The following is a 55297-nucleotide window of genomic DNA, read 5'->3' on the forward strand; positions in this document are numbered from 1 at the left end:
AGGACTATCCAGTGTTCGTGACGTTCCACCACGGTCGCACCGAGTGACTCGTGCCACGCGGCGGTGGCGTCGATGTCGGTGGCCGCCAGATCGACGTGCGCGCTGGTGGGGCGGTTCTCGCCGAGGCGCTGCAACAGCAGCTGCGCGGGCAGCTGCCGTTCCTCGGAGCGCAACCGGGCGAACTCCGGCCGTCTGCCCGGTTGATGGGTCCAGCCGGTCAGCAGCGTCCAGAAGCGGGTCTCGACCTCGTGATCGTCGGGGCCGATGTCGAGGCACACCTGGTCCAGGCGCGACAGCGCGCCGTCCGGAGCCCGGACGGCGGGCGCGGGCGTGCTGGTGGCGCGGCCGCTGGGAGTCAGGCAGAACGTCTGGCCGCCGGGGGATCGCAGGACGGCGTAGCCGGGATGGTTGGCGACCAGCTCGGCCCCGAGGCCGAGCGCGGTGCGCACGGCGGAGGGGATGTCGTCGACGTCCAGGTCGAGGTGGACGCCGCCGAGGCCGGTCACCGCTTGCATCTTGACGCTCGCCGCGGCGAACAGCGCCGGGTCCGGCAACAGGGTGAGGAACTCGTCGTTCGCGCCGCGCCGAGGGGAGAGCTCGGTGCCGGTGACCGTGGACCAGAACTTCGCGCAGTCGTCGAAACGCTGCGCCGGGCGGTCCAGGAAGACCCAGATCCACCGAATCATGTGCACTCCTGTCTTGTCGCCCGCAACAAACCGTGGCCGGTGATCGTGGTGCGCGAGGCCTCATGCGACCCTAGGGACGCGTGCCCGCCTTGTCGAGAAAATACCGGCGCCGCCACATTTGGCAGGAATTCAATGTTATGTGGCATTTCAGCCACTCGTTGCGTGAGCATGGTTCGGGCAGGCTCATCGGGTGACCGAACTGCAGACGCCGACTCCCGTTTCCCTGGCTACCGCGCCGCGCCGGCGCTTGCACCCGGCTTGGCCGGTCGCAGGCGTGGGCTTCATCGCCCTGCTGGGCGCGGCCGCGTTCCGTTCCGTGCCCAGCGTGCTGATGGACCCGTTGCACGAGGAGTTCGGCTGGTCGCACGGCACCATCGGGACGGCCGTTTCGCTGAATCTGCTGCTATACGGCCTGATCTCGCCGTTCGCCGCCGCGCTGATGGATCGCTTCGGCATCCGCAGGGTGGTCGCCTGCGCGCTGCTGCTGGTCGCCGCGGGCAGCGGGTTGACGGTCTTCATGTCCCGGCCGTGGCACCTCGTGCTGACCTGGGGCCTGCTGGTCGGTGTCGGCGTCGGGTCGATGTCCATGCCGTTCGTCGCCACGATCACCGGCCGGTGGTTCGTGCGGCAGCGCGGTCTGGTCACCGGCGTGCTCACCGCCGCGGGCGCGACCGGACAGTTGGTCTTCCTGCCGTTGGTGTCGGCGCTGGCGCACGCCCACGGCTGGCGGCTGCCGTCGCTGATCGTCGCGGGCGCGGCGCTGGCCGTGGCGCCGTTGGTGGTGCTGTTCATCCGGGACTATCCGAGCGATCTCGGCGTGCGAGCCTACGGCGCCGAGCCGGACAGCACGGCGGGCCTGCGCGTACCCGCCGCGGGCGGCGCGTCGCGCGCGCTCACGGTGCTCGGGACGATCGCGCGGCGTCCCGGGTTCTGGCTGCTCGCAGGCGGTTTCGCGGTGTGCGGCGCGTCCACCAACGGGCTGGTCGGCACCCATTTCGTCAGTGCCGCGCACGATCACGGCATGCCGCCGACCGCCGCGGCGAGCCTGCTGGCCGTCGTCGGCGTCTTCGACGTGGCGGGCACCATCGCCTCGGGCTGGCTGACCGACCGGATCGATCCGCGCTACCTGCTGATCGGCTACTACACGCTGCGCGGTCTGTCGTTGCTGATCCTGCCCGCGCTGCTGGGTCCGGACACGCAGCCGAGCCTGTGGGTGTTCATCGTCTTCTACGGCCTGGACTGGGTGGCCACGGTGCCGCCGACCGTCGTGCTGTGCCGCGAACTGTTCGGCGCCGACGGCCCCGTCGCGTTCGGCTGGGTGTTCGCCTCGCACCAGATCGGCTCGGCGGTGGCGGCCACCGGCGCGGGCGTGATCCGTGACCTGCAAGGCAGCTACGACCTCGCCTGGTACCTGGCGGGCGCTCTGTGCGGCGCCGCCGCCGTGATGTCGGCCGTCGTCCGCAGGCCTCCGGCAGCGGCGCGGTGAGCCGGTCTTCCCAGCGGACTCAGCCGTCGATGGCGTTGTGCGGACGCGACTCGATGGCCGTGCGCGGACGGTCCCACCTGCTGGGCTCGTCTTTGCGGCGTGGCGGGCGATCGTTGGCGATCAGCACCGCGATCCAGGGCAGCGGAATCGACGCGACGATGATCAGGATGGACAGCAGCGGGTTGCCGAACGCGCTGTAGGCGATCGCGGCGAGGACCAGGCACGGGATGCGGAACGCCATGATGATCGTGTACCTGCGCACCCGGGCCCGGTGCTGATCGTCCAGCGAGGGCGCCGCCTCGGTGATCAACGCGGGGTGCTTGTCGTCGGTGCCTGGGAAGTATCCGGAGGAACGGCGGGGCTGCGTCGGCATCGTCACGTCGGGGTGCTCTTCGCGGTCGCGGCCGTCGGCGGATGGGGAATCGCCGTTCTGCTGCATACCCCGAGTCTTCCACTCGTGGTCCTTCCGCGCACACACCGAGGTGGGGTCGGGCTTGCTCGGCGGTGGCCGATGATGCGATACCGAGGTGGGGTCGGGTTTGGTCGGCGGTGGCCGGTGATGCGATACCGAGGTGGGGTCGGGTCTGCTCGGCGGTGGCCGGTGCTGCGACACCGAGGTGAGACCGTGGTCAGCGGGGCTGTCGCGCGATGCGGCATCATGGAGTGCGTGAGCACCGACACCATGGTTCGCCCGGATACGACGACCGACGAGACGACGGGCGACGACACCCCGAAGTTCTTCCACTACGTGAAGAAGGACAAGATCGCCGAGAGCGCCGTGCTGGGCACCCACGTGGTCGCGCTGTGCGGAGAGGTCTTCCCGGTGACCCGCTCGCCCAAGCCGGGCTCTCCGGTGTGCCCGGAGTGCAAGAAGGTCTACGACGGCCTACGCAAGGGCGACTGAGGCGACGATCTACTCGCCGGACGAGGACCGCGCCGCGCGCAGATCGAGCACGGCGCGCAGGTCGTCGGAGCCCGCGTCGTCCGGACCCGCCGCGGCCTCGTCGGGATCCGTCGTGTCCGCGTCGGTTCCGCTCTCGCCGCGCACCTGATTGGCGATCCACTCCTTGACCTGCTCCATGCGCGTCGCGCGGGCGGGCCAGAACTCCTGCACCGCCGCGTTGAACTCCGCGCCCAGGATCACCGCGAAGCCCAGGAAGAACGTGAACAGCAGGAACGCGATCGGCGTCGCCAGCGCGCCGTAGGTGACGCCGGTGCGGCTGACCCACGACAGGTAGCGGCGCAGCACTTCGCTGGCCGCCATGAAGAACACGCCAGCCACCAGCGCCCCGCCGAAGAGCCGGTGCCAGGGCAACGAGGTGTGCAGTGCCAGCTTGTAGAGGGTGGTGAGCCCGACGATCAGCAGCAGGCCGACGCCCGGGTAATAGAAGAAGTCCAGCAGTTGCAGTCCGGTGGCCCGCCACGCGGTGGGCAGCACCCGCCCGATCAGCGTCGGCCCCAGCGCCACCAGCGGCAGGATGAACACCGACGCCGCCAGGAACAGCAGGTACAGCAACAGCGCGAAGATGCGCTGCCACACCGGGTGCCGCGCGTCCTGCTGGTCGTGGGCCTCCACGATCGAGTCGACGAAGGTCGCCATCGCCGACGATCCGGCCCACAGCGACAGCACGAAGCCCACCGACACCACCGCTCCGCGCCCGCGCCCGAGGACATCCTGCACCGTGGGCTCGATGAGATCGGACACCACGTTGGCGCTGAACAGCTCCCGGCTGAACGCGATGATCTTGGACTCGACGATCTGCACCGTGTCCGGGCCGAACCATCCGCCGACGTAACCGAGGCTGCCGAGCAGGCCGAGCAACAGCGGCGCCAGCGAGAGCGTCTGCCAGAACGCGGCCGCGGCCGATTTGGCGAAGATGGAATCCGTCCACGCCTTCGCCGCCACCCGCAGGATCAGCGCGGCGGCCCGTCTGCTCAACACCGCTGTGCGCGCGCTCGCGCGGTCGGCCCAAGTGGGAGGGCGCACAGCGGCGGCGCGGGTCGACGGTGTGTCGGTCCGCGGCGGATCCCCCGGAATGGCGTGCTGCTCGGTCATCGTGCTTACAGCATCGCGCACTTCGGCGATCCGCATCGGAGTGTGCGCGCGACGTGTCGGTGGGCATCGGGTGAACTCCCAGCGTCCTGGCTGGTGGCCGTGTGATGCCCGTCGCGCCCGCCGCGTCGGTTTGGCGACACGCCGTGCCGGGCCGCTAGGGTCGTCTGCGTGACTGGGTCGGGTGGCGCCGCTGTGGCGGGTGAGGCAGAGACGCCGGGCGATTCGAAAGTGATCGGCCCCGCCGTCAGCGGCGGTTCCCTCCGCGCCTGGCAGCGACGTGCGCTGACGAAGTACCTGGCCACCAAACCACGGGACTTCCTTGCCGTGGCCACCCCGGGCGCGGGCAAGACCACCTTCGCGCTGCGCGTGGCCGCCGAACTGCTGGCCGACCGCACTGTGGACCAGATCACCGTGGTGGCGCCCACCGAACATCTGAAGCACCAGTGGGCACAGTCGGCGGCGCGCTCCGGGATCGCGCTGGACTCGCGGTTCTCCAACTCCACCGGTGGCACCTCGGGTGACTATCACGGTGTCGTGGTCACGTACGCGCAGGTCGCCGCGCATCCCTCGCGCCACCGCGTGCGCACCGAGAATCGCAGGACGCTGGTCGTTCTCGACGAGATCCATCACGCGGGAGACGCCAAGAGCTGGGGTGACGCGACCGCTGAGGCGTTCGGCGACGCGACTCGCCGCCTCGCCCTGACCGGTACCCCGTTCCGCAGCGACGACAGCCAGATCCCTTTCGTCGTCTACGAACCCGACGAGTCCGGTTTCCCGAAGTCCCGCGCCGACCACACCTACGGCTACGCCGAGGCGCTCGCCGACGGCGTGGTGCGGCCGGTGGTCTTCCTGGCCTACTCCGGCGAAGCGCACTGGCGCGACAGCGCGGGCGAGGAGTATTCCGCCCGCCTCGGCGAGCCGCTGAACGCCGAGCAGACCGCCCGTGCCTGGCGGACCGCGCTCGACCCGGCCGGCGACTGGATCTCCGCCGTGCTGCGCGCCGCCGACATCCGGCTGCGCCAGAAGCGCGCCTCCGGCATGCCCGACGCGGGCGGTCTGGTGATCGCCACCGACCAGGACCGTGCCCGCGACTACGCTGAACTGCTGGAACACATCTCGGGTGAGAAGCCGGCGCTGGTGCTGTCCGACGACCCGGCCTCCTCCAACCGCATCGCCGAATTCAGCAACAGCACCCAGCCCTGGATGGTCGCGGTCCGCATGGTGTCCGAGGGCGTCGACGTGCCGCGCCTCGCCGTCGGGGTGTACGCGACCAGCGCCTCCACCCCGTTGTATTTCGCGCAGGCGATCGGGCGTTTCGTGCGTGCCCGTAAGTCCGGCGAGACCGCGACGGTGTTCCTGCCCTCGGTGCCGGTGCTGCTGGATCTGGCCGCGCAACTGGAGTTGCAGCGCGACCACGTCATCGGCAAGCCGCACCGGGAGAAGAACGGCTTGGACGACGACTTGCTGATCGAGGCGAACAAGCAGCAGGACGAACCGGGCGAGCAGGAGAAGTCCTTCGTCGCGCTGGCCGCCGACGCCGAGCTCGACCAGGTGATCTACGACGGATCCTCCTTCGGTACCGCGACTTTCGCCGGAAGCGACGAGGAAGCCGACTACCTCGGGATTCCGGGCCTGCTGGACGCCGAGCAGATGCGCGCGCTGTTGCGTGAGCGGCAGGCCAGGCAGGTCGCGGATCGGAGCCTGTCCGCGCCCGTCCCCGATCCCGGTCCACAGGTGGCGGGCGCCGCGGAGCGGGTCGCCACCGCCGATCGGCTCGGCGAGCTGCGGCGCGAACTCAACAGCCTGGTGGCGATGCATCACCATCGCACCGGGAAGCCGCACGGCGTGATCCACGGCGAGCTGCGCCGCGAGTGCGGCGGGCCGCCGACCGCGCTGGCCACCGCCGAACAACTCGGTGAGCGCATCGCGGCGCTGCGCCGGAAGTAGCCCGCGTCAGTCGGCCGGGGCGGGCCAGGCGGCCATGGCGCAGTCGATGGACGCGGTGAGTTCCGGCAGCGCCGCGCCGTCCCGTGCCTGGATGGACAACCCGTAGAGGACCGTCGTGTAGAAAGCGGCGAGCGCCGCGCTGTCGGTACCGGGCGGCAGATCGCCCTCGGCGACGCCGCGCTCGAGTCGTCGCCGGATGTCTTCGGTCGTCGCGCGGCGCTTGTCGATCAGGAAATCGCGGATGCCGGTGTTTCTCGTGGTGTAGGTGGAGCCCGCGAGCACGACCATGCACCCGTGCGGCTTGTTCTCCTCGGTGTAGGCCATCGCGTTGTCCCGCAGCATCGCCTCGATGGCCGCCCGCGCGGTGGGTTCCTCGCGCAGCGCACGGGCGGTGTAGCCGCCGTCGGTGTGCCCGTAGAGGTCGACGGCCGCGCGGAACAGCGCCTCCTTGCCGCCGAACGCGGCGTACAGGCTGGGTGAGTTGATCCCCATCGCGGCGGTGAGGTCGTTCATCGACGCGCCCTCGTAGCCGTGTTCCCAGAACACCTCCATGGCGCGGCGCAAGGCCTCGGCGCGATCGAAGGCGCGTGGTCGTCCCCGTTCAGCCATGCCGAACCTTTCTGTGTCGATCGTTAAATATACCCCTTGACACCGCGGCGGCGGATGCGCTTGGCTATTTATGTATTGATCGACACAAAAATAGAAGGAGTACCGATGCCGGAGCTGACGGGCAAGGTCGCACTGGTCACCGGGGGTAGCCGGGGGATAGGGGCGGCGATCGTGCGCCGCCTCGCCGCGGCGGGCGCGGACGTGGCGCTGACCTACCAGCACGCCGAGGGGCAGGCGAAGACGGTGGTCGGCGAAGTCGAGGCGCTCGGGCGGCGAGCCGTCGCCATCCAGGCCGACAGCGCCGACGCCACCGCCGTGCGCACGGCGGTGGACCGCGCGGCGTCCGAACTCGGCGGGCTGGACATCCTGGTCAACAACGCGGGGATCTTCCCGGCGAAGCCGTTCGAGGAGTTCACCGTCGCGGAGATCGACAACGCGCTCGGTGTGCACGCGCGCGCCGCGTTCGTCGGCGCGCAGGCCGCGGTCCCGCACATGACCGACGGCGGGCGGATCATCAGCATCGGGACCAACCTGACCGATCACGCGCCGTTCGACGGGGTGACGCTCTACAACCTCAGCAAGTCCGCCCTCAACGGCTTCACCAAGGCGCTGGCGCGCGAACTGGGCCCGCGCGCGATCACGGTGAACCTCGTCCAGCCCGGCTCCACCGACACCGACATGAATCCGGGCGACGGAGCGCATGCGGGCAGGCAGCGCGACCTGACCGCGCTCGGGCGCTTCGGCGCCGCCGACGATGTGGCGGCGACGGTGGCCTTCCTGGCCGGGCCGTCCGGTCGCAGCGTGACCGGTGCGTTCCTCACCGTGGACAGCGGTACCAACGCCTGATCAACCCGGCGAAATGCCGCCGCTGCGGGACCACGACCGCCCGCTGGAACGCCGCGACGTACGTGCTCGGCGTCGCAGGACCGATCGGCTCGCGACCCGCGCGAGCGGCATGCCCGTGGCAGAGCAGCGGCAATGATGCGGCCGGGATCCGCGTACGCCACCCGTCAACGAAGCGAACTATCGAGATCGCCTCCGGCGCAGTAATTCCCCGCTTCCGGGGCCAGACGGCGGGGGTGCGATCGGTGGCCGGGATACTCCGAGATGGTTCGGCAGTTCAGCGCGGCGTCGTGGTGAAGAATCGCCGAGAGTCCAGTGCACTGATCGGCGTCCACCGCGTCGCCGGTGCGGACTCGTCCGAGTCCTGCGGCGCGGCGGCGAAATAACCAAGGATCGCCAAGCCCAGTCGCGGATCCTCGTCGACTCGCCGCGCCATCTCGTAGAAGACGGCCAGAAGGTGCACGCATCGTGTCTTGCGCGCGGCGCACGAGCAGTCGGTACCCGCGAGGACGGGTGCGAGGGAAATCCCGGCCGCGCTGATGGCGCGGTGCACATCGTCGGTCGGTACGGGCGGGTCCGGCACGAATCCGGCGATCGCGGTAACGGCGGTCCGGGACATGGGGGCCACCTCCACCTGCGTCACCGACGCCTGACCGCCCCGGTGGATGGTGGCCCGCACGACCTGTCCTTCGACGGTGGCCCGCACGCCGTTGTTGCGCGCGATGCTGCGCGCGCGGGGCAGCAGTGGGTCCGGCCGGGTCTGGCGCAGCGGCTCGGCCAGCCGGACCCAGTCCATGCCCCATGCGGTGTAGCCGAACTCGTTGTCCGCCATCAGTTCTCCCTCTTGCGGCGCAGTATCTCGATCAGCTGGGCGTCGTCCAGTGCGGCCAGCGCCGCGATACCCGCAGTGTCGCCGAGGTCGCGCAGCGCCGCCTTGCGGTCGTGCATGCCCGCGATGTGCTCCTCCACGGTGGTGGTGGAGGTGAGCGTGGTGACGGTGACCGTACGGGTCTGGCCGATCCGGTGCACCCGGTCGGAGGCCTGCGCCTCCACCGCCGGGTTCCACCAGCGATCGAAGTGGACGACGTCGGCGGCGCGGGTCAGCGTGAGCCCGGTGCCCGCCGCGCGCAGGCTGAGCACCAGCACCGGTGGCCCGTCCTCGGCCTGGAACCGGGTGACGATCTCGGCGCGCTCGGCCTGTGAGAGGCCGCCGTGGAAGAACGGCGCATCCACGCCGAACTGCTCGGCGAGATGCCGTACCAGCAGGTCACCGGTCTGCCGGTACTGCGTGAAAATCAGCGTCGGACTGCCGGTTTCGAGATTGGCGGCGACGATGTCGGTGCACAGGTCGAGCTTCCCGGACCGGCCGGCGAGCTCGTCGAGTTCGCCGGTGATCAGGCCGGGATGGTTGCACACCTGCTTCAGGGCGGTCAGCGCCGCGAGCACGCGGCCGTGGCGCTCGATGCCCGCGCCGAATCCGTCGTCCACGGCCTCGTCGAGCAGTTGGTCGTACAGCTGTTCCTGTTCGGCGGTGAGGTCGCAGAGCAGGTCGCTGTGGATCTTCGCGGGCAGGGCGGCGGCGACCTGACGCTTCGTGCGGGCCAGCACCACCGGTTCGATGGTGTCGCGCAACCGTGCCGCGGCGGCGGCCGAACCCTCGTGGATGGGCCGCACGAAGCGCCGCCGGAACTGCGTCCGGTGCCCGAACAATCGGGGTGCCACCAGGTGCAGCAGTGCCCACAACTCATCGAGATGGTTCTCCACCGGCGTGCCGGTCAGTGCGACCGTGGCGGCCGCGTCGATCGCGCGCGCCGCCTTCGCGACCTGGGTGCGGGGATTCTTCAGCGCCTGCGCCTCGTCGAAGACGGCCGTCGCCCACCTCCGCTGCGCCAGCAGCTGCCCATGTAACCGCAGCGTCGGGTAACCGGCGACCACGATCGTCGTGGCGTCGGGATCGACGGCGCCGCCTCGCCACACGACCACGCGCAACCCGGGCGCGAACCGGCCGATCTCGTGCGCCCAGTTGCCGACCAGCGAGGTCGGGCACACCACCAACTGCGGACCGGCCTCGGCCCGGTCGAGCAGGAAGCCGATGGTCTGCACGGTCTTGCCCAGCCCCATCTCGTCGGCGAGCACCGCGCCGCCGTGCGCGGCCACCGTTTCGCGCAGCCAGCCGACCCCGCGGGCCTGGTAGGGGCGCAGCCGGGCTTTCAGGGTGGCCCGCAGATCCGCCGTGACCGCCTCGGTGTCGCGCAGGACGGCCAATGCTCGTCGCGCGGAGACGATTGCCGTGCGGGACGCGTCCGGCACGGCGTGCGCGGCGATGGGCAGGGCATCGGCGTCCGGGCCGGGCGGCTCACCGGCGGGGTCGGCGAGCGCGGAACGCACCACCTGTTGCCAGACCAGGACCGACTCACCCGGGTGCTCCAGGCTCGAGTCCGCGAACGTCTCGGGATCCACCAAGGCGGCATCGACGTCGATGACCTCGAGGGCTCCGTCCACGCCGATCGGGACGGCCAGCGCGAGGGTCTCGCGGTCACCTGGACCGGTCGGGGCCGGACCGGTGGCGTGTCCGAGCCAGGTCCAGAGCGCGAACATGTGCCGATCCGGTAGATAAGTGGCGTGTGTGCTGGGCAGAGCGCACCCCTTGAATCAACGTATGGTGTACGGAGTAACCTGACAACGGACACCGTACCGGATCGGTTCCGAGGAGCCAGTGAGCGAAGACGTCACATCCGACGAGGCCAGGCGGCTGATGAGCTTGCTGTGGCGGCACGAACTACCGTCGCGTCCGGCGGGGCGCGGTCCGAAGCAGGCGGTCAGCGTGGACGCGGTGGTCGCCGCGGCGGTCGCGCTCGCCGACCGGCAGGGCTATGACAAGGTCTCCATCCGCACGGTCGCCGCCGAACTGGGGCTGCGGCCGATGAGCCTCTACACGTACGTACCGAGCAAAGACGCACTGACGGTGCTCATGGTCGACGCGGTGGCCGAGGAAGACGCACCGGTTCCCGCCGATCTGCCGCCGCGTGAGCGCCTCGCCGCGGTGGCCCGCCAGGTGCGCGCGGAACTCCTCGCGCACCCCTGGCTGCTCGAGGTGTCGCCGTGGCGGCTCGTGCTCGGGCCGGGACGGATGCGTCGCTACGAGCGGCAGCTCGCCGCGATCGACGGGCTCGGCCTTCCGGACGTGGCGATGGACCGGGCCATCGCCGTGCTGTCGGAGTTCGCCACCGGAAACGCGCGCATGGCGGTGGCCGCAGCCCGCGAGACCGCGCGAATGAGCGACGCGCAGTGGTGGGAAGTGCACGGTCCGCTGCTGAGCGAGGTCATGCCGCCGAGCCGGTTCCCGCTCGCCGCACGTGTCGGGGCGGCGGTGGGTGAGCTGTACCAGGCGCCGGCCGACCCGGACGGCGCGTTCGAATACGGCCTGGCCAGGCTGCTGGACGGCATCCTCGGCGCGGACTGAGCGCCGCCGGACACACCGACAGCGGGCGACCGGTGGGTCGCCCGCTGCCGGTGGAAACGGTGTTCTGTTGTTCGATGCTGTTGTGTCAGGACGCGAGGAGCAGGTCAGAGCGCGGGAGCGGACTCCGTGTCGATCACGGCGTCCAGCTCACGCAGCCGATCCATGTGTTCGTTCGCGTGGTGCTGGCAGAAGAGCAACTCTCCACCTGCGGGCAGTACGGCGCGCACACGGGCCGCCGCCCCGCAGCGGTCGCAACGATCGACCGCGGTCAGTGGGGTGCTTGTCAGGGTTCCTGGCATGACTCCTCCGTCCTGGCTCCCGGTCCCGACGACCGTTCACCTGGTGTGGGGCCCGTGGTCACTCACCACGAGCTCGCTACCGCTACTTCCCAGCAGGGGTATGACTACTCTGTCAGACGTTCGGGACGGGGGACTTTGTTCCCGCGGATGAAGCAGTGTGTTTTCGATAACACGACCAGGGATTTCGCTACGGGCGAACGCCGCTGGTCCTGTCGTAGATGTGCACTGCGTCACACTCTCGATCGGCCGATCCAGTTGTCTACCGGGAGATTACCCGTGACCTATGACACTCACACGCTTGTTCACCTATGCACTTTGGATGAATGGTTATCCGCGCGGCAAACGGGGGAGTACCGAGCGCCCTCCCTCGCCGAGGCAGGGTTCATCCATCTCTCGTCGCCGCAACAGGTGCACCTGCCCGCGAATCGCTTGTTCGCGGGGCGGCGTGATCTGGTGTTGCTGCGGATCGACTCCCGCCGCGTCGGGTCGCCGATCAAGTGGGAGCCGGGCGTCCCGACCGATCCGGAGTCGATACTCTTCCCGCACCTGTACGGCCCCCTGCCGGTGGGCGCGGTCACGGGGGTCGTAGAGTACCTGCCCGCGGCGGACGGGACATTCGCCCCGCTCCCGGCGTGACTACCGGTCGCGGATCTCACGCGCCACGATGGCGGCCTGAACCCGCGACCGCACACCGAGTTTCGTCAGCACCCGGGACACATGTGTTTTGACGGTCGTCTCGCCGATGAACAGCCGACCCGCGATCTGCGCGTTGGACAGGCCGTCGCCGAGGCAATCGAGCACTTCGCGTTCCCGCTCGGTGAGCTCGCCGAATCCGGCGGGAGCCGGTTGCGCGGCAATCTGATTCGACGCGGCGAACGCAGAGATCACCGCTCGCGTCACCTCCGGAGCCAGCACGCCGTCCCCGGCCGCGACCGCGCGCACCGCCTCGACCAGCGCCCGGCCCGACGTGGATTTCAGCACGAACCCGGAGGCGCCCGCGCGCAGCGTGCGAAAGACGTACTCGTCCAGGTCGAACGTGGTGAGGATCAGCACCTTCGCCAAGCCGTCCGCGGTGATCCGCTCGGTCGCGGTGATCCCGTCCACCCCCGGCATGCGCACGTCCATCAGCACCACCTGCGGCCGCAGCGCTTTGGCCTGTGCCACCGCGACATCGCCGTCGGCGGCCTCGCCGACCACCTCGATATCGTCCTCGACGTCCAGGATCATCCGCAGGCCGGCGCGGATCGCGGCGTGGTCGTCGGCGATCACCACCCGAATCGTCATGCGGCGCCCACGCAGCCGAGCGGCAGGGTGGCCAGAACTTCCCAGTGGCCGGAATCCGTTCCGGCGCACAAGCTTCCGCCGAGTGCCGCGGCCCGTTCGCGCATGTTCACCAGACCGCGACGCCCCGCTCGGTCCACGGCCCGGTGGGGCCGCGCGGGCGTTGTCCTGTTGCGGACGGATATGGTCAGTCTCTCCCGCTCTGCGCGCACGTCGATGGAGACCTCCTGTCCCGGGGCGTGTTTCATGGCGTTGGTCAAAGCCTCCTGGATGATGCGATAAGCGGCCTGGTCGACAGCGCTGGGCAGCGCGGCGCCGTCCAGTGATTCGCGCACCCGTACCGAGATCCCCGCCGCGCGTGCGGCGTCCACCAGGATCGGCAACTGCGCGAGGGTGCGCGGCGCGGCTACTTCCGCCGCGCCGTCGTCGCTGTGCAGCAATCCGATCATGGTGCGCATCTCCTCCAGTGCGCTGACGCTGTTGGCGCGGATGGAGCGCATGATGCCGGCCACCGCCGGGTCGGCGTCGCGGCGGGCCAGCACGCCGAGCGCCGCCTCCGAGTGCAGTGCGATGGCCGACAGGTGCCCGGCGATCACGTCGTGCAGATCGCGCGCCATCGTGGTGCGCTCGTCGGCGATGGCTGCGCGCCGGTCGAGTTCGGCGACCAGGGTGAGCGCCTCGGCGCGGGTGCGCTCGGCGTGCGCGACCTCCTTGTGCGTGCGCACCGAGTTCGCCCACCAGATCGGCGTCGCGACGAAACTGAACACCGCCACCAGCGCCAGCGCGACCGCGCGCAGGTCGCCGGTCAAGGCGAGGGTCAGCACCACCACGACGACGGAGAGCGTCGACCAGGACAGCGCCGTGATCCGCGACGCCCGGCGCCCGGCGTACAGCACGGCCGCGTAGATCAAGTCGGCGTAGACGATCCACACCGGCACCGTGGCGCCCAGCCAGATGTCCACGGCCAGCGGCAAGAGCCCGGCAAGCATGGCCGCGACCGGCATCCGGCGCCGGCAGAAGGTCGCCAGAGACAGTAGGGCCAGCACACCGCACCGCACCCACAACGACGCCTGCTCGCCCCGCTCGGTCATGGTGGACAAGCCTGCGAGGTACAGCGCCGCGCCGCCGGCGAACGCGATCACGGCGCCCAGCGCATCCCGTGTCCGCTCCGGCACATCCGCCCACCGCCACACGCCTCCATCACAGCACAGCGACCGCGACGCGCCATCGGCCGAAGTGATGACCGATCCGTTCGCGGACGCGGTGATCCGGCTAATCTGGAGGGCGTGAACGTCGACGTCACCGCACTACCCGGGATCGGTGTCCGGAAGGACTTCGAAGTGCGATCCGGTCGCCGAATCGGCGTGGTCGCCCACCGCGATGGTGATATCGACCTGATCGTCTCCAAACTCGACGATCCCGACGCCTGTGCCGCGCAGATCCCGCTGACCACCGATGAGGCCGCGGTCCTGGCCAACTTGCTCGGTGCGCCGCAGCTGGTCGCCAAGCTCAACGACGACCACCGCGACCTGCCCGGGATCACCACGCGCCAGCTCCCGATCGGGGACGATTCCCCCTACGACGGCCGCACCCTCGGTGAGACCGAGATGCGTACCCGCACGAAGGCCTCCATCGTGGCGGTCATGCGGGCCGGGCAGTTGCATCCCTCGCCCGGACCCGATTTCACCTTCACCGCGAGCGACCTGCTCGTGGTCGTCGGCACTCCGGAGGGCTTGGATGCCGCCGCGAAGATATTGACGCACGGCTGAGCCGTGACGGACACCGCGCTCGCCCTGATCGAGCTCGGAGCGGTTCTCTTCGTTCTCGGCATGCTGGGGCGTGTCGCAGGCCGTGTCGGTATGTCGCCCATTCCGCTGTACCTGCTCGGCGGTGTCGCCTTCGGCCAAGGTGGTCTCATCGAACTCCGGGCCGCCCACGACTTCGGCCATATCGCGGGCGAGATCGGGGTGGTGCTGCTGCTATTGCTGCTCGGCTTGGAGTACACGGCGGCGGAGCTGGTGACCGGCCTGCGTCGTTCCTGGGCGGCCGGTGTGGTGGACATCGTGGTCAACGCGTCACCGGGGGCGGTGGTCGCGCTGATGCTGGGCTGGGGTGTCGACGGCGCGATCACGATGGCAGGCGTCACCTACATCTCCTCCTCGGGCATCGTGGCGAAGGTCCTCGACGACCTCGGACGCCTGGGCAACCGGGAGACGCCGGTGATCCTGTCCATCCTGGTATTCGAGGACCTGGCGATGGCGGTCTACCTGCCGATCCTCACCACGGTGCTGGCGGGGCTCAGCTGGCTCAGCGGGCTGCGCGCCCTGGCGGTAGCGCTGATCACCATCACGCTGGTGCTCGTGGTGGCGCTGCGTTACGGGCGGTATGTCTCGGCGGTCGTGGACAGCGCCGACCGTGAGGTCTTCCTGCTCACGCTGCTCGGCGCGGCGTTGCTGGTCGCGGGCGTCTCCTCGGCGCTGAGCGTGTCGGCGGCGGTCGGAGCGTTCCTGCTCGGCATCGCGATCTCCGGCTCGACCGCGCACGCGGCGGCGAAGATGCTCGAACCGCTGCGCGACCTGTTCGCGGCCATCTTCTTCGTGGCCTTCGGGTTGAACACCGACCTGCGGGCGATCCCGCCGGTGCTGGGCTGGGCGATCGCGCTGGCGGCGGTCACGGTCGTTACGAAGGTGGCGACCGGGTGGTGGGCCGCCGCACGCGAGGGCATCCGGCGGATGGGCCGGGCCAGAGCGGGCGCGGCGCTCGTCGCGCGGGGCGAGTTCTCCATCGTCATCGCGGGATTGGCCGTGAGCGCGGGCGCGATGGACGGTCAGCTCACGGCGCTCGCCTCGACCTACGTCCTGCTGATGGCGGTGCTGGGCCCGATCGCGGCGCGAGTGGTCGAGCCGATGGTCGGTTTGCTGCCCGACCGCGGCCGCCGCGAGCCCCAGGTCTACTGATCAGTCCTGGGCCGTGCGGGCTCTACGGCCCGCGGTCCGTTCCAGCCGATGCCAGAACAGGCTCGCGATCGCCCCGACCGCCAGCCCGATCACGGCGGCGCAGAGATGGCCGTAGTCGGTGAATGTCGGCTCGATCCACAGCGCCACGCCGAGCGTCAGGAGCAGCGCACCGGCCCACACCAGCCGCACCCTGCCGCGGAGCCGGAATGCCAGCGCCGCCAGCACGGCCGAAAAGCCGTAGCTGGTACCGACATCCGCGGCGACGGCCACCCGCAGCGGGATGAGGCCACGGTCGATGGCGTGTGAGATGCCGGTGACGGTCAGCAGCGTCGCCCCGATGTGCCCGGTCGCGAACAGCAGGATCCAGCGCGCGGTGCCAAGCCAGCGCTCGGCATATGCCATGACGATCAGGAAACCGGCGATGGTCGTCCAGGGAAAGCCGCCGTCGGTCCAGAACGCCGAGGCGACCAGCACCTGAACCGGGTTGTGCCGCATGTTGTAGAGGTTGGTCGACGCCGAGAAGATCAATCTGCGCTCCACCGAGTCACCGACCCCGCGCAGCGTCCACCAGGTGACGAACAGCGTGAACGCGTAGGCGGTGCTGGCGGGGGCGGCTCCCAGGTGCGCGCGGATCGCGGGCAGGAGCCGCCGCGGCAGCCCGGGACGGCGCAGCCAGGCTTGCACGTCGCGCCACTCGGCGCGCAGGTCGACGGTCTGCGTCCACGGTGACCGCAGCCAGCTCGAAGTCGAGGTCGAGGCAACCACCCCGCAAGTCTGCCGGGCGCGAGCTGCGCGCGGCGAAGTGCCCCCGTCGTGGCGCTGTTTCCTCCGGCGCGTCTGCGGCCTGGCGCGGAAAAGCGCGACACCCGCATTCACCGGCCGCTGGAGGAATCGAGCGGACGACGAATGCGGGCGTCGAGGCGATGCGACCTAGTCGAGGTAGTCGCGCAGGACCTGCGAGCGGCTGGGGTGGCGCAGCTTGCTCATGGTCTTGGACTCGATCTGGCGGATGCGTTCGCGGGTGACCCCGTAGACCTGGCCGATCTCGTCGAGGGTGCGCGGCTGGCCGTCGGTGAGGCCGAAGCGCAGCCGGACCACGCCCGCCTCCCGCTCCGACAGCGTCTCCAGCACCGACTGCAGCTGATCCTGCAGCAGCGTGAAGCTCACCGCGTCCACCGCGACCACGGCCTCGGAGTCCTCGATGAAATCGCCGAGCTGGCTGTCGCCCTCATCGCCGATGGTCTGGTCCAGCGAGATGGGCTCACGCGCGTACTGCTGGATCTCCAGCACCTTCTCCGGCGTGATGTCCATTTCCTTGGCCAGCTCCTCCGGCGTCGGCTCGCGGCCGAGATCCTGGAGCAGCTCGCGCTGGATGCGGCCGAGCTTGTTGATGACCTCCACCATGTGCACCGGGATGCGGATGGTGCGGGCCTGGTCGGCCATGGCGCGGGTGATGGCCTGCCGGATCCACCAGGTGGCGTACGTGGAGAACTTGTAGCCCTTGGTGTAGTCGAACTTCTCCACCGCGCGGATCAGACCGAGGTTGCCCTCCTGGATCAGGTCCAGGAACGCCATGCCGCGGCCGGTGTAGCGCTTGGCCAGCGAGACGACCAGGCGCAGGTTGGCCTCGAGCAGGTGGTTCTTGGCCCGATTGCCGTCGCGGACGATCCAGTTGAAGTCGCGGCGCATGGCGACCGGCAGCTTCTCGCCCTGCTCGGCGAATTCGCGCACCTTCTCCGCGGCGTAGAGGCCCGCCTCGATCCGCTTGGCGAGTTCGACCTCCTCCTCGGCGTTGAGCAGCGCGACCTTACCGATCTGCTTGAGGTAGGCGCGGACCGAGTCGGCCGAGGCGGTGAGCTCGGCGTCCTTGCGGGCCTGGCGCAGCGCCTCGGACTCCTCTTCGTCCCAGACGAAATCGCCGGAGGCCTTGTCGGCCGCCGTCGGCTCGTCGGCCTCGCTCTCGGCTTCCTCGGTTTCGGTGTCCTCGGCGACGTCGACCAGTTCGTCGCCGTCGGCGAGGTCCTCCTCGGAGACTTCCAGATCGCCGAGATCGTCGAGATCGAGCGACTCGTCCTCGATCGCCTCGTCGGCGCCGGGCTCGCCGTCGGGGCCCGCCTTCTTGGTGGTGGCCTTCTTCGCGGGAGCCTTGGCCGCCTTCTTGGCAGGCGCCTTCTTGGCGGCGGCCTTCTTCGCCGGAGCCTTCTTCGCGGCAGCCTTACGGACCGGCCGTGCTGCGGTTACATCTGCGGAGTCGGCATCGGCCGATTCGGCGGTCTGACGGGTATTCGTGGCTACCACGTACGCCCTTTCGTGACGGTCTCGTGCGGCGTCACGCCAGAGTGGGTTTCCGGCGGAGCGATCTGTCGGGTTGCACCGGCGGAGGGCCGGTCGGGGTTTCTCCGGCTCAGCCGGGCACGTTCCATTGTAACGATCTAACCAGGGTACCTACGGCACGATGCCGGGAACGGCATCCTCGCGGTTCCCGCGCGCCTCACGGTGCGACGCCCCCCGCGATCGCCATGGCGGCGCCGACGATGCCCGCGGTGTTGCGCAGGCGGGCCGGGATGACCGGAGTCCGGTTGGTGAGCAGGGGAATCCACTGCTCGGCCTCCCTGCTGATGCCCCCGCCCGCGACGAAGACGACCGGGAAGAACAGGTTCTCCAGCCCCGTCAGCACCAGGCTGACCTGCGCTGCCCACTGCTCGTAGCTCAGGCCGTCGCGTTCCTTGATCGAGGCCGCCGCGCGGTGCTCGCTCTCCATCCCCTGGATCTCCAGGTGACCCAGTTCGGTGTTGGGCACCAGTGTGCCGTGGTAGAGCAACGCCGAGCCGATGCCGGTGCCAAAGGTCAGCAGCATGACCAAGCCCGCGAAATTGCGCGCCGCGCCGAAGTGGTCCTCGGCCATGCCCGCGGCGTCCGCGTCGTTGAGCACGGTGACCGGACGGCCGCCGAGCGCGGCGGAGAACAGCGCCCGCGCGTCGGTGCCGATCCAGGACTTGTCGATGTTCGCCGCGGTGCGCGCCACGCCGCCGATCACCACCGAGGGCAGGGTCAGGCCGACCGGCCCGGTCCACTTGGCCTTGTCGACCAGTTCGGCGACCGCCTCCGCCACGGCGAACGGTGTCGCCGGGTGCGGCGTCGCGATCTTGATCCGCTCGTGGACCAACTCGCCGGTGGCCAGATCGACCGTGGCGCCTTTGACGCCGCTGCCGCCGATGTCGATGCCGAATGCGTGCCCCCGAGCGGACATGACTAACCCCTCGTTTCCCTGTGCTGGCCGGTGTGATGACAGCGCTGCACGGGGCCCGGGACGCCCATGGCGGGCGTGCGAATGGGATGCCCGACGACGGCGCTGTGTCGTGCACGACAAGAGTAATGGGACCACGAGGCTGGGCGTTCGGCGAGGATGTGTGATGCGATGGTGGGCGTGCCGGAAACCTCATCGTCAGTGTCCGACTACACCCCCGACTCGTTCGTCTCGATCGTCGCGCGTGGCGACGAAGCCGACCTGCGCCGTGTCGCGGTCGACCTCGCCGAGACGGCCGCCGCCCATGTCCGTGCCCGTCGTCCCGAGGTGTTCGGGCCCGCGGGCGTGCACGCCGAAGGCGCCGTGCGGTCCAAGAGCCACGAGACCGACCCGGTCACCATCGTGGACACCGAGACCGAAGAGCTGATCCGAAGACTGCTCGCCGAACAACGCCCCGGCGACCCGATCCTCGGCGAGGAGGGCGGCGGCAGCATCGATGACGCGAGCGCGGACACCGTCCACTGGGTGGTTGATCCGATCGACGGCACCGTCAACTTCCTCTACGGCATTCCCGGCTACGCCGTATCGGTGGCCGCGCTGCGCGGCGGCCGTCCGGTCGCGGGCGCCGTGGTGGACGTCGCGCGGGCAGCCACCTACAGCGCCGCGCTCGGACTCGGCGCGCTGCGTGTCGACGCCGACGGCGCGGTGGAGCACTTGAGTTGCACGCCCGTCGAGTCGGTGGCGATGTCGCTGGTCTCCACCGGATTCGCCTACGGCAGGCACCGCAGGAGCAGGCAGGCGGAATTGATCGCGCAGGTGCTGCCGCACGTGCGCGACATCCGCCGTTTCGGTGCGGCGGCACTGGATCTGTGTCATGTCGCAGCAGGCCGTGTGGACGCCTACTTCGAGCACGGCTTGAACGCCTGGGACTGGGGCGCGGGCGCGCTGATCGCCGCCGAGGCGGGTGCGCGCCTTACGCTGCCGCCCGCGACGGCGCCGGGCGCCGACGGCGACCTGGTGGTGGCCGCCGCGCCCGGCATCGCCGACGAGCTGGGGGAGCTGCTGGCCCGGGTCGGCGCTACCGAGCCGATTCCGGACCGCTGATCAGCAGCGGGCCTGCCGTGCGGCGTCGAGCAGCTTGATGTCGATGGAGGTGGAGTTGCCCGGCGCCGGGTTCTTGAGCGAACGCAGCACTTCCTCGGCGTCGTTGCTGGGGTGGATGTCCCGGAACAGCGAGCCGAGCACGAGATCGACGGTGTCGTCGCCGCGCTGATCCTCGATCAGCTCGGCGCACGGCGCGACCAGCTGTACGGCGGCCGCGGCCGGACGGCCGTTGACGCCGAAGCGGACCTGCCCGGTGCATTCCAGGTCGCCGTTGACGTATACCGAATCGTTGCCGTATTGCGTTCCGGGAGCGCTCGCGAATCCGAGGTCGCCGAGCTGGGCGGCGACGTGCGCGGCCTGGCCGCGCTGGTTGTTCGCGTTCAGCACGCGCACCTTGCTCGCCGCCAGCGGTGCGGGTTCCACGTCCTGCAGCCGGCCTGCGCCGACCCGCTGGCCGAGCGGAGTCGGTTGCGGCGCACCGGGATCCGAGGCCGGACTCGGTGAGTTGCACGCCATCGCGGTGTGGTCGGTGTCGTGCGTCGTGAGGGCTTTGACCCAGACGATCCCGCAGATCAGGGCGAGAACGCCGAGCATGATGAGCCAGGGCTGGGGGCGGCGGCGCACGTACGGTTGCCCTTGCGAATCCGTCGCGGTGCCTTCGGTGATCAGTGAAACCACCAGCACACTCTACGAAAATGTGGGGCGGTCGCGTCGCAAGGTCTCGGTGCGTTCCACGGACGGTGTCGATTGCCCCTCATTTTCGACTCGGCTGTGTTTTGATTGCGACTTTTGCTCCGGGGTCCGCTATTGTCTGGCGGCCCAGATCGAATCACCGGTGCGGAAATCAGTGGTCGGTCGCGGGAACAAGAAGGGCATGTCCTGCGTTTACCCAGCGCTATCAGGAGTGGATCGGCATGATCCGCCCTGATAGGCGACCGGTGTACGTGTGACGTGCACCACCGGCGGGGCGGTACCGGTCGCGGCGATTCCGGCAGGAATCGGGTGTGAGCGGACCGGTCCGGGATATACGGAGTTAGGACGAGGGGAAGACGACATGGCAACCGACTATGACGCACCGAGGCGCACCGAATCCGACGATGTGTCGGAGGATTCGCTGGAGGAGCTGAAGGCTCGTCGTAACGAGGCACAGTCCGCCGTCGTGGATATCGACGAATCCGATACCGCGGAGTCGTTCGAGCTTCCCGGCGCCGACCTGTCCGAGGAAGTGCTGACGGTTCGGGTGATCCCGAAGCAGGCCGACGAGTTCACCTGTTCCAGCTGTTTCCTGGTCCATCACCGGAGCAGGCTGGCCAGTGACAAGGGCGGTCAGATGATCTGCATGGATTGCGCCGCCTGATCTCGACGAGATCGAACAACAGTGTCAGCCCGCGCTCGGTAGGCCGAGCGCGGCGAGGACCCGTTCGGGCCGCCGCGTACTGACCAGCCAGTACGGCGTCGGATCGTCCGGGTCGTCGAGCACGAGCAAGACCATCGGCCCGATCCAGGGGCGATGCTGGACATAGGCGGCGGGGTCGAGCTGGCGACCCAGCGCCGCGCTTTTCGCGGTGGGGGCGACGGCGGCCGCGCGAGCAACGAAATTCACCGGCAGATGCGCGCGATCGGCGCGCAACTCCGGTGTGCCGTTCGCGTCCGGCGCCACTTCGACGCGGTGGCGGCTCAGCCACAGCAGCACCCAGACCGGCACGGGGAACAGCAGCACATAGGGCAGCCAGGCACGCAGTCCCGGCGCGCCCATATGGATCTCCGCCGCGAGCAGTCCGGTGACGGCGAACGCCACCGGCCACCACCACAGCGGCACCCACAGGCGCTCCCGGTATCGGTGCGCAGGCTGCGCTTTCTCGTCCGCGGTCATGGGGTTGGGCTGGTCCGACACGAGTCAACACTAAGTCACGAGGGCAAACAGCCTACGCGTAGGCTCGTCCAACGTGAGCGCACTTTCACCCATACCCTTGCTGCGGCTCGACCCCGGCATCCCTCTGCCCACGCGCGCCCATGCGGGTGACGCGGGCGTGGATCTGTGCACCACGCAAGACGTCATCCTGGAGCCGGGGGAGCGGGTGCTGGTCGGCACCGGCGTCGCCGTCGCGCTACCGGTCGGCACCGTCGGCCTGATCCATCCGCGCTCGGGTCTGGCGGCCAAGGCCGGGCTGTCGGTGGTGAACACCCCCGGCACGGTCGACGCGGGGTACCGGGGCGAGATCAAGGTGTGCCTGATCAACCACGATCCGCGCACGCCGATCGAGTTGCGGCGCGGTGATCGGATCGCGCAACTGCTGGTACAGCGGGTGGAGCTGGTGGATTTCGTGGAGGTCGACTCGCTCGACGAGACCACCAGGGGAGCGGGTGGCTATGGCTCCAGCGGCGGTCACGCGAGTTTGACCGCACAGACGAACGGGGTGGGCCGGGCTACCGGCGAGGAGGCATGACGGGAATGTTCGGAAAGAGAAAGAACTCGAGCCGGGCCGCGGACGACCGGTACGACGAGGCGGGCGACTACGCCGACTACGAGTCCGCCTACGAGGGCGAGTACGACGACGATTTCTACGACGACGCCCCCACCGACGAGCGCTCGTATGAGGGCGTGGATCTGGACGTCGACCGGCCCAACGGACGGCCCGGACCCTACGACTACGACGAGGTCGCCGAGCTGCTGGATTCGGTGTCCGAGCAGCGGCTGGATCTCGGGTCGGTGTTGTTGCCGGTCCCGCCGGGCGGTCAGCTGCAGGTCGAGATGACCCCGGAAGGCCAGCCGCAGGCGGTGCACCTGGCCACGGAGCACGGCCGGATCACCGTCGCGGCCTACGCCGCGCCCAAGACCTCCGGCCAGTGGCGGCTGGTCGCCGCGGATCTCGCCGACTCGCTGCGCAAGGACGGCGCCCGGGTGTCGGTCGAGAACGGGCCGTGGGGCCGAGAACTGCTGGCCCTGACCGAAGGCGCGGACCTGCGTTTCATCGGCGTGGACGGCTATCGCTGGATGGTGCGGCTGGTCGCGGCGGGCCCCTCGGGCGCGGCGAACGACGGCAGCCCCCTGGTCAAGGCGGCGCGGGCGATCCTGAGCGAGACCGTGGTGCGGCGCGGCGAGGACCCGCTGCCGGTGCGGGACCCGCTTCCGGTGGTGCTGCCGCAGGAGCTGGCCGAGCAACTCGCCGCGGCCCATCAGCAGCAGGTGGAGGCTCAGCAGCAGGCGATGGCCGCGCAGGTGGCGGCGCAGACCGGTGCGCAACCGGTGGTGCCGCGCATGCCGCAGGGCCCGCGCCGGGGCGCGGACGGGTCGGCCATGCAGCAACTCGGCCTGAACTGAGCGGAAGATCTCACGCGAAGGCGCCGATACCCGTGTGTCCCAGGATCGCGGGGTCGGCGCCGAGTTCGTCCAGCGTGATCCGGTACAGGTGCGCGCGCGGGGCCAGCGCCGCCCATTCCTCGGCGACCGCACGCGGGTGCACCGGGTCGTCGACCGCGGTGACCACCGCGAGCGGCAGCTCGAATGCCGACAGCAGCTCGGCATCGGGCCACTTGTAGTCCGCGGCCTCCTCGAGCGCCCGCGGCAGTTCCGGCCACTGTGCCCGCCAGGACTGGGTCAGCGTGTCAGCCAGCCACCGCGGGCTGCTCGCCCGCATCCGGTCGATCACCGTGTCCAGACCGTCCACGCGCAGCTGCGCCGCGGTGGCCGCCGCGCTCAGCGTGGCGGGGCAGGCCGCGGTGTCGGGCCCGGTCCAGGCGGGCAGTGCCGCCACGACCCCCACGACGCGTCGGGGGTGCTCGGCGGCCCACTCCAGTGCGATCGCCGCGCCCAGGGAAATGCCCGCCACCAGCACCGGGCCCGAATCCGCCGCCGCATCCAGCGCTGCGCGGCAGCTCGCCACCACCCGGCGCGGGTCGGGTTCCACCGCGACGAAATCCAGGCCGCGTGCGGCGCTCGCGGGACCGAAGGCGCGCCTGGCGAAATCGGCGTCGGACCCGGTGCCGGGCAGTGCCACGACACGAGCGGGGTGTGGGGAGTCGAACATCGGTCCGAGCGTAGCGGGGGTGGCCCGGCCCATCTACAGTGGCGTTGTACGGCCGCCGCAGGCCGTGCGGATCGGATCCCTCACGATGGTGTGCGACCCATGCCATCTGCTCTATGCAGGAGAGCGTGCACAATGTCATCCGCAGCCTCAGGGTATTTTCGACGTCTGGGCCGCAGGCTGACCGAAGACATCGATCAGCTGGATGCCGAAGAGCTGGCCGAGACGTCCGAAGCATCGGGCGCGTGCCGCGCGTCGGAGTGTCGGCGCGGTGACGAGGCGACCATGCTCGGTAGGCTCCGTAGCGTCGAAGCGTGTCCCAAGTCGGCGGGCGCCAGCGTCCAGGCCGAGTTCTTCGACGGCACCGACGCGATTACGCTGGTCTGGATCGGGCGCAGGCGCATTCCCGGCATCGAGCCGGGCAGGCGCATCCTCGTCCGTGGCCGGGTCGGCGACCGCGACGGCCGCAAAGTGATCTTCAACCCCTACTACGAATTGCGCGGGAACAGCTGACGTATGCCTTTGAGCGACGACAACGCAGGATCGGACGACCGCACCGGGCTCCCCTCGCCCGACCGTGACGAGGAACGTGCCGAGCAGACCCTCCTCGAACAACTGGGCGGCTTCAGCGGCCTGATCTACTCGACGCTTCCCGTTGTCGTGTTCGTTCCCGTGAACAGTGTCGCCGGGCTGGCCGCCGCGATCTGGTCGGCCCTGGGGGTGGCGGCCGCCATCCTCCTGTGGCGCCTGGTGCGGCGCGATCCCATCCAGCCCGCCATCTCGGGCTTCTTCGGCGTCGGCATCTGCGCTTTCATCGCCTACCGGATGGGCGAGGCCAAGGGGTTCTTCCTCTTCGGCATCTACACCAGCCTCGTCTACGCCGCGGTGTTCCTCGCGTCCATCCTGATCCGCAGGCCGCTGGTCGGCGTGATCTGGGGCGTTCTGAACGGCCACGGCTCCGACTGGCGGTCCGACCCGCGCTCGGTGCGCCTCTACGACCTGGCCACCACCACCTGGATCCTCGTGTTCGGGGCGCGCTACCTGGTGCAGTCGCAGCTCTACGACACCGACCGCACCGGCTGGCTCGCCTTCGCCCGCATCGCGATGGGCTGGCCGCTGACCGCGGTGGCGCTGGCCGTCACGATCTGGGCTGTGCGCCGGGCCGGTCACCTGCCCGCCAAGTCGGTGCGCGCGACCGAACCGGCCTGAGCCGTTAACCTTCCGCCGCTATCCGGCGAAAACCACAGGGGTGGGGAGATCGCCACCGCCGAGGTGGGTGCTTCCCCACCCTGGGGTGCCTGGTTGGTCCTCCGAGTTCATCAGACGATCTATGCGTACCGAAAAACACGCATTGATCGGCAAGAAAGGACTCGGACGTGGCTACCGAGCACAACACCGCGGCGCTGCCCGTCAACCACAACCCCGCGCTCTCGGAGAGCCGGCGGATCTCGGCCGAGCTGGACAAGCTGATCGGTCCGGCGGCCGGAGGCGATCGCCGGGCGGTCTCGGAGATCATCCGGATCGTTCATCCGCTGGTGCGGCGTTACTGCGGCGCGCGCCTGGGCAACACGGCCCATCTGCAGGTCACCGCCGACGACGTGGTCCAGGAGATCCTGCTGGCCACCGTCAACGCCATCCCGCGCTACCGCGACCAGGGCAAGTCGTTCCTGGCCTTCGTCTACGGCATCGCGGCCAACAAGGTCGCCGACGCGTTCCGCCGCTCGCAGCAGCACCCCGCCTACCCGGTGGCCGACGTCCCGGACTCCGCGTCCTCGGCCGCCGGTCCCGAGGAGTGGGCGCTGGCCTCCGAACGCCGCGCCGCCACAAGGGAACTCATGAAAGTGCTGGCCCCGGCGCACCGTGAGGTGCTGGTGATGCGCATCGTGCTCGGCTGGTCGGCCGCTGAGACCGCCGAGGCCATCGGCACCAGCCCGGGTGTGGTGCGGGCGATGCAGCACCGCGCGCTGAACAAGCTGCGCGCGGAGCTGAAGCTGGCCGCGTAGGGTTTCCGGCAGCGCTTCGCCGAGAACGCGCGTCCGGCCGTGTCACGGGGAGTTACGGTCTGATGCCGTGGTTGGCGAGTTCCAGCCGGAGGTCCTCCTCGGCCTCCACCGAAGTCACGAACAGTAGCTCGTCGTCGCCTTCCAGCGCGTCGTCCGGCTGCGGCACGATCACGCGCCCGCCGCGCAGGATGGTCACCAGTGCGGCGTCGCGCGGCAGGGTGAGCGTGCGCACCGGTTTACCGGCCAGCACGGTGTCCGCGGGCAGCGTCATCTCCACCAGATTCGCCTGGCCCTGGCGCAGCGTCATCAGTCGCACCAGATCTCCGACGGAGACCGCCTCCTCGACCAGGGAGGCCAGCAGCCGGGGTGTGGACACCGCGACGTCGACACCCCAGGAACCGTCGAAGAGCCATTCATTGCGCGGATCGTTGACCCGGGCCACCACCCGGCGCACCCCGAACTCGGTCTTGGCCAGCAGGCTGTGCACCAGGTTCGCCTTGTCGTCGCCGGTGGCCGCGATCACCACCTCGTAGGTCTCCAGACCGGCCTGCTCCAGCAGGGCCAGTTCGCACGCGTCGGCGTGCACCCAGACCGCGTCGGGGATCGCGGCCGCATCGATGTGCTCGAGCTCACGCTCGAGCAGCATGACCCGATGCCCGCCGCGCAGGAGTTCCCTGGCGATCGATCGGCCCACGGCGCCTGCTCCGGCGATGGCCACTTTCATGTTCAGTCCTCGCTCGCGGGGGGCTTCCCGGCCAGGGCGACGGTTTCGCCCACGGCGCCGGATGCTGCGGCCACATAGACGATGTCGTCGGCCTGGATGATGGTCTTGCTGTCGGGGAGCACTGCCTGGCCGAACCGGATGATGAACGCGACCCGTGCCGCGACGGTCTGCTCCAGATCGCGCACGGTGCGGCCGTACCACTCTTCGTGCAGCGTCAGCTGGGTCACAGCGACAGTTCCGGTGGGGTCGCGCCAGGTGGTGGTGCCGGTGTCGCCGACGAGCGCGCGCAGGAAGCGGTCGGTGGTCCACGGGACCGTGGCGATGGTCGGGATGCCGAGCCGCTCGTAGACCGCGGCGCGCTTGGCGTCGTAGATGCGGGCGACGACCCGCTCCACCCCGAACATCTCCCGCGCCACCCGGGCGGAGATGATGTTGGAGTTGTCGCCGGAGGAGACCGCCGCGAACGCGTCCGCCCGTTCGATCCCCGCCTTTATCAGCACATCTCGATCGAAACCGACACCGGTCACCTGCTCGCCGGGAAAGTCGGATCCCAGGCGTAGAAAGGCACTGGAGTCCCGGTCGATCACGGTGACTTCGTGACCTACGCGGACCAGGGCATGGGCCAGCGACGAGCCCACGCGCCCGCACCCCATGATCACTACGTACACCGTGCAACCTCGTTCCTGGAACCGTGGTGTTCGGTCTGCTTCGCTGTTCGGTCGAACGCTACCCGCCGAATGATTCCACCGGCCACGTTCCCCCTCCAGCCGGCGAGCAAACCTGCGAGCCACGCGCGCGATCCACTGTGCGGGGGCCTATGCTCGCTCCAGTGTCCAAGTTGACGACGGCAGCGAAGCGAGTGCTGCTGGGCAGGCCTTTCCGTAGTGACTCGCTCGGCCACACGCTGCTGCCGAAGCGAATCGCGCTCCCGGTGTTCGCTTCCGATGCCATGTCATCGGTCGCCTACGCCCCCGAGGAGATCTTCCTCGTTCTTTCGGCCGCCGGGGTCACGGCCTACCTGTACGCCCCATGGGTCGGATTGGCCGTCGCCTTCGTCATGGCTGTCGTGGTGGCCAGCTACCGGCAGAACGTGCACGCCTACCCGTCCGGCGGCGGCGACTACGAGGTGGCCACCACCAATCTGGGGCCGAACGCGGGCCTGACCGTCGGCAGCGCGCTGCTGGTCGACTACGTGCTCACCGTCGCGGTGTCGATCTCCTCGGCCGCGTCCAACATCGGCTCGGCCATCCCGTTCGTCGCGACACACAAGGTGCTGTTCGCCGTCGTCGCCATCGCTCTGTTGACCGCGATGAATCTGCGCGGTGTGCGGGAGTCCGGCACGGCGTTCGCGATTCCGACCTACGCGTTCATCATCGGCATGTTCCTCATGCTGAGCTGGGGCCTGTTCCGGATCTTCGTGCTCGGCGAGGAGTTGCGGGCCGAATCGGCCGGTTTCGGATTGATCGCCGAGCACGAGCACCTCTACGGGCTGGCGTTCGCCTTCCTCATCGCGCGCTCGTTCTCTTCCGGGTGTGCCGCGCTGACCGGTGTGGAGGCGATCAGCAACGGTGTGCCCGCGTTCCGCAAACCCAAGTCGCGCAATGCCGCCACCACTTTGCTGATGCTGGGCACGATCGCGATCGTGTTGCTGATGGGCATCATCATCCTCGCCCAGAAGATCGGGGTGGTGTACGCGCACAACGTCGAGGACCTGACCGGCGCACCGTCGGACTACCACCAGAAGACGCTGATCGCGCAGCTCGCCGAGACCGTGTTCGAGGGTTTCCCGCTCGGCTTCTTCTTCATCACGACGGTGACCGCGCTGATCCTGGTGCTGGCCGCCAACACCGCGTTCAACGGGTTCCCCGTGCTCGGCTCGATCCTGGCGCAGGACCGCTACCTGCCGCGCCAGCTGCACACCAGGGGCGATCGGCTGGCGTTCAGCAACGGCATCCTGTTCCTCTCCGGCGCGGCCATCGCGTTCGTGGTGCTGTTCGGCGCCGAGGTGACCAAGCTGATCCAGCTGTACATCGTCGGCGTGTTCGTCTCGTTCGTGCTCAGCCAGACCGGCATGCTGCGGCACTGGACCCGCTTGCTGCGCACCGAGACCGACCCGGCGCAGCGCGCGCGGATGAAGCGCTCGCGGGTGATCAACGCGGTCGGTCTCAGCGCGACCGGAGCGGTGCTGGTCATCGTGCTGATCACCAAGTTCTTCGCGGGCGCCTACATCGCCATCTTCACCATGGTGGCGATCTTCGTCGTGATGAAGATGATTCGCAGGCATTACGATTCGGTCGCGCGCGAGCTGGACGAGCACGAGTGGGACGGTGTGCTGCCCAGCCGCTCGCACTCCATCGTGCTGGTTTCCCGGCTGCATCTGCCGACCCGCCGCGCCCTCGCCTACGCCCGCGCCAGCCGCCCGGACACGCTGGAGGCGGTGACGGTGAACGTCGACGAGGCCGACACCAGGGCGCTGGTGCGGGAGTGGGAGAACAGCGACATCACGGTGCCGCTCAAGGTGATCGAATCGCCCTATCGCGAGATCACCAAGCCGGTGCTGGACTATGTGAAGCGCGTGCGCAAGGACGCTCCGCGTGACGTGGTGACCGTGTTCATCCCGGAGTACGTGGTGGGCCATTGGTGGGAACAGGTGCTGCACAACCAGAGCGCGCTGCGGTTGAAGGGCAGGCTGCTGTTCGTGCCGGGCGTGATGGTGACCAGCGTGCCGTGGCAGTTGAGTTCGTCCGCGCGGGCGCGGACCCCCGGGGTGGTGAACGCGCCGGGCGCGGTGCGGCGCGGGTACGAGGATCGGATGTGACGTCCATGGAGCGTTCGGGATGAGCGATCGGCCGACCGCCACGTTCGAAGTGCGGCTCGGGCCGCCGGGTCACGGCGGCTTCTGTGTCGCACGGCACGAGGGACGTGTGGTGTTCGTCCGGCACGGCCTGCCCGGCGAGCTGGTGCGGGTCCGGGTCACCGAGGATCGCGGCGGCTCGTTCTGCCGTGCCGACGCGGTCGAGGTGCTCGAGGCGTCCCCGGATCGGGTGCGGGCCACCTGTCCGGTGTCCGGCCCCGGTGGCGCGGGCTGCTGCGATTTCTCCTTCGCCACGCCGGTGGCCCAGCGCGCGCTGAAGGCCACGGTGGTGGCCGAACAGTTGCGGCGGCTGGCCGGGATCGAGCGGGAAGTGGTGGTGGAGCCGATCGGGCCCGGCGACGCGATGGGCGGGTGGCGCACCCGCGTGCGCCTCGCGGTCGACGCCCACGGACGTGCGGGCGTGCACCGCTATCGCAGCACCGACGTGATCACGGATCTGCGGTGCCCGCAACCGGTCGCGGGGGCTTTGGACGGGATCGCGGACCGGCGGTGGACGCCCGGCGCCGATCTGGTGATCGCGGTGGACGGTGATGGGATACGGCACGTCGTCGAGCTGGCGCCCGCTGCCGAGTCCGAACCGGTCGGCCACGAGCCCGGTCGGCGCGGTCCCGGCGGGAGTGGGCGGCGAACGGAGCCGGGGAGCCGGGATCGGCGTGCGGGCGGCGGAGGTGGTCGCCGCGATCGGCCGCACGGCCGGGATCGGCGCGGGGCACAGTGGCCCGCCGCGGAGTCCGCTCGCAGCGACGACCGGCGCGCGGCATCCGCACGACGCGCCGCGGCGCACGCGGCACGCGACGAGTGGGTGTTCGAGGGCAGCGGGCGCGCGGTCGAGTACGTGGCCGGGCGCCGGTGGGAGGTCGCGGCGACGGGCTTCTGGCAAGCGCATCACGGTGCGGCGCAACGGTATTCGGACCTGATCGCGGAATGGTCGGAACTCGGCCCCGGCGGCCGGGCGTGGGATCTCTACAGCGGCGCCGGGGTGTTCGCCGCGCGGCTCGCCGAGCGGGCCGGGCGGACCGGCGTGGTGCTCGCGGTGGAATCCGCGCGGCCCGCCGTCGCGGACGGCGCCGCCGCGTTGCGCGACCTGCCCTGGGTGGAACTGCGGGCCCAGCGGGTGGAGCGCTGGGTGCTCGAGCACGTCGGTGCGGCCGCCCCGGACGTCGTCGTGCTCGATCCGCCGCGCGCGGGGGCGGGCAAAGAGGTGGTCGGCGCGGTCACCGCCAGCGGGCCGACGCGGATCATCCACGTAGGCTGCGATCCCGCCGCGTTCGCCCGCGATCTCGGCCTGTATCAGGCGGCGGGCTACCGGCTCGCCGATCTGCGCGCCTTCGACGCCTTCCCCGCGACGCACCACGTGGAAAGCCTCGCGCTGCTACAGCGTTGAGCGGTCAGTCCTCGTAGACCGGGGGCCTGCGGTCCTTACGGGCGCGGATCGCTTCGTCGAAATTGCCGGTGGTGAGGCGGACGTACAACTGGGCCGTGCCCTCGTGCTGCATGTGCGATTCGAATCCGCCCGCCTCCATGCCGCTCCACAACATGCGCTTGGTGAGCTCGGTGCCCACCCGGCTGAAGCCGATGATGCGCTCGGCGAGGTCATAGCAGGTGTCCAGCAGTTTCGCCGCCGGAACCGTGCGGGATACCAGGCCGATTCGCTCGGCTTCGGTCGCGTCGACGTCGCGGCCGGACAACATGATCTCGAACGCCCTCGACGCGCCGACCGCGCGGGGCAGCAGATAGCTGAGGCCCAGTTCGGCGGAGGTGAGGCCGTTGTTGATGCCCGCGGCGCGGAAGTACGCGTCCTCGGCGGCGATCCGGATGTCGGCGCCGACGGCCAGGCACAGCCCGCCGCCGATGGCCGCGCCGTTGACCGCCGCGATCACCGGCTGGTGCATCCGCCGCAACGTGATCAGCACGTCGTTGAGCAGATCCATCGACCGGCGCGCGACACTGGTGACGGTCAGCCCGTCGACGTTCGGCACCTTTCCCGCGCCGGTCAGGTCGGCTCCCGAGCAGAAACCGTGTCCCGCCCCGGTCAGCACGACGACCCGCACGTCGTTGTCGGCGCGCACACCCTCCAGCGCCTCGCGCAGCGGGATCATCACGTCGAACGCCATCGCGTTCATCCGTTCGGGCCGATTGAGCGTCACCAGGGCGATATGGGGCCGTGGTTTGTCGATGAGCACGAACGACATGCGACCTCCTGAGCGGTGACAACCTCAATATAGGCACGCCGGGCGCGGCGCAGCGGTGAATCGCGCTCGGCCCCGCCGGATCCGGGTCGGGTCGCCGGACCGCCCAATTAGAGTCACCGCCATGACCGTGTACGCAATCGCGCAACTGAGATTCACCGACCGCGCCGCCTACGATCGCTACCAGGCGCGCTTCCTCGACGTCTTCGTCCGCTACTCCGGTACGCTGCTGGCCGCGGACGAGTCCCCGCAGACCATCGAGGGCGTCACCGATCGCGAGAAGGTGGTGCTGATCTCCTTCCCGGACGAGCCGTCCTTCCGCGCCTGGGCCGAATCGCCGGAGTACCAGGAGATCTCGAAGGATCGGCACGCCGGAGCGGACACGGTCACCCTGCTGGTGCGGGGTCTCGGTCACGGGTCGTGAACCGGCAAGCCGCCGTCAGCCCAGCTGCCAAGTGACGCGGACGTCCGCGGAGATCTCGCTCTCGCCCAGCTCGACCGGGATGGCGACGGCACGGTAGGCCTCCATCGGAGCGGACATCGCCTGTGCGCGCGGAACCGGAGGCGCGGCGGCGGTGTCCTCGGTGATCTGCACGACGTCGCCGAGCGAGCGCCGTGCCCGCCGGGCGTACTGCTCGCCCTTGGCGAGGGCGTTGTCCCACGCGGCGTCGCGGGCGCGGGTGAGCAGGGACTCCAGGTCGGCGAAGGTGAGGGTCAGACCACCGAGGCGCACGTCGTCACCGCCCGCCTCGACGCAGTTGGCGATGATCGTGCCCGGGCCGGGATCGGCCTGCTCGCCGATATCGCGCAACGCGACCGTCAGCGATGTGCTCGCGAGGTATCCCGTGATGCGGTTGCCCTGTCCCTCGGTCCACACCGTCTCGGTCTGTACCGACAGTCCGCTGGTGGCGATGTCCGCGCCGTCGACCCCGTCGGAGCGCAGCGATCGCGCGACCGCGGCCACGCGCTCACCGGCCCGGCTGTAGGCGAGCGCGACCTTGCTCGCGCGTGATTCGACGGAGATCGTCACCCGCATCAGATCGGGGACGGCGCGGGCGGTGCCGTGTCCGTAGGTGGTGACGGTGCCTGCCCGCGAATCGGTGTTCGTGCCCACTGAGCCTCCTCGTCGATCGCTGTCGATCCGCACCGCACCATCGTGCCCGCTTCAGTAGTCGCCGCCGCGGGCCGCGATCGCCCGCACAGCCGCGTCGATCTGCGCGAAGGCTTCGGCGGCCAGCTGTTCGAGCAGCGCGAGCTTCAGCCCGGGCGCTTGCGGGGTGAGCCGATCGAACCGTTCGGGGGTGAGCACCGCGACGCACGTCTCGGTCTCCGCCAGTACCTCGTTCCCGAACGGCGTTCCGACCAGCATCGGAATCTCCCCGAACGACATCCCGGCCGACAGGCTGAGCAGCCGGTGCGTGCGTCCGTCGGTGCCTTCGACCGTCAGGCGCACGCGGCCGTCGAGGATCAGGTAGAGACCCGAGCGCGCGCTGCCGCGTTCGGCGATCACCGCCCCGCGCGCGAACGTGCGCACCCGGAACTGCTCCGCCAGGCGGGATCGCTCGTCCGCGGCGAGGCCGGCCAACGCCGGGTGACTCTCGATGCCGAACGACGCGCGGGCGGCCTCGCCGGCGGGGCGATGGTTCGCGAGCACGATGTTCTCGCACCACTCGGTCGCGGTGTCGCGATCGATGAACACCGGCCCCCTCGGATCGTCGGGATCGATGCCGGAATCCGGGGACCGCAGTCGCGCGTCGGGATCGACCAGCGCCACTCGGACACCCGCCGACAACTGCTCGAGTCGCAGGTCGTCGATCATCCGCACCGCGATCGCGCTCACCTCGCCGACCCTGCGCACGTCGATGGCCAGCGCTTCCAGCTCGCCCGCCTGCTCCTCGATGGTGCGCACCGTGCGCTCCGCGCCCGCGAACAGCAGGTCGCCGTGCAGCTCGTAGACACACGCGCGATGCCCGTGCGCGGCGAGCACCGCGATCTCCTCGGTCGGGCGGCGTAGCCGCGAGGGCACCTCGGCCACCGAGTACGCCGCCCGGATCGCGGCTCGCGCCGCTCGGGTCACGTGCAGGAAGTGCAGCTCGAGTCGCCGCGACAGTTCACGGCAGGCGGCCACGCCGCGCACGCTGTTGCCGTGCCCGTCCAGCCGCGGCGAGTACACAGCGATCCCGACCTGTCCGGGCAGCACCGCCACGATCCCGCCCCCGACGCCACTCTTGGCGGGCAGGCCGACAGTAGTCACCCAGTCGCCCGCCGCGTTGTACATGCCGCAGGTGGTCATGACACTGAGCACCTGCTCCGTCAGCGCCGCCGAGGCCGCCTGCTCTCCGGTGACCGGATTGCGCCCGTTGTTCGCAAGCGATGCGGCCATCAGGGCCATATCCTCGCAGGTCACGGTAACCGCGCACTGGCGGAAATAGCGATCGACCGCCTCGTCCGGGTCGGCGTCGAGGATGCCGAACGAGCGCAGCATGTAGCCGATGGCGCGATTGCGGTACCCGGTGCGCGCCTCGGAGGCGTAGACCGCCTCGTTCACGGTGAGCTCGCGCCCGGCGAAGCTCGAGTAGCAGCGCCGGATCCGCTCGAAGCGGTCGGCGGGGTCGCGGCCGTCGATCAGCGAGGCGGCGGTGATCGCGCCCGCGTTGATCATCGGGTTGCGCGGCCGCGCGGTCACCGGATCCAGGCTGATCTCGTTGAACGGCTCACCGGAGGGCTCGACGTCGATGCGCCGGGCGACCGCGGCCTGCCCCCGGTCGGCCAGCGCGAGGGCGTAGGTGAACGGCTTGGAGATGGACTGGATGGTGAATTCGGTCCGGACATCGCCCGCGCCGTAGATCCGGCCGTCGGCGGTGGCCAGGCAGATGGCGAACGAATCCGGTTGCACCGCGGCGAGTTCCGGGATGTAGTCCGCCAACGTTCCGGAGCGGTCGTCCCGGCAACGCCGGTGGACGTCGTCGACGATCCGTGCCACCACGCCGGGTTCGATTGTCCGGGAGACCACTTGCTCGGGCCGGGCCACCCTGTCACTCTAGGCCGGGTACCGTATGTCGAGGCTCACATTTCGACGCCATGTCGGTTGGTGTGACCGTTCTCGTGCGGGAGCACCGGCCGCCGCTCCGTAGACTGATCGGATCAGATGCGCTATCCGGAGGGAGCTAGTTCAGGTGGGAGTGCTTTCCCGGGTCGACACGCCCGATGATCTGCGCCGGCTGACCGTGCCGCAGGTGCGCGAGCTGGCGGAGGAGGTCCGCGAGTTCCTGGTGCGCAAAGTCGCCGCGACCGGCGGGCACCTCGGCCCGAACCTCGGTGTGGTCGAACTCACCATCGCCCTGCACCGGATCTTCGACTCGCCGGCCGACCCGTTGATCTTCGACACCGGCCACCAGGCCTATGTGCACAAGATCCTGACCGGGCGCAAAGACCAGTTCGACTCGCTGCGCAAACAGGGCGGCCTGTCCGGCTACCCGAGCCGGGCCGAGAGCGCGCACGACTGGGTGGAGTCCTCACACGCCTCGGCGGCGCTGTCCTACGCGGACGGCCTGGCGAAGGCGTTCGCGCTGAGCGGGCAGGACCGGCACGTGGTCGCGATCGTCGGCGACGGCGCGCTCACCGGCGGCATGTGCTGGGAGGCGCTGAACAACATCGCCGCATCCGACCGTCCGGTGGTCGTCGTGGTGAACGACAACGGCCGCTCCTACGCGCCCACCATCGGCGGTCTGGCCGAGCGGCTGACCGCGCTGCGCACCCAGCCCGCCTACGAGCACGCCCTGGACGCGGGCAAGCGGATCCTCAAGAGCATCCCCAGGGTGGGCGAATCGGCGTACTCGATGGTGCACGCGGTGAAGGCGGGCATCAAGGACGCGGTCAGCCCCCAGGAACTGTTCAGCGACCTCGGCTTGAAGTACGTCGGGCCGGTGGACGGCCACGACGTCGTCGCGCTCGAGGCCGCGCTGCGCCGGGCCAAGGACTTCGGCGGCCCCGTCGTGGTGCACGCGGTGACGCAGAAGGGCCGCGGCTACGCGCCCGCCGAGAACCATGTCGCCGACCAGATGCATGCCTGCGATCCCATCGACCCGCTCACCGGCGTCCCGGTCGGTGGTCCGAAGGCGCGCGGATGGACCTCGGTGTTCTCCGAGGAGTTGATCGCGCACGCCGAGCGCCGCGCCGACATCGTCGCCATCACCGCGGCGATGCCGGGCCCGACCGGACTGGCGGCGTTCGGGGAGCGCTTCCCGGACCGGATGTTCGACGTCGGCATCGCCGAGCAGCACGCCATGGCCTCCGCCGCGGGCCTCGCGCTCGGCGGCATGCACCCGGTGGTGGCGATCTACTCGACCTTCCTCAATCGCGCCTTCGACCAGCTGCTGATGGACGTGGCGCTGCTGAAGCAGCCGGTCACCGTGGTACTGGACCGCGCGGGCATCACCGGCTCCGACGGCGCCAGCCACAACGGCATGTGGGATCTGTCGGTCCTCGGGATCATCCCCGGCATCCGGGTCGCAGCGCCGCGCGACGCCGCGACGCTGCGGGAGGAACTGGCCGAGGCGCTGGCCGTCAACGACGGACCGACCGCGCTGCGTTTCCCGAAAGGCAGTGTCGCCGAGGATATCTCGGCGGTGGAACGGCTGGACGGCATCGACGTGCTGCGGATGGCCGAGCCGGACGGCGGATCGGTGCAGGCGGTGCACGGCGACGTGCTACTGGTCGCGGTGGGCTCGTTCGCGGGCACGGCGCTGGAGGCGGCGAATCTGCTGGATTCCGAAGGCGTCTCGGTCACCGTCATCGACCCGCGCTGGGTGCTGCCGGTCTCCGACGCGCTGCTGAAACTCGCGGAGAACTACCGGCTCGTGGTCACGCTGGAAGACGGTGGCCTGCACGGCGGCATCGGTTCCACGGTGTCGGCCCGGCTGCGCAACTCCGGGCTGGACATCCCGACCCGCGATCTCGGTGTGCCGCAACAGTTCCTGGACCATGCCTCGCGCGGTGAGGTCCACGCCGAACTCGGCCTCACCGGCCCGGACATCGCCCGCCGGATCAGCGGGTGGCTGGCCGCTCGCTGACGCCGCAGCCACGGGCGAGCCGACGGAGCGGGCGCTAGTCCGACGGCGGCAGCGCCGCGGCAAGTCGCGGGACGTCGAGTTCCCGCTGCCACGGCCGGGCGCCGCCGGACTTCAGGAATCCGTCGACGGCGGAGGGGTCCACCGCCTCGTAGTCGGGCAGTCCGTCCCAGCACAGGCGGCGAACCAGATCCGGCGCGAGCAGGTTCTCCACCGGGATCGCGTGCTGCGCCGACAGGTCGGCCATGGCGGCTCGTGCCCGGGTCAGGCGCGCCGCCGCAGCCGGGTCGCGGCGCTCCCAGCGGTTGACCGGCGGCGGGCCGTCGAACGGCTGGGTGAGCGGCGGGAGGTCGCTGTCGGGCAACGTACGGCCGCGCTCGATCGCGGCGAGCCATTCGCGGGAGTACCGGCGCTGGCGCGGACCGCCGAACACCGGCAAGGTGCGCAACTGCGCGATGGACCTGGGTTCCGCGGCCGCCGCGGCGATGATCGCGGCGTCCGGGAGGATGCGGGCGGGCGCCACGTCGCGGGCACGGGCCAGCGCGTCCCGCGCGGTCCACAGCTCGCGCACCACCGCCAGTTGCCTGGTGCGGCGCAGCGTGTGGATGCCCGAGGTACGCCGCCACCGCTCGGCCTTCGGCGCGGGCGGGTCCAAGGTGCGAATGTGTTCGAATTCCTGTATCGCCCAATCCGTTTTGCCCTGCGCATCGAGTGCGTCGGCCACGGCGTCGCGCAGTTCGAGCAGCAGTTCCACGTCCAGGGCGGCGTAGTTCAGCCAGTCGGCGGGCAGCGGCCGGGTGGACCAGTCGGCCGCCCCGTGCCCCTTGCGCAGCGCGTGGCCCAACAGCCGCTCCACCATCGCGGCGAGCCCGACGCGCTCGAAACCAGCCAGACGTCCGCCGAGTTCGGTGTCGAACAGCCTGGCCGGGCGCAAACCCAGTTCGGCCAGGCCGGGAAGATCCTGGTCCGCGGAGTGCAGGACCCACTCCAGTCCGTTGATCGCGTCGGCCAGCGGGCCGAGGGCTTCGGTGACCGGGATCGGGTCGATGAGGAACGTGCCCGCGCCCGCACGGCGCAGCTGGATCAGATACGCGCGCGCCGAATAGCGGAACCCGGAGGCGCGTTCGGCGTCCACGGCCAGCGGGCCGGTGCCCGCGACCAGCCGGGCGGCGGCTGCGCTGATCTCGGCGGCGGTGTCCAGTACCGGTGGCACGCCCTCCACCGGCGCGAGCAGCGGCGTCGCGGCCGAGGGTTCGGATTCGTCTGGTACGGACATGGTGTTGAACTTTACGTGCCGACGCCACGGCGCCGCCGTCCTATCGGCGCATAAGTGTGTCGGCGAATCGGGCGCGATGTGCCCCGCACACAGAACGAGGGGCTCCGGCGCAGGTCACGGCACGCCGACGGGCGTGCTCAGGGGTGATCGCCGGACAGGCCGGGCCGGATCTGCAGCTGGGTCACCCCGGCCGGCGGCAACCCCGCCGCGTAGGCCAGTACCTCGCAGAACGCCTCCAGATGCGGGCGCATGTCGGTGGTGACCGGCGTCCACGACGCGCGTATCTCCAGCTGATGGGCGCGCGGCGGACCGGCGATGTCTCCGTAGCGCACCGAGCTGGTCGAGGTCACCGTGCCGCCGAGCGCGGTGAACGGCTCGGTGCGCGACTCCAGCGCGTCCACCAGCCAGCTCCACGCCACCTCGGGCAGCAGAGGATCGGTGGCGAGCGCGGCGTCGATGTCGGCCTGGATGTAGGCGACCAGGCGCAAGGTGCCGTGCCAGGTGTCGTCGCCGTCCGGATCGTGCAGCAGGATCAGCCTGCCGAACGCGTCGCCTTCGGAATCGGCCGGTACGACAGGGGTTTCCGGATGAGCGACCTCCGCGCCGATGGCGTAGGAGAACGGTGCGAGTCGTTGCGGGGGCCGGATGGGCGCGAGCTCGATCCGAGGGTGCACGGTAGCGGTGCCCATCGCCTCGACCGCGGCGCGAAACTGAGCTGGCTCGCCATGAGGTCCTTCGGTCGGTGCGGCGCCGTCGCGGAAGTCGAGCGGTGTCACGAATGCTGACGGTAGACCTTGTGCACCCGGCGCAGTCGGAGGCGCGCCGCTACGGGCCATGCGGCGTCCGTGCGGTCATCGCTGCCGCCTCCGCGTCCGCCCCTCCCGCCGGGCCCGCATACGATAGCCGTGATGAGCACTCATACCCGCCGCCGGTTGACCGATGCCCCGTTCCTGGCCGCCGCTACCGGCGCGACGCCCAGCAGGCGTCCGGTGTGGTTCATGCGCCAGGCCGGACGCTCGCTGCCCGAGTACCGCGAGGTGCGGGCGGGCATCGGGATGCTCGAATCCTGCTTCGATCCCGAGCTGGTGTGCGAGATCACCTTGCAGCCGATTCGCAGGCACGGCGTCGACGCCGCGATCCTGTTCTCCGACATCGTCGTTCCGCTGAAAGCGGCGGGGATCGACCTGGACATCGTGCCGGGCGTGGGGCCGGTGGTCGCCGCGCCGGTGCGGACGGTCGGCGACGTGCGCGGTCTGCCCCGGCTGCGCCCCGAGGAGGTCGGGGCGGTGACCGACGGCGTGCGCCTGCTGGTCGACGCGCTGGGGGAGACGCCGCTGATCGGGTTCGCGGGCGCGCCGTTCACCCTCGCCTCCTACCTGGTCGAGGGCGGTCCGAGCAAGAACCACGAGCGCACCAAGGCGATGATGTACGCCGATCCGCAGACCTGGCACGAGCTGCTGGGCGTGCTCACCGACATCACCATCGCGTTCCTGCAGGCGCAGTTGGCGGCGGGCGTCGACGCGGTGCAATTGTTCGACTCCTGGGCGGGCGCCCTCTCGCTGGCCGACTACCGCAATTTCGTGCTCCCGCATTCGGAGCGGGTGTTCGCCGAGATCGCCGAGGCGGGCGTGCCGCGCATCCACTTCGGTGTGGGGACCGGAGAGCTGCTCGGCGCCATGAGCGAGGCGGGCGCCGACGTGGTCGGCGTCGATTGGCGGGTGCCGCTCACCGAGGCCGTCCGCCGCGTCGGGCCCGGAAAAGCGTTGCAGGGCAACCTCGATCCCGCCGTACTGTTCGCCGGACCGGAAGCGATCGAGGAGCAGGCCCGGCGGATCGCGCGCGAAGCGGACGAGGCGATCACGCTCGGCGCCGCCGGGCACATCTTCAACTTGGGCCACGGGGTGCTTCCGGACACCGATCCGGGCGTGCTGACCGCCTTGGTGGAACTCGTCCACGAGTTGTAGCGCGGGCGAACGCGGGTAGGCCGCCACGGCAGCGAGTGCGGCGGCTGCGTCGAGCGCTGAGTCAGGATCCGCCCGCTGTGGTCGCGGCGCCCGTGTCGGCGTACCCGGCCGCCAGGTCGACCCGCGTACCACGCGCCGACGCCCGGCAGCCATCCGCGAGCGGCCGAGGCGGTTCAGGCTGCCATCGGCCGAGTCGAGTCCGGCCGACGTATCCGTCATCGCCGCGGACATCGTGGACACAGTGTGTTCCGAGTCATCCGGGCGCCTACCGTCGGACGGCCGCCGTCGCGGTACGCGATACGGTCGAGGCATGCGTATCGCGGTGGTCGGCGGTGGGATCAGCGGGCTGGTGGCCGCGTATCGGTTGCGGATGTCGCTCGGGCCGGATGCCGACGTACTCGTGCTCGATCGCGCCGAACGGATCGGCGGCATCCTCTACACGGGCGAACTGGGCGGGGAGCCACTGGATCTCGGCGCGGAGGCGTTCGTCGGGCGACGGCCGGAGGTACCCGCGCTGCTGCGGGAACTCGGGCTCGAGTCGCAGTTGGTGACCCCGGCGGGTCTGCGGCCGTTGGTGTGGTCCGCCGGCACCGCGCACCCGCTGCCGGAGGGCACCTTGATGGGTGTCCCGGCGAACGCGGAGTCGATGCGCGGGCTGGTCGACGCCGAGACACTGGCACGCATCGCCGCCGAACCCGACCGGCCGCTGGCCTGGGAGCCCGGCTCGGACACCGACGTCTACCGACTGGTCGCCGACCGCTTCGGCGCGCAGGTCGCCGAGCGCAGCGTGGATCCGCTGCTCGGCGGCGTGTACGCGGGCAGCTCCCGCTCCATCGGTGTCCGCGCCGCGCTGCCCACGCTCGCCGCCGCGCTGGACGACGGCGCGCCCAGTCTCACCGCCGCCGTCGGCGCCGCGCTGCCGCCGCCCTCGAACGCGCCGGTCTTCGGTGGCATCCGGGACGGCTACCGGGTGCTGCTCGAGGCGCTCGCCGAACGTTCCGGGGCGCGGTTCGTCACCACGACGCCGGGCACGCGTCTGGCCAGAGGGCTGCGCGGTTGGGTGGTCGACCCGATCGGCGCCGTCGACGCGGTGGTGCTCGCCACTCCGGCGCCGGTGACCGCGCGACTGCTGGCCGCCGTCGCCCCGGTCGCCGCCGCGGAACTGGCCGGTGTCGAACTCTCCTCGTCGGCGGTGGTCGCGCTGGCGCTGCCCCGCGAGACCGCCCTGCCACAGAACTCCGGCATCCTGGTGGCCACCGGAGAGCCGCTGCGGGCCAAAGCCTTCACCCTGTCCAGCCGCAAATGGACACATCTCGCACAACGTGAAACGGCGCTCGTCCGCGTCTCTTTCGGCAAGTTCGGCGACGACTCCCCGCTGTCCTGGCCCGACGCCGAACTCGTCGCCGCCGCCACCGCGGACCTGGCTACCGTCACCGGGGTCGCGATCGAGCCGGTCGAGGCCGTCGTACAGCGCTGGCCGGGTGGCCTCGCCCAGTACGCGCCCGGCCATCCGGCCCGCATCGCGGCCGTCGAAGCCGAGGTCGCGGCGCTGGACGGGCTGGCGGTGGCGGGCGCGTACCTGCACGGCGTCGGTGTGCCCGCGTGCGTCGCCTCCGGCGCGGCCGCCGCACAGCGCATCGCGGCGGAGGTCGGTGCGGGCACCGTACGCTGACCGTTCGCCGGGCGTGCCCGCACCGACGAGATTCGTCGCGGCACCGCGCACGCGGTTTCCTGTGACCACAATTATGCGGCACTGTTCCGGCCTGTCGGACAATGTGCGGCGCATCAAAATGCGCACCGATCGGCGTAATTAAGGACACCCCGCCGGAATGCGGAATCGGTGGAATTCGCCGGTACCGTGAGCACCATGCAGCTCTCGCACTTCACCGATATCGGTTTGCGCATCATCATGCGGCTCGCGGTGGAGGACGAGAAGAATTCCCGGGTCACCACCAAACTCATCGCGCGACAGGTCGGCGCGTCCGAAAAGCATGTGGCCAGGGCGGTTTCGCGGCTGGCCGAACTGGGCCTCGTCGAGGCGCACCGCGGACGATCCGGCGGATTGTTCATCACCGCGGCAGGTCGCGCCGCGTCGGTGGGTGAGCTCGTCCGGGAATTGGAAGACAACCGCGACGTGGTGGAGTGCGGGGAACCGAATCCGTGTCCGTTACTCGGCGGGTGCCGATTGCGTCGAATTCTCGCCGACGCGAAGAAGGCTTTCTATACCGAACTCGACCGTTATTCGATAGAGGATTTGGTCACCTCGTCGACAACCGGGTTGCTGCATTTACTCGTCCGCTCCACGGCGAGTGTCACCCCTGAGATGAAGGAAGTTTCATGAACCTCGACAGCGTCGTCCGTGCCGAACCGGAACTCGAACCGCGGCACGCCGAGGTCGTCCGCGCGACCCTACCGCTGGTGGCGGCGAACATCGACCGCATCACGGCCGTGTTCTACCGCACGATGTTCGACGCTCACCCGCGGCTGCTGCGCGACACGTTCAACCGGGGCAATCAGGCACAGGGTAGTCAGCAGCGGGCGCTGGCCGCCTCCATAGCCACCTTCGCCACGTACCTGGTCGACCCCGAATTGCCGCACCCGGCCACCATGTTGTCGCGGATCGCGCACAAGCACGCCTCACTCGGGGTGACTCCGGAGCAGTACCGGATCGTGCACGAAAATCTGTTCGCGGCCATCGTGGAAGTACTCGGCGCCGACGTGGTCAACGACGCGGTCGCGGCGGCCTGGGATCGGGTCTACTGGATGATGGCCGACACGTTGATGGATCAAGAGAAGGGGCTCTACGCCGAGGCGGGCGTGGATTCCGGCGACGTGTTCCGGGACGTCCGTGTCGTGGCTCGCGACGACGACCCCTCGGGCGTCGCGGTCTTCACCGTCGAGTCCGCCGACCCGGCTGCGCGGCTACCGGGATTCATTCCGGGACAGTATGTTTCGGTCGGCGTCCGGCTTCCCGACGGTGCGCGCCAGTTGCGGCAGTACAGCCTGGTGGGCAGGCCGTGCGACGGCGCGCTGTCGTTCGCCGTCAAGCGGGTCGAGGCGGCCGCCGGCTGCCCGGCGGGCGAGGTGTCCTCCTGGCTGCACGAGCAGTTGCGCCCGGGTGACCCACTGCAGATCACCCTTCCGTTCGGTGACGTCGTCCTCGATACCGCGGCGGCGACACCGCTGGTGCTGATTTCCGCCGGCATCGGTGTGACCCCGACGATCGGCGTTCTGGACTATCTCGCCGCCCACGACCCGGGCCGTCGCACGCTGGTCGTGCACGCCGACCGTGCGTCGCGCACCCATCCGCTGCGCGATCGGCTGCTGGGACTCACTGCCCGGCTCGTACAAGCCGAGGTCGAGATCTGGTACGAGGAACCGACTCCCGGCGCCCGGCACGGCCGGGCCGATCTCTCGGTGCTGAACGTGCCAGAGGACGCCGACGTATACGTCTGCGGTCCATCCGGGTTCCTGGGCGAGATGCAACGCCAGTTGCGCGCCCTCGGTATCCCCGACGCCCGCGTGCACATCGAGCAGTTCACGCCCGGCGACGCGGGCGCTCCCGAGCGAGTGGCACGATAGTGCTATGGCGCGACTCGACTATCAGGCTCTCAACTCCACCATCCGCTACCTGATGTTCTCGGTCTTCCAGGTGCAGCCGGGAGTGCTGGGCGAGGACCGGGACGCGGCGACCAAGGAGGCCAAGGCGTTCTTCGACGGTCTGGCCGACCGCGACGTCGTGGTCCGCGGCATCTACGACGTGGCCGGGATGCGCGCCGACGCCGATTTCATGATCTGGACCCACGCCGAACGCGTCGAGGACCTGCAAGCCGCGTACGCCGATTTCCGCCGCACCACCGAGCTGGGACGGGCCAGCGCGCCGGTCTGGAGCAACGCGGCGCTGCACCGCCCCGCCGAGTTCAACAAGAGCCACATCCCGGCCTTCCTGGCCGGCGAGGAGGCGGGCGCCTACATCTGCGTGTACCCGTTCGTCCGGTCCTACGAGTGGTACCTGCTGCCCGACGAGGAGCGCCGCCGGATGCTGGCCGAACACGGCAAGGCCGCGCGTGGCTACCCGGACGTGCGGGCGAACACCGTCAGTTCGTTCGCGCTCGGCGACTACGAGTGGATCCTGGCCTTCGAGGCGCCCGAATTGCACCGGATCGTCGATCTGATGCGTGACCTGCGGGCCACCGACGCCCGTCGGCACGTGCGCGAAGAGATCCCGTTCTTCACCGGCCCCCGCGTGGAGATCGAGCAGCTGATCGCCGCTCTGCCCTGATGCGCCCTGCCCCGGTGCAGGCAAACGCTTGCCCGAAGTTTTCGGGGCATGCGCCGAGCGCCGGGGCTTCGTACGCTGCCCGTGAGCGTCGGGCTGGTTACTCCGCTGCGCTGTCCGAGGGGTGCAGTCGCAGGGCGATGGAGTTGATGCAGTAGCGCTTGTCGGTGGGCGTGTTGTACCCCTCGCCCTCGAACACGTGGCCGAGGTGGCTGTGGCAGTTCGCGCACAGCACTTCGACCCGATGCATGCCGAGCGAGTCGTCCGACCGGAGAATCACCGCGTCGGACGCGGCCGGATCGAAGAAGGACGGCCAGCCGCAGTGCGAGTCGAACTTCTCGGTGCTGCGGAACAGTTCGGCGCCGCAGGCCCGGCACACGTAGACGCCTTCGGTTTTGGTGTCGGTGTACTCGCCGGTGAACGGCCGCTCGGTAGCCGCCTCGCGCAGCACCGAGTACTCCTCGGGGTTCAGCTTCGACCGCCATTCCTGCGGCGAGAGCTGGATGCGCGGCGCGGGCAGGGACGTGTCGGCTTCGGAACTCATGGCTCCACGCTAATACGATTCTGCTCCGCGGGCGTCGAACCGTTTTGTGGTCTGTGGGTTTCCGCCGGGAGAGCCGCGGCGACCGGCGGCTGCGGCTGTTCGCCGCGCGGGTCCGGGGCGGAACTCATCCACGCGGGATCGATGCCGAACGGCAGCCTGCCTGCCCGCCGCGCGGCCAGATAGCGGTCGCCGAGCACGCAGAACACGACGATGAGCAGCAGGCCCCAGCCGAAGGTGATGCGCAGGTACTCCAGGTTGCGGCCGATGTGCTGCCAGCGGTCCGATAGCCACTTGTCGTAGCTCATGAACCCGAAGATCGCCAGCCAGGCCGGCCAGTTGCGCAGCACCGAGTTGCGCAGCACGACGGTCATCAGGAAGGGGAACAGCATCATCGAGTAGTACATCTGCCCCAGCGAGCTGAGCAGGAACGAGGCCGTCAGCAGCACGCCGGAGGAGGTGCAGACGAAGAACAGTTCGTCCTCGCGGTAGTAGCGGTACAGCAGCCACAGCGAGATCAGCACGAGCACGCCGAGCGCCACGCGCATGCCCCAGGTCAGCCACGGCGGCAGTCCGTAGTACTCGCCGTTGCCGACGATGGCGCTGTTGAAGTAGTCGCGGGATTCGAAGAGGTAGGGCGCGGTGCGGGTGATGAACTTCTCGGGGTCCTTCACCAGCGGCCAGGCGATCGCGGTGAGCGCGAGCGGCACGCCGAGGGCCGTCACGAAGACTTTCCACTGCCCGCGCACGAGCGCGATCAAAAGCAACGGAGCCAGTGTCGGTTTGACCGCGATACTCAATCCGAGCGCGGCGCCCGCCCAGAGGTCTCGCCGCTTCAGCAGCAGATGGATGAAGATCAGCTCCGCCAGCAGCACGCAGCCGTTGACGTTGGTGAACACCAGCGTGTTGATCACGGTCTCGGAGGAGAACATCGCCAGCAGCAGCGCGGGCGCGGCGACCGAATGCAGGGTGTACCGGAACAGTCGCAGCAACAGGTACCAGGCGATGAGAATCGCGATCGCGTTGAGGGCGATGAACAGCCAGCGCGACTTCTCGTAGTCGATGGCGGCGATCGGCGCGATCAGCAGGGTGCCGCTGGGCGGGTACAGGTAGTGCGGGTCCACCGAGTCGAAATTCGCGGTGTAGACCGGCCGCCCGTTCAGGAAGTCGAACGACGCCTGGTAGACAGGCCGGTAGTCGTCGGTGATGAAGCCGTTGACAGCCTTGATGAAAACCCGGTTCAGCACGGTCATGACCGCCAGGGGCCAGAGTGCGAACTTGATCACCTCGGCGGTGGTGCGAGCGGTCCTGGGCTCGAGCTGTCGAAGGAACACTGGGGCACGGTACACCGGATGGGTTACCGGCGGTTGGCCGGACCTGTCGGACGCGCCGCTCGAACGGCTCCGCACGCCCGGGCTACGCCGGGCATGCGGTGCCATCTGCGGGAAGTTTGCCCTCCTTCAGATAGTCGAGCACCGCCCGCTGCGCGCAGCCGGAATGCGTGGACACCGGATGCCCGAAGCCCTGCCAGGACAGCGCCGCGTGCCGGGCGCCCGCCGAACCTATCGCGCCGGTCACCGAGGACTGACCGCCGCTACCGACCACCGGATCGGCCACCCCGCCCAGCACGAACACCGGAATACCCAGCTTTTCGGGCAGCGGAGGCGCGGTCGACACCGGCCAGGCAGCGCACTCCATCAGGCCGATGGCCGCCGCCTTGCCGAAAACCGGATACTTGCCCGCCCATGTGCCCGCGAGTTCGTTCGCTTTGGCCGGCGTCGGCGGCAGCTGTGTGTCGGTGCAGCGGTTGACGAACTGGCCGTCGCTCGCGGTGGCCGCGGCCTCCTGCCTGATCAGGTTGCTCAGCGGCCCGCGGTCGCCGCGTCCGGCCGCGGCCAGCGTGTCGGACAGCTCGGTGACCCGAGAGGCCTGGTCGGCGCGCGGGCTGCCGAGGAAGCCCGACACCGCGGTCAGCAACGCGTTCGCCGAGATGTCGCCGAGTTCGCCGCCCGCGGCACGGTTCACCAGATCGGTGACCGCGGCGCGCGGATCGGCCCCGAGTGAGCAGCCGACGCCGACGCAACGCTGTGCGAAGGCCGTCAGCGCCGCCTCGGCGCCCTGCACGGCCTGTTCGGCGCGGGTCACGGCGTCGGTGCCGACCGGTTCCGGGGAGTCGAGCACCAGCCTGGCGACGTGATCGCCGTACTTGCGGGCGTAGCTGAGCGCGACCTTCGCGCCGTTGCCCGTGCCCAGCAGCGCGATGTGGTCCACCTGCCATTGCCTGCGCAACTGCTCGATGTCGTCGGCGGCGTGCGGCGCGTCGAAGGTGCCTTCGTACGGCTGCAGGAAGTCGCGGCAGGCGATGGTGCCGTCCTGGCTCAACTTCGTCATGCGGGCCACCGGGTCGCCCGCACCGGGACCGGACTGGGCGTTGTCGGCCAGGCCACGGCGGATCTCCGTGGGCAGGCAATCGATCGGCTGCGAGCCGCCGATGCCGCGCCGGTCCACCGCGACGATCGGGCGGGCGGCCAGCAGCACGGAGGCGGGGCCAGCGGCCAACCCGGCCAGGGTGGCGGAGGAGGAGCGATCCGAGCCCGAGGTGAGCACCAGCGGCGGCGCGTCGGCCGGGGTCTGCGCCAGCCTGGCCCGCAACGCGGCCGCGCGGAAACTGCCCAGCACCGTGCCCGTCGAGTCGATCGGGGTGGCGTACTCGGCGCAGTCGAGCACCAACCCGGCGGGCGCGGGGCCGAGTCCGAACTGATCCAAGGTCGGCTGGGTGCACTCGCGCCAACTGAGGTCGGTTCTGGGCAGCTCGGCCTTGGGCAGAGGAGCGGGCGCGGCGGAGGTGGTCGCGGTGCCAGCGACCGGCGGGCGCTGCACCGCGACACCGGGACGATCCGACGGTCCCGCGCCGCAACCGGCGGTCACGATCGAGAGGGTGGCGGCAAGCACGGCGGCCCGAGTCCAGCGCATTGCTACAGCCTGCCAGGTTCGGACGGTTCTTTCATCGACGGGCCCACCGGGTGAGCATGGTGCCGTCGTCGTCCAGCAACACGTGCGCGCGCGTCATGCGGACGCGGAATTCGTGCGCCGACAGCGAGATTCGCCGCGCCGCGCCGCCGACCAGCAGCGGCGCGGTGGTCAGGCACAGCTCGTCGACCACATCCGCCTCCAGCAGTTCGCCGAACAGATGCGGGCCGCCTTCGGTGAGTACCCGCAGCAGGCCGCGCTCGGCGAGCACCCGCAGCAAGCCGCTGGGCGTCACCGCGATGCCACCCGCTTCGATCACCTCGGCGCCCGCGTCCGCCAGCCGCTGCTTGCGGTCGGCGGGCGCGGTGGTCGTCGTGATGATCAGCGGCGGCACCTGGGTATCGGTGAGCAGGCGCGCGCCGGGATCGATCGCCGCGCTCGCCGTGACGACCGCGATCGGCGGCGGCGCGCCGTCGGGATGCCCGCCGATGCCGCGCTCGTGGAACGCGCGGCGGCGCGCCGGGTCGGTGCGCGCCCCGCCGTAGTTCTCCGCACGCGCCGTGCCCGCGCCGACGACGATCACCTCCGCCAGTTCGCGCAGCAACATGAACACCGTTCGGTCGGCCGGGGTGCCCAGCCCTTCGGTCAGGTTGCCGCTGGTGGCGGCGCCGTCGATGCTGGAGACGAAATTGGCGCGGACCCAAGGCGCGTCGAGCGCGGCGGGGAAGGCGTACATCTGCGCGAGGTCGTCCGGGCCGAGTGCTGTGAGCTGGATCGCATTCTGGCTACGCTGCATGAAATCAGATCTCACCACGTCTTTAGGCTTCGTCCATGCAAGAACGCCTCGTCGATCGTCACCCGGAGGTCCCGGCCGATCAGCTCGTCGCCCAAATGGTGCCGCCGCCCATGTTCGACGAGGTGAGCTTCGCCTCCTACATTCCCGATCCGAAGGAACCGAGCCAGGCGGCCGCGGTCGGCAAGGCCGAGGAGTTCGCCGGGCAGGTCGCCAAGATCAGCAAGGCCGCGGGCAAGAAGAGCTTCTTCGGTAAGAAGAAGCAGGTCAGCGGCGCGGGCCTGTATCTGGACGGCGGATTCGGCGTCGGCAAGACCCACCTGCTGGCCTCGATCTTCCACAGCTCGCCCGCGCCCAAGTCGTTCGGTACGTTCGGCGAGCTGACCAACCTGGTCGGCGCGCTCGGCTTCGCCAATGCCCTCGAGCGGCTCTCGGGCAACAGCGTGCTGTGCATCGACGAATTCGAGCTCGACGATCCCGGCGACACGATGCTGGTCTCGCGCCTGCTGACCGAACTGTCCGCGGCCGGTGTCTCGATCGCGGCCACGTCGAACACCTTGCCGGGGCAGCTCGGCGAAGGCCGTTTCGCCGCACAGGATTTCATGCGCGAGATCAAGAAGCTGGGCGCCATCTTCGAGGCGGTGCGCGTGGACGGGCCGGACTACCGCCACCGCGATCTGCCCCCCGCGCCGGAGCCCACCGCCGCCGCGGTCCTGGCCGAACGGGCGGCGAGCACACCGAATTCCACGCTCGACGAGTTCGACGCGCTGCTGAAGCACCTCAGCACCCTGCATCCGTCGAAGTACGGCGCGCTGATCTCCGGGGTGTCGTCGGTGTTCGTCTCCGGCGTGCATCCGGTCACCGATCAGGCCGTGGCGCTGCGCATCGTGGTGCTGGCCGACCGGCTCTACGACGCGAGCGTGCCGGTGACGGTGTCCGGCGCGAAACTGGACGAGATCTTCTCCGCCGAGATGCTGGAGGGCGGCTACCGCAAGAAGTACCTGCGCGCCATCTCCCGCTTGCTCGCGCTTTCGCGGTTCGAGGTCGCGGCCTAGCGCTGCCTGCCCGGCCTCGGCGGCCGGCGAGAGAACGTGGGCAGACCCACAGACCCGATGATTGGAGCAGCCGAATGGCCACTCGTTTCCGCGTCCCGGTCGCGATGGCGGCCGGCCTGGCGGTCGCCTTCGGGCCGGTAGTCGTCATCGCGCAGGCCGACCCGCCTGCGGCCGTCGTCGCCGATCCCTCCCTGCACCTGCAAGGGGTGCAGAACGCGCGGGACATCGGCGGGTATCGCACCACCGACGGCCGGATCGTGCGCACCGGTCTGGTGTATCGGACCGGGCAGCTGAACAACGCGACGCCGGAGGATCTGGCCGCGCTGACCGGCCGCCGCGTGCGCTCCGTGCACGACCTGCGCACGGTCTACGAGCGCGCACTCGGTCCGGACCGGCTGCCCGCGGGCGCGACGGCGCACTGGGCCGACGTGATCGGCCAAGCTCCGCCGGAGGTCATCGCCACCACGCTCACCGGAGGCGACGGCCTGTATCGCGCGTTCATCACCGCGCCCGGCGCGAACGAGGCGTTCGCTTCGGTGCTGCGCGACCTCATCGGCGCCGACGGCGCGGTGTTGTTCCACTGCACCGCGGGCAAGGACCGCACCGGCTGGACGGCGGCCGTGCTGCTCACGCTGCTCGGCGTCGATCGTGCCACGGTCACCGAGGACTATCTGCTGTCCAACCGATTCCGCAACGCCAGCGAGAACGACCCGCTCAACGGCGTTCAGGGATCCTGGCTCGACGCCGCCTTCGACCAGGTGGATCGGACCTACGGAAGTTTCGACGCGTATGTCCGCGACGGCATGGGACTCACCGACGCCGATATCGCGGCCTTGCGGGACCGACTGCTGGCCTGAGCGCGGCACCCGGCCCGATACGTCCGCTTCGGCAGTTTCGGTGGCGTGCCGTGCACTACGATCCCGGCATGGCGAAGTTTGAGACATGGGACGGCCTGGAACTCAATTACCGGGTGTGGGAGGGCGAGGGCATCCCGGTCGTGCTGCAGCACGGAGTGGTCGCGGATACCAACGCGAACTGGATGAGCACCGGTGTGGTCGCCGCACTGCAGTCCGCCGGGCACACCGTGGTGTCCCTGGACGCGCGCGGTCACGGCCGTTCCGGCAAGCCGCACGACGCGGCGCGGTACTCGTGGCAGGCGATGGCGCGTGACGTACGCGCCCTCTACGACGAGCTCGAATTCGAGGAGGTCGCGCAGGTCGGGTACTCGATGGGCGGGGTGATCTCGCTGATGGTGGCCGCGACCGACCGGCGGGTGCGGCGGCTGGCCGTCGGCGGCATCGGGTCGGGTGTGCTGGACTGCGGTGGCGTCGATCGCCGCGTGATCGACCTGCCGGATCTGCAGGCCGCGATGACCGGAGACGGCGCGGACGCGTCGCCGACCGCGAAGATGTTCCGGGTGCTGGCCGACGCGGTACAGGCCGACGTACAAGCCATCCACGCCGTGGCGACGGGTCTGGACGATCGTCCCATCGAGACGCTGGCGGACATCACCGTGCCCGCGCTGGTGCTGGCGGGCGAGGACGACCCCTTCGCCGCCGAACCGGAGCGACTCGCCGCCGCGCTGCCGAACGGTGAACTGGCCGTGGTGCCCGGCGATCACCTGATGGCGGTGCTGAACCCCGCGTTCCACACCGCACTCGTCGATTTCCTGCGCTGAGGCGGGATCAGAAGACCAGCCGCAGCACGTAGTCGTGATGCACCTGGGCGCCGACGGTGAACGTCCTGGTGCCGGCCTCGGTGAAACCGTGTTTGGCGTAGAAGCGCCGAGCGCGGACGTTCTCCTGGTTGACGCCCAGCCATACGCCCGGATATCCCTCGGCGCGCGCCCAGTCCAGCGCGGCGTTCATCAGCGCGGTGGACACCCCGGTGCCGTGCCGGCCGGGCAGCACGTACAACTTGCTGAGCTCCACCATCGGGTGCGGCCCGACCGGCTCGGCCACCGCAGGGTCCGCTGGGCCGCCCGTGACCAGCATCGCGTAACCGACGATGTCGTCGTCCGCGACAGCCTTGAGCACGATCCGAGCCGGATCGCTCAGATATTCGCCGAACCGTTCGCCCGACAGGACCTCGCCGACGAACACCGCGATATCGTCGGGCGTCGCCTCGGGCGGGCACGCCAGTGGAAAAGTCGCGGCGGCAACATCACTGAGCGCTTCCGCGTCCCACAGCCCGGCGCGGTCGACGACGACGGAGAGGTTGCTCATGGCTACATCAGAGCATATCGACAACGCGTCAGCGGCGCGGCTCAGGGCGCTCACCTCGTCGCGCGCCTGGCAGCAAGCGAGCGCCATGGAGGAGGCCGTCATCCGCCCGGTGCCCGCGAAGTCGGGCCCCGCGCCCGCGCCGCCGGTGAGCATCGCGGACTGGCGATCGGTCGCGGATCAGGTGAACAGCGAAGTGGTGGCGCTCTGGGGCGACCAGAACCAGCAGGCCGCGGACACCGCGGCGGGGCGGTCACGCGACTCGCTGCTGACCGGCGCCGCGGTGTCGGGCGCCACCGCGCCGGCCTTCCTGTTGTCGCCGTGGCTGGCGAATCGGCTGATCGGCCGATTGCGGCGATTGCGCTCGGAGACCTTGGCGCCGGCCGACGTCCGGTTGTGCACCGCTGGTCGCACTAGCCGGTGGCAGGCCCGAGTTCGGTGGGCTGGTCCAGTTTCCGCGTAGGAGGCGCGCTCGCGACCCGATGGGAGCGGAAGACGCGGGAGAGCCCGATCAGGGCCACGGCGAACAGCAGCGGGATCACGAATCCCACGCGGTGACCGACGCTCGCCGCGATCGCGCCGACCACACCGCCGCCGAGCAGTGTCCCCGCGTAGTTGAACAGGTTGAGACGCGCGATCAGTGCGTCGAGCTCCCGTCCGGTCGCGAGTTGCCCGGCCGCGCTGAAGCACAGCGGCGCGATCACGGGCAGGCCCGCGCCCGCGACGAGGAACCCGGCGATCGCGACCGCCGGACTCGGCGCGGCCACCACGAGAGCCAGACCGAGGACTCCGGTGCCCGCGGCGGCCCGCACCACAGGGCGCGGACCGAAACGGCGCACCAGCGAATCCCCGGCGATCCGGGAGACCAACGACGTGCCTTGATACGCGGCGAAGGCGAGCGCCGCCGTCGCCGAACCGGCGAGCAGGTCGTCGGTCAGGTATAAAGCCGACCAGTTGCCCACCGCGAGGTCGACCGCGAAGACGAACGCCATCGCGACCCCGAACCCGACATACGCGCGCAGCGCGACGGTGGGACCGGACGCAGCGGTCTCGACGGGACTCGTCTCCGCGTCCCGCACGCCGAGCAGTCCTCGTCCGAGCGCCCAGCCGAGCAGCAGCACGATCGCGGCGGCCGCGAGCAGCGATTCGCGCAGCGTCACCTCCAGCGCCTCGCACCCGGATACGAACAATGCCCCGGCTATCGTTCCGGCGCTCCACGCGGCGTAGAACGACGACAGGATGAAGGTCCCATAGCCGTGCTGGATGAACACGGCCTGCATGTTGGTGCTCGCGTCGACGATGCCGACCGCGATCCCGTAGCAGCCGAGTGCGGCCACCAGCAGCGGCGTGTTCGGCGCGAACGCCGCCGCCGATCCGGTGACGGCCACGAGCAGCAGCCCGATCCGCACCGCCGCGCGGCTGGACCAGCGCAGCGCCAGCCGCTCCGCGAGGACGCTGCCGCCGCCCGCCAGCAACGAGATCAGCACCACCGAGACCGCGATCACGCCGTCCGATAGCCCGAAACGCTCCTTCTGCTGCGGCAACTCGGTCAGCACGACGGCGAGGAAGAAGCCCTGTGCGCCGAACGCGAACGAGTTCGCGATCCGGGCACGCCGCAGGACGGGCGCGATCGAACTCATTGGCGCAGGGTAGCCGGACCCTGACGACGACGCGCGCCGGGCCGGGCCGCGACGAGGGGCAACGCTGCTCACAGGATGGTCCGGTCGCGCGGCCTGGCCGAGATCCGTGATCGGTGTCACCATCGAAGGGCCGCAACGATACTCACGAATCAGGGGGAACCGATCGGATGAGAGAGCTGCCCGCGGATTTCTTTCGCACGCCGCATGCCTTCTACCAGCAGTTGCGCGCCGAGGGGCCGGTGCATCAGGTCCGGTTGCGCACCGGTGTGCGCGCCTGGCTTGTGGTCGACTACGACGCCGCCAAGGAGGTGCTGCGCCATCCCGACGTCCACAAGGACCCGCACGCTCCGAGGGGCGCCGAGGCGCGGCGATCAGCCGCGGGTGGCAGCGGCGTCACGGCGGTCAACCCGCGCCTGAGCCTGCATCTGCTCAATTCCGACCCGCCGCGGCACTCGCGGCTGCGCAAACTCGTCACACCGGCGTTCGCGCCCGCGCGGATGGAGGCCCTCGCACCGCGGATCGTGGCGATCGCGGACGATCTGCTCGACGCGATCGATCGTGCGACGGGTGCCGGTCCGGTCGACCTGCTCGCGGAGTACGCGTTCCCGCTGCCGATCACGGTGATCTGCGAACTGCTCGGCGTGCCGGTCGAGGACCGCGCGCGCTTCCGGGAGTGGTCGGCGGCGGTGGTCGACACGCCCATGTCCACGCCGGAGGGCATCCGTGCCGCGACCGACGCCATCGTCGACTACTTCGACGACCTGGTCGCCCGGCGGCGCGCGGAGGGCTTGGGTGAGGATCTGATCTCCCAGCTGCTGCTCGCCACCGAGGAAGGGGACCGGCTCAGTCACGACGAGCTGATCTCCATGGCCTTCCTGATCCTGGTCGCGGGTCACGAGACCACGGTGAACCTGATCGGTAACTCCGTGCTGGAACTGCTCGCCGATCCCGCCCGCTACCTGGCCCTGCGCGACGACCCGGCGGGCGTCACACCGCTGGTGGAGGAAACGCTGCGCCACAACGGCCCGGTCAACGTGGCGACCCTGCGTTACACCACCGCGCCGGTCCACCTGGCGAGCGGCGTCATCCCGGAAGGGGAGCTGGTGCTGGTCTCGGTGGCGTCGGCCAACCGTGACGAACGGCACTTCGCCTCGCCCGCGGCGTTCGACCCGGACCGCGGCACGAACGGGCACCTGGCCTTCGGCCACGGCATCCACTACTGCCTCGGAGCGGCGCTGGCCAGGCTGGAGGCCCGCATCGCGCTGACCCGGCTGGTGCGGCGCTATCCGCAGCTGCGGCCCGCCGTCGACGACGCGGACCTGCGGTGGCGGGAGAGCATTCTGATCCGTGGGCTGCTCGAGCTTCCGGTGGTCCCGGTGGGTACGCCCGTAGTGCGCTGAAGAGCGGATTCGGTCGACCGACTTTGCTGTGCGCCGCTGGCGACGTAATCTCTCGCGCATGACAAGCGGAAGCCGCATCGGGATCGTCGGTGCGGGTATCGCAGGTCTCGCCTGCGCGAAAGTGCTGAAACAGGCGGGTTTTCCGGTCGAGGTTTTCGACCGTGCACCCGATGTCGGTGGTGTGTGGAGCGCGACCCGGCGATACCCGGGACTGCAGACGCAGAACTCCAAGGACACATATCACTTCTCCGACTTCCCCATGCCTGCCGACTACCCGCGCGTCCTCGACGGGCA

Annotated in this window: 57 protein-coding genes and 1 pseudogene (2 of these 58 only partly in view); 30 read left to right on the forward strand and 28 right to left on the reverse strand. The window is 70.0% G+C overall.

What is annotated here, in order from left to right; translation table 11 throughout:
- A protein-coding gene (locus tag ACL03I_RS04405; RefSeq protein ID WP_355070344.1) for a VOC family protein crosses the window boundary here: on the reverse strand, nucleotides 1-686 show its 5' portion. It extends 58 nt beyond the left edge of the window; the window shows 686 of its 744 coding nt (coding positions 1-686); its start codon is at nucleotides 684-686; its stop codon lies off the left edge, out of view.
- 190 nt (nucleotides 687-876) lie between these two features.
- Here ACL03I_RS04405 and ACL03I_RS04410 point away from each other — a divergent pair, with 190 nt between their 5' ends.
- Nucleotides 877-2172, forward strand: a complete 1296-nt coding sequence (locus ACL03I_RS04410) for an MFS transporter (RefSeq protein WP_355070346.1) — start codon at nucleotides 877-879, stop codon at nucleotides 2170-2172.
- Between the two features lie 19 nt (nucleotides 2173-2191).
- On the opposite strand, the gene ACL03I_RS04415 is transcribed toward ACL03I_RS04410, so the two are convergent.
- Entirely contained in the window at nucleotides 2192-2545 is a 354-nt protein-coding gene (locus tag ACL03I_RS04415; RefSeq protein ID WP_355071024.1) for a DUF3099 domain-containing protein, read from the reverse strand.
- A gap of 294 nt (nucleotides 2546-2839) precedes the next feature.
- On the opposite strand from ACL03I_RS04415, the gene ACL03I_RS04420 reads away from it, so the two are divergent.
- Nucleotides 2840-3076, forward strand: coding sequence for a DUF3039 domain-containing protein (locus ACL03I_RS04420; protein ID WP_039799212.1), 237 nt, complete (start codon nucleotides 2840-2842; stop codon nucleotides 3074-3076).
- A 9-nt stretch (nucleotides 3077-3085) separates the two neighbouring features.
- On the opposite strand, the gene ACL03I_RS04425 is transcribed toward ACL03I_RS04420, so the two are convergent.
- On the reverse strand, nucleotides 3086-4228 hold the full coding sequence (locus tag ACL03I_RS04425) for a YihY/virulence factor BrkB family protein (protein ID WP_397275980.1): 1143 nt from the start codon (nucleotides 4226-4228) through the stop codon (nucleotides 3086-3088).
- A gap of 192 nt (nucleotides 4229-4420) precedes the next feature.
- Between ACL03I_RS04425 and ACL03I_RS04430 the strand changes: the two genes are divergently transcribed.
- Complete coding sequence (locus ACL03I_RS04430; RefSeq protein ID WP_397276055.1) at nucleotides 4421-6175, forward strand: DEAD/DEAH box helicase; 1755 nt, start codon at nucleotides 4421-4423, stop codon at nucleotides 6173-6175.
- A 6-nt stretch (nucleotides 6176-6181) separates the two neighbouring features.
- On the opposite strand, the gene ACL03I_RS04435 is transcribed toward ACL03I_RS04430, so the two are convergent.
- Nucleotides 6182-6784 carry a TetR/AcrR family transcriptional regulator gene (locus tag ACL03I_RS04435; protein ID WP_379251176.1) on the reverse strand — a complete coding sequence of 201 codons (603 nt, stop codon included), beginning with the start codon at nucleotides 6782-6784 and terminating at the stop codon, nucleotides 6182-6184.
- Between the two features lie 105 nt (nucleotides 6785-6889).
- On the opposite strand from ACL03I_RS04435, the gene ACL03I_RS04440 reads away from it, so the two are divergent.
- On the forward strand, nucleotides 6890-7630 hold the full coding sequence (locus ACL03I_RS04440) for an SDR family NAD(P)-dependent oxidoreductase (RefSeq protein WP_412805179.1): 741 nt from the start codon (nucleotides 6890-6892) through the stop codon (nucleotides 7628-7630).
- 274 nt (nucleotides 7631-7904) lie between these two features.
- On the opposite strand, the gene ACL03I_RS04445 is transcribed toward ACL03I_RS04440, so the two are convergent.
- Both ACL03I_RS04445 and ACL03I_RS04450 read right to left on the reverse strand, forming a co-directional pair.
- Nucleotides 7905-8459 carry a hypothetical protein gene (locus tag ACL03I_RS04445; protein WP_412805180.1) on the reverse strand — a complete coding sequence of 185 codons (555 nt, stop codon included), beginning with the start codon at nucleotides 8457-8459 and terminating at the stop codon, nucleotides 7905-7907.
- Nucleotides 8459-10225 carry a DEAD/DEAH box helicase gene (locus tag ACL03I_RS04450; protein WP_412805181.1) on the reverse strand — a complete coding sequence of 589 codons (1767 nt, stop codon included), beginning with the start codon at nucleotides 10223-10225 and terminating at the stop codon, nucleotides 8459-8461. Before ACL03I_RS04450 ends, ACL03I_RS04445 begins: the two co-directional genes overlap by 1 nt.
- Nucleotides 10226-10382: 157 nt before the next feature.
- On the opposite strand from ACL03I_RS04450, the gene ACL03I_RS04455 reads away from it, so the two are divergent.
- On the forward strand, nucleotides 10383-11090 hold the full coding sequence (locus tag ACL03I_RS04455) for a TetR/AcrR family transcriptional regulator (protein ID WP_364426097.1): 708 nt from the start codon (nucleotides 10383-10385) through the stop codon (nucleotides 11088-11090).
- A gap of 104 nt (nucleotides 11091-11194) precedes the next feature.
- On the opposite strand, the gene ACL03I_RS04460 is transcribed toward ACL03I_RS04455, so the two are convergent.
- Nucleotides 11195-11389, reverse strand: a complete 195-nt coding sequence (locus tag ACL03I_RS04460) for a DUF7455 domain-containing protein (protein ID WP_036538000.1) — start codon at nucleotides 11387-11389, stop codon at nucleotides 11195-11197.
- Nucleotides 11390-11665: 276 nt separating this feature from the next.
- On the opposite strand from ACL03I_RS04460, the gene ACL03I_RS04465 reads away from it, so the two are divergent.
- Nucleotides 11666-12025: a DUF952 domain-containing protein gene (locus tag ACL03I_RS04465; RefSeq protein ID WP_355070356.1), complete on the forward strand. Its 360-nt coding sequence runs from the start codon at nucleotides 11666-11668 to the stop codon at nucleotides 12023-12025.
- Here the strand turns inward: ACL03I_RS04465 and ACL03I_RS04470 are convergent, their stop codons facing one another.
- Together ACL03I_RS04470 and ACL03I_RS04475 are read right to left on the reverse strand one after the other, a co-directional pair.
- Nucleotides 12026-12673: a response regulator transcription factor gene (locus ACL03I_RS04470; protein WP_355070358.1), complete on the reverse strand. Its 648-nt coding sequence runs from the start codon at nucleotides 12671-12673 to the stop codon at nucleotides 12026-12028.
- Nucleotides 12670-13845: a sensor histidine kinase gene (locus ACL03I_RS04475; protein WP_412805182.1), complete on the reverse strand. Its 1176-nt coding sequence runs from the start codon at nucleotides 13843-13845 to the stop codon at nucleotides 12670-12672. Before ACL03I_RS04475 ends, ACL03I_RS04470 begins: the two co-directional genes overlap by 4 nt.
- A 111-nt stretch (nucleotides 13846-13956) precedes the next feature.
- Between ACL03I_RS04475 and ACL03I_RS04480 the strand changes: the two genes are divergently transcribed.
- Nucleotides 13957-14439, forward strand: coding sequence for a cation:proton antiporter regulatory subunit (locus tag ACL03I_RS04480; RefSeq protein WP_355070361.1), 483 nt, complete (start codon nucleotides 13957-13959; stop codon nucleotides 14437-14439).
- Nucleotides 14440-14442: 3 nt separating this feature from the next.
- Entirely contained in the window at nucleotides 14443-15627 is a 1185-nt protein-coding gene (locus ACL03I_RS04485; RefSeq protein WP_355070363.1) for a cation:proton antiporter, read from the forward strand.
- On the opposite strand, the gene ACL03I_RS04490 is transcribed toward ACL03I_RS04485, so the two are convergent.
- The 3 genes and pseudogenes from ACL03I_RS04490 to ppgK all read right to left on the reverse strand — a co-directional run bounded on the left by ACL03I_RS04490 (nucleotide 15628) and on the right by ppgK (nucleotide 18877).
- The gene (locus ACL03I_RS04490) at nucleotides 15628-16392 is read right to left on the reverse strand and encodes a rhomboid-like protein (protein WP_412805183.1); all 765 of its coding nucleotides are present in this window, start codon (nucleotides 16390-16392) and stop codon (nucleotides 15628-15630) included.
- A 165-nt stretch (nucleotides 16393-16557) separates the two neighbouring features.
- A pseudogene (locus ACL03I_RS04495) lies at nucleotides 16558-17958 on the reverse strand (RNA polymerase sigma factor); the annotation flags it as partial.
- Between the two features lie 160 nt (nucleotides 17959-18118).
- Nucleotides 18119-18877 (reverse strand): polyphosphate--glucose phosphotransferase, encoded by a 759-nt coding sequence (gene ppgK, locus ACL03I_RS04500; protein ID WP_355070367.1) that lies wholly within the window; start codon nucleotides 18875-18877, stop codon nucleotides 18119-18121.
- 156 nt (nucleotides 18878-19033) lie between these two features.
- On the opposite strand from ppgK, the gene ACL03I_RS04505 reads away from it, so the two are divergent.
- Nucleotides 19034-19978 (forward strand): inositol monophosphatase family protein, encoded by a 945-nt coding sequence (locus tag ACL03I_RS04505; RefSeq protein WP_412805184.1) that lies wholly within the window; start codon nucleotides 19034-19036, stop codon nucleotides 19976-19978.
- Here the strand turns inward: ACL03I_RS04505 and cei are convergent, their stop codons facing one another.
- Nucleotides 19979-20656, reverse strand: a complete 678-nt coding sequence (cei, locus tag ACL03I_RS04510; RefSeq protein ID WP_355070370.1) for an envelope integrity protein Cei — start codon at nucleotides 20654-20656, stop codon at nucleotides 19979-19981. It lies immediately after the preceding gene.
- Between the two features lie 376 nt (nucleotides 20657-21032).
- On the opposite strand from cei, the gene ACL03I_RS04515 reads away from it, so the two are divergent.
- Complete coding sequence (locus tag ACL03I_RS04515; protein ID WP_014351871.1) at nucleotides 21033-21335, forward strand: DUF4193 domain-containing protein; 303 nt, start codon at nucleotides 21033-21035, stop codon at nucleotides 21333-21335.
- A gap of 24 nt (nucleotides 21336-21359) precedes the next feature.
- Here ACL03I_RS04515 and ACL03I_RS04520 read toward each other — a convergent pair whose 3' ends face one another.
- Nucleotides 21360-21851, reverse strand: coding sequence for a DUF3093 domain-containing protein (locus ACL03I_RS04520; RefSeq protein WP_355071029.1), 492 nt, complete (start codon nucleotides 21849-21851; stop codon nucleotides 21360-21362).
- 73 nt (nucleotides 21852-21924) lie between these two features.
- On the opposite strand from ACL03I_RS04520, the gene dut reads away from it, so the two are divergent.
- Nucleotides 21925-22425, forward strand: coding sequence for a dUTP diphosphatase (dut, locus tag ACL03I_RS04525; protein ID WP_355070372.1), 501 nt, complete (start codon nucleotides 21925-21927; stop codon nucleotides 22423-22425).
- A gap of 5 nt (nucleotides 22426-22430) precedes the next feature.
- Nucleotides 22431-23300 carry a DUF3710 domain-containing protein gene (locus ACL03I_RS04530; RefSeq protein ID WP_364425988.1) on the forward strand — a complete coding sequence of 290 codons (870 nt, stop codon included), beginning with the start codon at nucleotides 22431-22433 and terminating at the stop codon, nucleotides 23298-23300.
- Nucleotides 23301-23310: 10 nt separating this feature from the next.
- On the opposite strand, the gene ACL03I_RS04535 is transcribed toward ACL03I_RS04530, so the two are convergent.
- Entirely contained in the window at nucleotides 23311-24006 is a 696-nt protein-coding gene (locus ACL03I_RS04535) for an alpha/beta fold hydrolase (RefSeq protein WP_412805185.1), read from the reverse strand.
- A gap of 132 nt (nucleotides 24007-24138) precedes the next feature.
- Here ACL03I_RS04535 and ACL03I_RS04540 point away from each other — a divergent pair, with 132 nt between their 5' ends.
- The 3 genes from ACL03I_RS04540 to ACL03I_RS04550 all read left to right on the forward strand — a co-directional run bounded on the left by ACL03I_RS04540 (nucleotide 24139) and on the right by ACL03I_RS04550 (nucleotide 26006).
- Nucleotides 24139-24516 carry an OB-fold nucleic acid binding domain-containing protein gene (locus ACL03I_RS04540; protein ID WP_067808861.1) on the forward strand — a complete coding sequence of 126 codons (378 nt, stop codon included), beginning with the start codon at nucleotides 24139-24141 and terminating at the stop codon, nucleotides 24514-24516.
- A 3-nt stretch (nucleotides 24517-24519) separates the two neighbouring features.
- Nucleotides 24520-25212, forward strand: coding sequence for a DUF3159 domain-containing protein (locus tag ACL03I_RS04545; RefSeq protein WP_412805186.1), 693 nt, complete (start codon nucleotides 24520-24522; stop codon nucleotides 25210-25212).
- 167 nt (nucleotides 25213-25379) lie between these two features.
- Nucleotides 25380-26006, forward strand: a complete 627-nt coding sequence (locus ACL03I_RS04550; RefSeq protein ID WP_412805187.1) for a sigma-70 family RNA polymerase sigma factor — start codon at nucleotides 25380-25382, stop codon at nucleotides 26004-26006.
- A 52-nt stretch (nucleotides 26007-26058) separates the two neighbouring features.
- Here the strand turns inward: ACL03I_RS04550 and ACL03I_RS04555 are convergent, their stop codons facing one another.
- Entirely contained in the window at nucleotides 26059-26730 is a 672-nt protein-coding gene (locus ACL03I_RS04555) for a potassium channel family protein (protein ID WP_355070382.1), read from the reverse strand.
- Nucleotides 26731-26732: 2 nt separating this feature from the next.
- Nucleotides 26733-27398: a potassium channel family protein gene (locus ACL03I_RS04560; protein WP_355070384.1), complete on the reverse strand. Its 666-nt coding sequence runs from the start codon at nucleotides 27396-27398 to the stop codon at nucleotides 26733-26735.
- Between the two features lie 161 nt (nucleotides 27399-27559).
- Here ACL03I_RS04560 and ACL03I_RS04565 point away from each other — a divergent pair, with 161 nt between their 5' ends.
- Entirely contained in the window at nucleotides 27560-29548 is a 1989-nt protein-coding gene (locus ACL03I_RS04565) for an APC family permease (RefSeq protein WP_355070385.1), read from the forward strand.
- A 19-nt stretch (nucleotides 29549-29567) separates the two neighbouring features.
- On the forward strand, nucleotides 29568-30989 hold the full coding sequence (locus tag ACL03I_RS04570; protein ID WP_412805188.1) for a class I SAM-dependent RNA methyltransferase: 1422 nt from the start codon (nucleotides 29568-29570) through the stop codon (nucleotides 30987-30989).
- A gap of 4 nt (nucleotides 30990-30993) precedes the next feature.
- Here ACL03I_RS04570 and ACL03I_RS04575 read toward each other — a convergent pair whose 3' ends face one another.
- The gene (locus ACL03I_RS04575; RefSeq protein WP_364425977.1) at nucleotides 30994-31797 is read right to left on the reverse strand and encodes an enoyl-CoA hydratase; all 804 of its coding nucleotides are present in this window, start codon (nucleotides 31795-31797) and stop codon (nucleotides 30994-30996) included.
- Between the two features lie 121 nt (nucleotides 31798-31918).
- Between ACL03I_RS04575 and ACL03I_RS04580 the strand changes: the two genes are divergently transcribed.
- Nucleotides 31919-32218 (forward strand): DUF1330 domain-containing protein, encoded by a 300-nt coding sequence (locus tag ACL03I_RS04580; protein WP_355070390.1) that lies wholly within the window; start codon nucleotides 31919-31921, stop codon nucleotides 32216-32218.
- Between the two features lie 15 nt (nucleotides 32219-32233).
- Here the strand turns inward: ACL03I_RS04580 and ACL03I_RS04585 are convergent, their stop codons facing one another.
- Nucleotides 32234-32908: an SIMPL domain-containing protein gene (locus ACL03I_RS04585; RefSeq protein ID WP_412805189.1), complete on the reverse strand. Its 675-nt coding sequence runs from the start codon at nucleotides 32906-32908 to the stop codon at nucleotides 32234-32236.
- 51 nt (nucleotides 32909-32959) lie between these two features.
- Nucleotides 32960-34777, reverse strand: coding sequence for a glutaminase A (gene glsA, locus ACL03I_RS04590; protein WP_364426094.1), 1818 nt, complete (start codon nucleotides 34775-34777; stop codon nucleotides 32960-32962).
- Nucleotides 34778-34970: 193 nt separating this feature from the next.
- Here glsA and dxs point away from each other — a divergent pair, with 193 nt between their 5' ends.
- Nucleotides 34971-36866, forward strand: a complete 1896-nt coding sequence (gene dxs / locus ACL03I_RS04595; protein ID WP_355070394.1) for a 1-deoxy-D-xylulose-5-phosphate synthase — start codon at nucleotides 34971-34973, stop codon at nucleotides 36864-36866.
- A 34-nt stretch (nucleotides 36867-36900) separates the two neighbouring features.
- Here the strand turns inward: dxs and ACL03I_RS04600 are convergent, their stop codons facing one another.
- Nucleotides 36901-38139: an HRDC domain-containing protein gene (locus ACL03I_RS04600; RefSeq protein ID WP_355070395.1), complete on the reverse strand. Its 1239-nt coding sequence runs from the start codon at nucleotides 38137-38139 to the stop codon at nucleotides 36901-36903.
- Between the two features lie 137 nt (nucleotides 38140-38276).
- The gene (locus tag ACL03I_RS04605) at nucleotides 38277-38915 is read right to left on the reverse strand and encodes a DUF3000 domain-containing protein (RefSeq protein WP_084823786.1); all 639 of its coding nucleotides are present in this window, start codon (nucleotides 38913-38915) and stop codon (nucleotides 38277-38279) included.
- Nucleotides 38916-39047: 132 nt separating this feature from the next.
- Here ACL03I_RS04605 and hemE point away from each other — a divergent pair, with 132 nt between their 5' ends.
- The 5 genes from hemE to hemQ all read left to right on the forward strand — a co-directional run bounded on the left by hemE (nucleotide 39048) and on the right by hemQ (nucleotide 44385).
- A complete protein-coding gene (gene hemE / locus ACL03I_RS04610; protein WP_412805190.1) occupies nucleotides 39048-40103 on the forward strand; it encodes a uroporphyrinogen decarboxylase in 1056 nt (351 codons plus the stop codon).
- Between the two features lie 310 nt (nucleotides 40104-40413).
- Complete coding sequence (locus tag ACL03I_RS04615) at nucleotides 40414-41775, forward strand: protoporphyrinogen oxidase (RefSeq protein ID WP_355070397.1); 1362 nt, start codon at nucleotides 40414-40416, stop codon at nucleotides 41773-41775.
- 195 nt (nucleotides 41776-41970) lie between these two features.
- A complete protein-coding gene (locus tag ACL03I_RS04620) occupies nucleotides 41971-42444 on the forward strand; it encodes an RrF2 family transcriptional regulator (protein ID WP_355070399.1) in 474 nt (157 codons plus the stop codon).
- Nucleotides 42441-43685: a globin domain-containing protein gene (locus tag ACL03I_RS04625; protein ID WP_412805191.1), complete on the forward strand. Its 1245-nt coding sequence runs from the start codon at nucleotides 42441-42443 to the stop codon at nucleotides 43683-43685. Before ACL03I_RS04620 ends, ACL03I_RS04625 begins: the two co-directional genes overlap by 4 nt.
- A 4-nt stretch (nucleotides 43686-43689) precedes the next feature.
- Nucleotides 43690-44385: a hydrogen peroxide-dependent heme synthase gene (gene hemQ / locus ACL03I_RS04630; protein ID WP_355070401.1), complete on the forward strand. Its 696-nt coding sequence runs from the start codon at nucleotides 43690-43692 to the stop codon at nucleotides 44383-44385.
- A gap of 97 nt (nucleotides 44386-44482) precedes the next feature.
- Here the strand turns inward: hemQ and msrB are convergent, their stop codons facing one another.
- From msrB to ACL03I_RS04650, 4 genes are all read right to left on the reverse strand, one after another.
- On the reverse strand, nucleotides 44483-44926 hold the full coding sequence (msrB, locus tag ACL03I_RS04635; protein WP_355070403.1) for a peptide-methionine (R)-S-oxide reductase MsrB: 444 nt from the start codon (nucleotides 44924-44926) through the stop codon (nucleotides 44483-44485).
- Nucleotides 44923-46257, reverse strand: coding sequence for a glycosyltransferase family 87 protein (locus ACL03I_RS04640; protein ID WP_355070405.1), 1335 nt, complete (start codon nucleotides 46255-46257; stop codon nucleotides 44923-44925). The genes msrB and ACL03I_RS04640 overlap by 4 nt, the downstream gene beginning before the upstream one ends.
- Before the next feature lie 82 nt (nucleotides 46258-46339).
- Nucleotides 46340-47896, reverse strand: coding sequence for an alpha/beta hydrolase (locus ACL03I_RS04645; RefSeq protein ID WP_355070406.1), 1557 nt, complete (start codon nucleotides 47894-47896; stop codon nucleotides 46340-46342).
- A 31-nt stretch (nucleotides 47897-47927) separates the two neighbouring features.
- The gene (locus tag ACL03I_RS04650; protein WP_355070408.1) at nucleotides 47928-48707 is read right to left on the reverse strand and encodes a pyrimidine reductase family protein; all 780 of its coding nucleotides are present in this window, start codon (nucleotides 48705-48707) and stop codon (nucleotides 47928-47930) included.
- A gap of 17 nt (nucleotides 48708-48724) precedes the next feature.
- Between ACL03I_RS04650 and zapE the strand changes: the two genes are divergently transcribed.
- The 3 genes from zapE (at nucleotide 48725) to ACL03I_RS04665 (ending at nucleotide 51419) form a co-directional block, all read left to right on the forward strand.
- Entirely contained in the window at nucleotides 48725-49741 is a 1017-nt protein-coding gene (gene zapE, locus ACL03I_RS04655; protein WP_355070410.1) for a cell division protein ZapE, read from the forward strand.
- Nucleotides 49742-49815: 74 nt separating this feature from the next.
- Complete coding sequence (locus tag ACL03I_RS04660; RefSeq protein ID WP_355070412.1) at nucleotides 49816-50598, forward strand: tyrosine-protein phosphatase; 783 nt, start codon at nucleotides 49816-49818, stop codon at nucleotides 50596-50598.
- A 68-nt stretch (nucleotides 50599-50666) separates the two neighbouring features.
- Nucleotides 50667-51419, forward strand: coding sequence for an alpha/beta fold hydrolase (locus ACL03I_RS04665; RefSeq protein ID WP_355070414.1), 753 nt, complete (start codon nucleotides 50667-50669; stop codon nucleotides 51417-51419).
- A gap of 7 nt (nucleotides 51420-51426) precedes the next feature.
- Here the strand turns inward: ACL03I_RS04665 and ACL03I_RS04670 are convergent, their stop codons facing one another.
- Nucleotides 51427-51966, reverse strand: a complete 540-nt coding sequence (locus ACL03I_RS04670) for a GNAT family N-acetyltransferase (protein ID WP_355070416.1) — start codon at nucleotides 51964-51966, stop codon at nucleotides 51427-51429.
- Here ACL03I_RS04670 and ACL03I_RS04675 point away from each other — a divergent pair.
- The gene (locus ACL03I_RS04675) at nucleotides 51965-52426 is read left to right on the forward strand and encodes a hypothetical protein (RefSeq protein WP_355070418.1); all 462 of its coding nucleotides are present in this window, start codon (nucleotides 51965-51967) and stop codon (nucleotides 52424-52426) included. The genes ACL03I_RS04670 and ACL03I_RS04675 overlap by 2 nt on opposite strands.
- Here ACL03I_RS04675 and ACL03I_RS04680 read toward each other — a convergent pair.
- Nucleotides 52377-53603, reverse strand: a complete 1227-nt coding sequence (locus tag ACL03I_RS04680; RefSeq protein WP_355070420.1) for an MFS transporter — start codon at nucleotides 53601-53603, stop codon at nucleotides 52377-52379. The two genes, ACL03I_RS04675 and ACL03I_RS04680, sit on opposite strands and share 50 nt — an antisense overlap.
- 167 nt (nucleotides 53604-53770) lie before the next feature.
- On the opposite strand from ACL03I_RS04680, the gene ACL03I_RS04685 reads away from it, so the two are divergent.
- Together ACL03I_RS04685 and ACL03I_RS04690 are read left to right on the forward strand one after the other, a co-directional pair.
- Nucleotides 53771-55003 carry a cytochrome P450 family protein gene (locus ACL03I_RS04685; protein WP_412805192.1) on the forward strand — a complete coding sequence of 411 codons (1233 nt, stop codon included), beginning with the start codon at nucleotides 53771-53773 and terminating at the stop codon, nucleotides 55001-55003.
- Between the two features lie 58 nt (nucleotides 55004-55061).
- On the forward strand, nucleotides 55062-55297 hold the 5' portion of the coding sequence (locus ACL03I_RS04690) for a flavin-containing monooxygenase (protein WP_412805193.1). Its footprint extends 1324 nt past the window's final position; the window shows 236 of its 1560 coding nt (coding positions 1-236); it begins with the start codon at nucleotides 55062-55064; its stop codon lies beyond the right edge, outside the window.

Origin of the sequence: Nocardia sichangensis (assembly GCF_047200615.1) — a bacterium.
In the GTDB taxonomy this organism is placed as follows: domain Bacteria; phylum Actinomycetota; class Actinomycetes; order Mycobacteriales; family Mycobacteriaceae; genus Nocardia; species Nocardia sichangensis.

Bases quoted from the DNA above. Each gene is read 5' to 3' on its own strand.
- ACL03I_RS04415 (WP_355071024.1), bottom strand. From the start codon at position 2,545: ATGCCGACGCAGCCCCGCCGTTCCTCCGGATACTTCCCAGGCACCGAC.
- ACL03I_RS04425 (WP_397275980.1), bottom strand. From the start codon at position 4,228: ATGACCGAGCAGCACGCCATTCCGGGGGATCCGCCGCGGACCGACACA.
- ACL03I_RS04435 (WP_379251176.1), bottom strand. From the start codon at position 6,784: ATGGCTGAACGGGGACGACCACGCGCCTTCGATCGCGCCGAGGCCTTG.
- ACL03I_RS04440 (WP_412805179.1), top strand. From the start codon at position 6,890: ATGCCGGAGCTGACGGGCAAGGTCGCACTGGTCACCGGGGGTAGCCGG.
- ACL03I_RS04445 (WP_412805180.1), bottom strand. From the start codon at position 8,459: ATGGCGGACAACGAGTTCGGCTACACCGCATGGGGCATGGACTGGGTC.
- ACL03I_RS04450 (WP_412805181.1), bottom strand. From the start codon at position 10,225: ATGTTCGCGCTCTGGACCTGGCTCGGACACGCCACCGGTCCGGCCCCG.
- ACL03I_RS04455 (WP_364426097.1), top strand. From the start codon at position 10,383: ATGAGCTTGCTGTGGCGGCACGAACTACCGTCGCGTCCGGCGGGGCGC.
- ACL03I_RS04460 (WP_036538000.1), bottom strand. From the start codon at position 11,389: ATGCCAGGAACCCTGACAAGCACCCCACTGACCGCGGTCGATCGTTGC.
- ACL03I_RS04470 (WP_355070358.1), bottom strand. From the start codon at position 12,673: ATGACGATTCGGGTGGTGATCGCCGACGACCACGCCGCGATCCGCGCC.
- ppgK (WP_355070367.1), bottom strand. From the start codon at position 18,877: ATGTCCGCTCGGGGGCACGCATTCGGCATCGACATCGGCGGCAGCGGC.
- ACL03I_RS04505 (WP_412805184.1), top strand. From the start codon at position 19,034: ATGTGTGATGCGATGGTGGGCGTGCCGGAAACCTCATCGTCAGTGTCC.
- ACL03I_RS04515 (WP_014351871.1), top strand. From the start codon at position 21,033: ATGGCAACCGACTATGACGCACCGAGGCGCACCGAATCCGACGATGTG.
- ACL03I_RS04520 (WP_355071029.1), bottom strand. From the start codon at position 21,851: ATGACCGCGGACGAGAAAGCGCAGCCTGCGCACCGATACCGGGAGCGC.
- ACL03I_RS04530 (WP_364425988.1), top strand. From the start codon at position 22,431: ATGTTCGGAAAGAGAAAGAACTCGAGCCGGGCCGCGGACGACCGGTAC.
- ACL03I_RS04535 (WP_412805185.1), bottom strand. From the start codon at position 24,006: ATGTTCGACTCCCCACACCCCGCTCGTGTCGTGGCACTGCCCGGCACC.
- ACL03I_RS04540 (WP_067808861.1), top strand. From the start codon at position 24,139: ATGTCATCCGCAGCCTCAGGGTATTTTCGACGTCTGGGCCGCAGGCTG.
- ACL03I_RS04545 (WP_412805186.1), top strand. From the start codon at position 24,520: ATGCCTTTGAGCGACGACAACGCAGGATCGGACGACCGCACCGGGCTC.
- ACL03I_RS04555 (WP_355070382.1), bottom strand. From the start codon at position 26,730: ATGAAAGTGGCCATCGCCGGAGCAGGCGCCGTGGGCCGATCGATCGCC.
- ACL03I_RS04570 (WP_412805188.1), top strand. From the start codon at position 29,568: ATGAGCGATCGGCCGACCGCCACGTTCGAAGTGCGGCTCGGGCCGCCG.
- ACL03I_RS04575 (WP_364425977.1), bottom strand. From the start codon at position 31,797: ATGTCGTTCGTGCTCATCGACAAACCACGGCCCCATATCGCCCTGGTG.
- ACL03I_RS04580 (WP_355070390.1), top strand. From the start codon at position 31,919: ATGACCGTGTACGCAATCGCGCAACTGAGATTCACCGACCGCGCCGCC.
- ACL03I_RS04600 (WP_355070395.1), bottom strand. From the start codon at position 38,139: ATGTCCGTACCAGACGAATCCGAACCCTCGGCCGCGACGCCGCTGCTC.
- hemE (WP_412805190.1), top strand. From the start codon at position 39,048: ATGAGCACTCATACCCGCCGCCGGTTGACCGATGCCCCGTTCCTGGCC.
- ACL03I_RS04615 (WP_355070397.1), top strand. From the start codon at position 40,414: ATGCGTATCGCGGTGGTCGGCGGTGGGATCAGCGGGCTGGTGGCCGCG.
- ACL03I_RS04620 (WP_355070399.1), top strand. From the start codon at position 41,971: ATGCAGCTCTCGCACTTCACCGATATCGGTTTGCGCATCATCATGCGG.
- ACL03I_RS04625 (WP_412805191.1), top strand. From the start codon at position 42,441: ATGAACCTCGACAGCGTCGTCCGTGCCGAACCGGAACTCGAACCGCGG.
- hemQ (WP_355070401.1), top strand. From the start codon at position 43,690: ATGGCGCGACTCGACTATCAGGCTCTCAACTCCACCATCCGCTACCTG.
- msrB (WP_355070403.1), bottom strand. From the start codon at position 44,926: ATGAGTTCCGAAGCCGACACGTCCCTGCCCGCGCCGCGCATCCAGCTC.
- ACL03I_RS04645 (WP_355070406.1), bottom strand. From the start codon at position 47,896: ATGCGCTGGACTCGGGCCGCCGTGCTTGCCGCCACCCTCTCGATCGTG.
- zapE (WP_355070410.1), top strand. From the start codon at position 48,725: ATGCAAGAACGCCTCGTCGATCGTCACCCGGAGGTCCCGGCCGATCAG.
- ACL03I_RS04660 (WP_355070412.1), top strand. From the start codon at position 49,816: ATGGCCACTCGTTTCCGCGTCCCGGTCGCGATGGCGGCCGGCCTGGCG.
- ACL03I_RS04665 (WP_355070414.1), top strand. From the start codon at position 50,667: ATGGCGAAGTTTGAGACATGGGACGGCCTGGAACTCAATTACCGGGTG.
- ACL03I_RS04675 (WP_355070418.1), top strand. From the start codon at position 51,965: ATGGCTACATCAGAGCATATCGACAACGCGTCAGCGGCGCGGCTCAGG.
- ACL03I_RS04670 (WP_355070416.1), bottom strand. From the start codon at position 51,966: ATGAGCAACCTCTCCGTCGTCGTCGACCGCGCCGGGCTGTGGGACGCG.
- ACL03I_RS04680 (WP_355070420.1), bottom strand. From the start codon at position 53,603: ATGAGTTCGATCGCGCCCGTCCTGCGGCGTGCCCGGATCGCGAACTCG.
- ACL03I_RS04685 (WP_412805192.1), top strand. From the start codon at position 53,771: ATGAGAGAGCTGCCCGCGGATTTCTTTCGCACGCCGCATGCCTTCTAC.